Origin of the sequence: Streptomyces sp. NPDC019443, assembly GCF_044389785.1 — a bacterium.
In the GTDB taxonomy this organism is placed as follows: Bacteria; Actinomycetota; Actinomycetes; order Streptomycetales; family Streptomycetaceae; genus Streptomyces.
The window spans coordinates 41,050-98,720 of the sequence record NZ_JBIRYJ010000016.1; the positions used below are offsets into that span (position 1 = coordinate 41,050).

General features: G+C 69.0%; 44 protein-coding genes and 3 pseudogenes (1 of these 47 running past the window's edge). 14 read left to right on the forward strand and 33 right to left on the reverse strand.

Going from position 1 to position 57,671, the window contains the following annotated elements; all coding sequences use genetic code 11:
* Both ACH492_RS33030 and ACH492_RS33035 read right to left on the reverse strand, forming a co-directional pair.
* Positions 1-457 (reverse strand): hypothetical protein (locus tag ACH492_RS33030; RefSeq protein ID WP_398992015.1); only part of this gene is annotated, 457 nt, incomplete at its 3' end.
* 208 nt (positions 458-665) lie between these two features.
* A pseudogene (locus tag ACH492_RS33035) lies at positions 666-1,018 on the reverse strand (IS5/IS1182 family transposase); the annotation flags it as partial.
* 401 nt (positions 1,019-1,419) lie between these two features.
* Here ACH492_RS33035 and ACH492_RS33040 point away from each other — a divergent pair.
* Positions 1,420-1,860: an SRPBCC family protein gene (locus tag ACH492_RS33040; RefSeq protein WP_398992017.1), complete on the forward strand. Its 441-nt coding sequence runs from the start codon at positions 1,420-1,422 to the stop codon at positions 1,858-1,860.
* A 134-nt stretch (positions 1,861-1,994) separates the two neighbouring features.
* Here the strand turns inward: ACH492_RS33040 and ACH492_RS33045 are convergent.
* A pseudogene (locus ACH492_RS33045) lies at positions 1,995-2,643 on the reverse strand (transposase family protein).
* A 129-nt stretch (positions 2,644-2,772) separates the two neighbouring features.
* A complete protein-coding gene (locus tag ACH492_RS33050; protein WP_398992019.1) occupies positions 2,773-3,117 on the reverse strand; it encodes a hypothetical protein in 345 nt (114 codons plus the stop codon).
* Between the two features lie 400 nt (positions 3,118-3,517).
* On the opposite strand from ACH492_RS33050, the gene ACH492_RS33055 reads away from it, so the two are divergent.
* Both ACH492_RS33055 and ACH492_RS33060 read left to right on the forward strand, forming a co-directional pair.
* The gene (locus tag ACH492_RS33055; protein ID WP_398992021.1) at positions 3,518-3,778 is read left to right on the forward strand and encodes a hypothetical protein; all 261 of its coding nucleotides are present in this window, start codon (positions 3,518-3,520) and stop codon (positions 3,776-3,778) included.
* Positions 3,779-3,791: 13 nt separating this feature from the next.
* Entirely contained in the window at positions 3,792-4,109 is a 318-nt protein-coding gene (locus ACH492_RS33060; RefSeq protein WP_398992022.1) for a hypothetical protein, read from the forward strand.
* Positions 4,110-4,115: 6 nt separating this feature from the next.
* Here the strand turns inward: ACH492_RS33060 and ACH492_RS33065 are convergent, their stop codons facing one another.
* The 3 genes and pseudogenes from ACH492_RS33065 to ACH492_RS33075 all read right to left on the reverse strand — a co-directional run bounded on the left by ACH492_RS33065 (position 4,116) and on the right by ACH492_RS33075 (position 5,432).
* Complete coding sequence (locus tag ACH492_RS33065; RefSeq protein WP_398992024.1) at positions 4,116-4,532, reverse strand: CBS domain-containing protein; 417 nt, start codon at positions 4,530-4,532, stop codon at positions 4,116-4,118.
* A gap of 53 nt (positions 4,533-4,585) precedes the next feature.
* Positions 4,586-4,912 carry a plasmid stabilization protein gene (locus ACH492_RS33070; protein WP_398992026.1) on the reverse strand — a complete coding sequence of 109 codons (327 nt, stop codon included), beginning with the start codon at positions 4,910-4,912 and terminating at the stop codon, positions 4,586-4,588.
* Positions 4,913-4,937: 25 nt separating this feature from the next.
* Positions 4,938-5,432 (reverse strand): annotated as a pseudogene (locus ACH492_RS33075) (hemerythrin domain-containing protein).
* Between the two features lie 386 nt (positions 5,433-5,818).
* Between ACH492_RS33075 and ACH492_RS33080 the strand changes: the two are divergent.
* Both ACH492_RS33080 and ACH492_RS33085 read left to right on the forward strand, forming a co-directional pair.
* Complete coding sequence (locus ACH492_RS33080; RefSeq protein ID WP_398992028.1) at positions 5,819-6,937, forward strand: amidinotransferase; 1,119 nt, start codon at positions 5,819-5,821, stop codon at positions 6,935-6,937.
* A 612-nt stretch (positions 6,938-7,549) separates the two neighbouring features.
* On the forward strand, positions 7,550-8,095 hold the full coding sequence (locus tag ACH492_RS33085; protein ID WP_398992030.1) for a thioredoxin family protein: 546 nt from the start codon (positions 7,550-7,552) through the stop codon (positions 8,093-8,095).
* Between the two features lie 378 nt (positions 8,096-8,473).
* Here the strand turns inward: ACH492_RS33085 and ACH492_RS33090 are convergent, their stop codons facing one another.
* Both ACH492_RS33090 and ACH492_RS33095 read right to left on the reverse strand, forming a co-directional pair.
* On the reverse strand, positions 8,474-9,130 hold the full coding sequence (locus ACH492_RS33090; protein WP_398992032.1) for a hypothetical protein: 657 nt from the start codon (positions 9,128-9,130) through the stop codon (positions 8,474-8,476).
* 93 nt (positions 9,131-9,223) lie between these two features.
* Complete coding sequence (locus ACH492_RS33095) at positions 9,224-9,397, reverse strand: hypothetical protein (RefSeq protein ID WP_398992034.1); 174 nt, start codon at positions 9,395-9,397, stop codon at positions 9,224-9,226.
* Between the two features lie 160 nt (positions 9,398-9,557).
* Here ACH492_RS33095 and ACH492_RS33100 point away from each other — a divergent pair, with 160 nt between their 5' ends.
* Positions 9,558-11,120 carry a hypothetical protein gene (locus ACH492_RS33100; RefSeq protein WP_398992036.1) on the forward strand — a complete coding sequence of 521 codons (1,563 nt, stop codon included), beginning with the start codon at positions 9,558-9,560 and terminating at the stop codon, positions 11,118-11,120.
* 173 nt (positions 11,121-11,293) lie between these two features.
* Here ACH492_RS33100 and ACH492_RS33105 read toward each other — a convergent pair whose 3' ends face one another.
* Positions 11,294-11,662: a DUF4157 domain-containing protein gene (locus ACH492_RS33105; protein ID WP_398992038.1), complete on the reverse strand. Its 369-nt coding sequence runs from the start codon at positions 11,660-11,662 to the stop codon at positions 11,294-11,296.
* A 1,051-nt stretch (positions 11,663-12,713) separates the two neighbouring features.
* Here ACH492_RS33105 and ACH492_RS33110 point away from each other — a divergent pair.
* Positions 12,714-24,827, forward strand: coding sequence for an amino acid adenylation domain-containing protein (locus ACH492_RS33110; RefSeq protein ID WP_398992040.1), 12,114 nt, complete (start codon positions 12,714-12,716; stop codon positions 24,825-24,827).
* A 148-nt stretch (positions 24,828-24,975) separates the two neighbouring features.
* On the opposite strand, the gene ACH492_RS33115 is transcribed toward ACH492_RS33110, so the two are convergent.
* The 10 genes from ACH492_RS33115 to ACH492_RS33160 form a co-directional block, all read right to left on the reverse strand.
* Positions 24,976-25,242: a recombinase family protein gene (locus ACH492_RS33115; RefSeq protein WP_398992042.1), complete on the reverse strand. Its 267-nt coding sequence runs from the start codon at positions 25,240-25,242 to the stop codon at positions 24,976-24,978.
* Positions 25,243-25,386: 144 nt separating this feature from the next.
* The gene (locus tag ACH492_RS33120; protein ID WP_398992044.1) at positions 25,387-26,241 is read right to left on the reverse strand and encodes a hypothetical protein; all 855 of its coding nucleotides are present in this window, start codon (positions 26,239-26,241) and stop codon (positions 25,387-25,389) included.
* Between the two features lie 567 nt (positions 26,242-26,808).
* Positions 26,809-27,852 carry an NADase-type glycan-binding domain-containing protein gene (locus ACH492_RS33125; protein ID WP_398992046.1) on the reverse strand — a complete coding sequence of 348 codons (1,044 nt, stop codon included), beginning with the start codon at positions 27,850-27,852 and terminating at the stop codon, positions 26,809-26,811.
* A gap of 302 nt (positions 27,853-28,154) precedes the next feature.
* Positions 28,155-28,802: a phage tail protein gene (locus ACH492_RS33130; protein WP_398992048.1), complete on the reverse strand. Its 648-nt coding sequence runs from the start codon at positions 28,800-28,802 to the stop codon at positions 28,155-28,157.
* Entirely contained in the window at positions 28,799-30,757 is a 1,959-nt protein-coding gene (locus ACH492_RS33135) for a putative baseplate assembly protein (protein WP_398992050.1), read from the reverse strand. The genes ACH492_RS33130 and ACH492_RS33135 overlap by 4 nt, the downstream gene beginning before the upstream one ends.
* Entirely contained in the window at positions 30,757-31,200 is a 444-nt protein-coding gene (locus ACH492_RS33140) for a GPW/gp25 family protein (RefSeq protein ID WP_398992052.1), read from the reverse strand. The genes ACH492_RS33135 and ACH492_RS33140 overlap by 1 nt, the downstream gene beginning before the upstream one ends.
* The gene (locus tag ACH492_RS33145) at positions 31,200-33,116 is read right to left on the reverse strand and encodes a VgrG-related protein (protein WP_398992054.1); all 1,917 of its coding nucleotides are present in this window, start codon (positions 33,114-33,116) and stop codon (positions 31,200-31,202) included. The genes ACH492_RS33140 and ACH492_RS33145 overlap by 1 nt, the downstream gene beginning before the upstream one ends.
* 112 nt (positions 33,117-33,228) lie before the next feature.
* Positions 33,229-34,023: a LysM peptidoglycan-binding domain-containing protein gene (locus tag ACH492_RS33150; RefSeq protein ID WP_398992055.1), complete on the reverse strand. Its 795-nt coding sequence runs from the start codon at positions 34,021-34,023 to the stop codon at positions 33,229-33,231.
* Positions 34,024-34,461 (reverse strand): phage tail protein, encoded by a 438-nt coding sequence (locus ACH492_RS33155; protein ID WP_398992058.1) that lies wholly within the window; start codon positions 34,459-34,461, stop codon positions 34,024-34,026. It abuts the gene before it with no gap.
* A gap of 81 nt (positions 34,462-34,542) precedes the next feature.
* Positions 34,543-34,866, reverse strand: a complete 324-nt coding sequence (locus ACH492_RS33160) for a hypothetical protein (protein WP_398992060.1) — start codon at positions 34,864-34,866, stop codon at positions 34,543-34,545.
* 505 nt (positions 34,867-35,371) lie between these two features.
* On the opposite strand from ACH492_RS33160, the gene ACH492_RS33165 reads away from it, so the two are divergent.
* The gene (locus tag ACH492_RS33165; protein ID WP_398992062.1) at positions 35,372-35,944 is read left to right on the forward strand and encodes a hypothetical protein; all 573 of its coding nucleotides are present in this window, start codon (positions 35,372-35,374) and stop codon (positions 35,942-35,944) included.
* A 2,011-nt stretch (positions 35,945-37,955) separates the two neighbouring features.
* Here ACH492_RS33165 and ACH492_RS33170 read toward each other — a convergent pair.
* The 4 genes from ACH492_RS33170 to ACH492_RS33185 form a co-directional block, all read right to left on the reverse strand.
* Positions 37,956-38,114 carry a DUF6760 family protein gene (locus ACH492_RS33170; RefSeq protein ID WP_398992064.1) on the reverse strand — a complete coding sequence of 53 codons (159 nt, stop codon included), beginning with the start codon at positions 38,112-38,114 and terminating at the stop codon, positions 37,956-37,958.
* Positions 38,111-38,584, reverse strand: a complete 474-nt coding sequence (locus ACH492_RS33175; protein WP_398992066.1) for a hypothetical protein — start codon at positions 38,582-38,584, stop codon at positions 38,111-38,113. Before ACH492_RS33175 ends, ACH492_RS33170 begins: the two co-directional genes overlap by 4 nt.
* Complete coding sequence (locus ACH492_RS33180; protein WP_398992067.1) at positions 38,584-39,027, reverse strand: phage tail protein; 444 nt, start codon at positions 39,025-39,027, stop codon at positions 38,584-38,586. Before ACH492_RS33180 ends, ACH492_RS33175 begins: the two co-directional genes overlap by 1 nt.
* Before the next feature lie 85 nt (positions 39,028-39,112).
* Positions 39,113-40,717: a phage tail sheath family protein gene (locus tag ACH492_RS33185; protein ID WP_398992069.1), complete on the reverse strand. Its 1,605-nt coding sequence runs from the start codon at positions 40,715-40,717 to the stop codon at positions 39,113-39,115.
* Between the two features lie 657 nt (positions 40,718-41,374).
* On the opposite strand from ACH492_RS33185, the gene ACH492_RS33190 reads away from it, so the two are divergent.
* The gene (locus tag ACH492_RS33190) at positions 41,375-42,892 is read left to right on the forward strand and encodes a hypothetical protein (protein ID WP_398992071.1); all 1,518 of its coding nucleotides are present in this window, start codon (positions 41,375-41,377) and stop codon (positions 42,890-42,892) included.
* Between the two features lie 52 nt (positions 42,893-42,944).
* On the opposite strand, the gene ACH492_RS33195 is transcribed toward ACH492_RS33190, so the two are convergent.
* From ACH492_RS33195 to ACH492_RS33225, 7 genes are all read right to left on the reverse strand, one after another.
* Complete coding sequence (locus tag ACH492_RS33195; protein ID WP_398992073.1) at positions 42,945-44,936, reverse strand: ATP-binding protein; 1,992 nt, start codon at positions 44,934-44,936, stop codon at positions 42,945-42,947.
* Positions 44,933-45,589: a DUF4255 domain-containing protein gene (locus ACH492_RS33200; RefSeq protein ID WP_398992075.1), complete on the reverse strand. Its 657-nt coding sequence runs from the start codon at positions 45,587-45,589 to the stop codon at positions 44,933-44,935. The genes ACH492_RS33195 and ACH492_RS33200 overlap by 4 nt, the downstream gene beginning before the upstream one ends.
* Before the next feature lie 196 nt (positions 45,590-45,785).
* Positions 45,786-46,424, reverse strand: coding sequence for a LuxR C-terminal-related transcriptional regulator (locus ACH492_RS33205; protein ID WP_398992077.1), 639 nt, complete (start codon positions 46,422-46,424; stop codon positions 45,786-45,788).
* Positions 46,425-47,118: 694 nt separating this feature from the next.
* Positions 47,119-47,694: a Dps family protein gene (locus ACH492_RS33210; RefSeq protein ID WP_398992079.1), complete on the reverse strand. Its 576-nt coding sequence runs from the start codon at positions 47,692-47,694 to the stop codon at positions 47,119-47,121.
* 369 nt (positions 47,695-48,063) lie between these two features.
* Positions 48,064-48,897 (reverse strand): alpha/beta fold hydrolase, encoded by an 834-nt coding sequence (locus ACH492_RS33215; protein ID WP_398992081.1) that lies wholly within the window; start codon positions 48,895-48,897, stop codon positions 48,064-48,066.
* Positions 48,898-49,018: 121 nt separating this feature from the next.
* On the reverse strand, positions 49,019-49,867 hold the full coding sequence (locus tag ACH492_RS33220; RefSeq protein WP_398992083.1) for an alpha/beta fold hydrolase: 849 nt from the start codon (positions 49,865-49,867) through the stop codon (positions 49,019-49,021).
* Between the two features lie 423 nt (positions 49,868-50,290).
* Positions 50,291-51,268, reverse strand: a complete 978-nt coding sequence (locus tag ACH492_RS33225) for a helix-turn-helix domain-containing protein (RefSeq protein ID WP_398992085.1) — start codon at positions 51,266-51,268, stop codon at positions 50,291-50,293.
* A gap of 1,021 nt (positions 51,269-52,289) precedes the next feature.
* Here ACH492_RS33225 and ACH492_RS33230 point away from each other — a divergent pair.
* From ACH492_RS33230 to ACH492_RS33240, 3 genes are all read left to right on the forward strand, one after another.
* A complete protein-coding gene (locus tag ACH492_RS33230; RefSeq protein ID WP_398992087.1) occupies positions 52,290-52,613 on the forward strand; it encodes a hypothetical protein in 324 nt (107 codons plus the stop codon).
* 362 nt (positions 52,614-52,975) lie between these two features.
* The gene (locus ACH492_RS33235; RefSeq protein WP_398992088.1) at positions 52,976-54,274 is read left to right on the forward strand and encodes a glycosyltransferase; all 1,299 of its coding nucleotides are present in this window, start codon (positions 52,976-52,978) and stop codon (positions 54,272-54,274) included.
* 404 nt (positions 54,275-54,678) lie between these two features.
* A complete protein-coding gene (locus ACH492_RS33240; RefSeq protein ID WP_398992090.1) occupies positions 54,679-55,683 on the forward strand; it encodes a YdcF family protein in 1,005 nt (334 codons plus the stop codon).
* 279 nt (positions 55,684-55,962) lie between these two features.
* Here the strand turns inward: ACH492_RS33240 and ACH492_RS33245 are convergent, their stop codons facing one another.
* On the reverse strand, positions 55,963-56,157 hold the full coding sequence (locus ACH492_RS33245) for a hypothetical protein (protein WP_398992092.1): 195 nt from the start codon (positions 56,155-56,157) through the stop codon (positions 55,963-55,965).
* 123 nt (positions 56,158-56,280) lie between these two features.
* Complete coding sequence (locus ACH492_RS33250; protein ID WP_398992094.1) at positions 56,281-56,502, reverse strand: hypothetical protein; 222 nt, start codon at positions 56,500-56,502, stop codon at positions 56,281-56,283.
* Positions 56,503-57,002: 500 nt separating this feature from the next.
* Here ACH492_RS33250 and ACH492_RS33255 point away from each other — a divergent pair, with 500 nt between their 5' ends.
* Together ACH492_RS33255 and ACH492_RS33260 are read left to right on the forward strand one after the other, a co-directional pair.
* Positions 57,003-57,593: a hypothetical protein gene (locus ACH492_RS33255; protein ID WP_398992096.1), complete on the forward strand. Its 591-nt coding sequence runs from the start codon at positions 57,003-57,005 to the stop codon at positions 57,591-57,593.
* Positions 57,594-57,662: 69 nt separating this feature from the next.
* A protein-coding gene (locus ACH492_RS33260) for an alpha/beta fold hydrolase (protein ID WP_398992098.1) crosses the window boundary here: on the forward strand, positions 57,663-57,671 show its 5' end (the start). Its footprint extends 744 nt past the window's final position; the window shows 9 of its 753 coding nt (coding positions 1-9); it begins with the start codon at positions 57,663-57,665; the stop codon falls past the right edge of the window.

Sequence of the window (57,671 nt, forward strand, 5' to 3'; positions counted from 1 at the left end):
CACCGCCCTGAGCGTTACCACCGGTGTTGGTACCGGTCCCGGACGCATTACCGCCCTGAGCGTTACCACCGGTGTTGGTACCGGTCCCGGACGCATTACCGCCCTGAGCGTTACCGCCCTTATTGGTGCCTATACCGGAAGCATTACCGCCCCTGGCGTCACCGCCCTTATTCTTGCCCTTGCCCTTATTCTTGCTCTTTCCCTTTCCCTTTCCCTTGCTCTTGCTCTTGCTCTTGTCCTTTCCCTTGCCGTGATGCTTGTCAGGGTGATGGTCGGGGTGCTTGTGCGAGTCGGCGAGACTCACGACCGACGAAGCAGGCACCGGGGCCGCCGACGCGGCGGCCGCCGGAAGAATGACACCTCCGCCGATCACAGCGGCCGAAGCAACAACCGTCGCAAGGCGAAGGCCCCGACGCCTGGGACGGTCATCATTACGGGTGTGAACAGTGCGATTCATGGGATATCTCCTACTGATAAAGAGGGACTATGTGAAGGGAGAATCCTCGGCGAGGATTCCCGCTTTACCGTGCCGCCCCGTTCCCTTTCGGGTGGGGCCGCACTTCCAGTAGGCCCGACCCGCAGAACACCGTCACGTTCCGAGGACTCGGGACTTGACACACCCAGACACACCAGATAAAAACCCGCAAAAACACCACCCGACACCCCCCACACCACCCAAACCAGACACCGCCACCCACCTGCTTCTCCTTCCCTGACACGAACGCGCAGCGGCCCGGCCGATGAGCCTTGGGACGGCCGACCTGGGCCTCGGTCCCGACGATCCGCCGACCCACATCCTTGGCAGCGGCGTAGGCGAACACATCGGCCAGGGTCCGCAGCCGCAGGCCGGGCCGGTCCGGGACGGCGAAGCCCTGCTCGGCGAGCAGCGGGCGCATCTCACCCTCGGTGACGGTGGACCGGCCAACCCCATCGAGCTCGGCGAGCGCCGCATGCGTCAGCTAGGTGCGCAGGTGGACCAGGGTGACGAGTACCGGTCGGTGAACACGAGCTCGTGCTTGCGCCAGGGGGTCACGAGTCGGATCAGGAATGCAGGCAAGGAGCCTCCTTGAGCCGAAGTGGCAGGCAACGGTCGGTCCAGGCGAGGCCCCCGTGCAGTTGGTACGCCGTGAGCAGCCCCCACACCGCGGTCGTCCGGCAAGGGAGGCCGGGGACGGCGTGAGCGGTTCATCCGGAGTGCGGGCGCACGTTCGCTCCGGCAGCGGCCGTCGGCGCCTACGCTGCCGACCGGGCCGGGCCAGCCCGGCCGGTGAGGACGACGAGACCTTCGGCGCAACACCAAGGCCGACACCAGCCTGCCTACCCGTCGCCCCTCACGCACTGACACCAGCCGCCATCGATCCTCCGGGGGGACACTGGAGACATGGCCCGTAGAGCGCGAACCGAGTTTTGAGGTGTCCGATGAGCACTCTCGAAGAACAGATCGACGTCCGAGTTCCGAGCGATGTGGCCTGGGACTGCCTCCACCGTGTGGAGACCTATCCGCAGTTCCTTGAAGGAGTACGCGAGGCTCGCTCGCAGGGCGGACACGGGGCGCACCTGGATGTCGACGCGGGCGGCCGGGCTCAGGAACTCGAAGCCGAGATCACCGACCGTAGCAAGGCCAACACTATGGAGTGGCAGACCACGAAAGGCCCCGACCTGGCGGGAACCTTCTCACTGCTGCCCATCGACCGAACGCACACCCGAGTCCAGGCCCGGATCGAGTACGACCCAGGCACCGTCAAAGAGGCGTTCGGCGGGCCGAGGGGCTTCGCCCAGGCGACCGCGATTGAACGGCTGGTACGCAACGACCTCGAGCGCTTCAAGGAGTTGGTCGAAGGGGAATGGTCAACCGCATGACGCCGCAGGCCAATGGGCGCCGGCACTCACCCGGCTACGTGCCGCGGCCGCGGACGTGAGTTCCAGGAGGACAAGAGGAGCCACCGTCGGTGAAGGCGGCAGTTCCTGATCGACACAGCGAGCCTTTTTCAACCTCAGCTTGAGGCGCTGAGGTGGAGGGTGAGGACGGCCTGCACGAGGTTGGTGATGCGGGTGGTGCTGCACCGCAGCTTGCCCAGCAGCCGCCAGTTCTTGAGCGTAGCCACGGCCTGCTCGCCGAGTGCGCGGATCTTGGCGTGGGAGACGTTAACGGTCGGCTTGCCTGCGGACAGCTTGTCCCAGGCCGCGGTAGGGAACCCGCACGGTGCCGCCGACGCCCTGATTAGCCCTGGTCGGCCCAGCAGCGGATACCGGCCCCGGCAAGAGCATCGGTCACGCCGTGGATGCGAGCGGCGCGGATGTCGTGCACCGCGCCGGGCAGCGCGGGCGACGCCTTCCGTCGAGGATCAGATACGCCTTCTGTGCCGCCGCACGGAGCGGTGGCCAGGTCCGGGGCCAGGGCCGCCAGGAGCTCGACGGCCTCGGCCACGTACCGGTAGACCGTGGTGGTCCCGACGCCGAAACCCGCCGCCAGCTGGGCGTAGGTGTGGCGCATCGCAGGTGGGCCAGCACCAGCAGGGCCTGCCGGTCGGCGGGGGGTCTGCGCCATCGGGTGCCGAGCTGAAGGCGTCGAGCCCGCAGCAGGCCGGACAGGAACCGAAGGGCCGAGCTGGACAGATCGATCCCCGATGGGTAGACAAGCACACGAAGCTCCGGGCGGACGGGCTGATCTTGGTCGCCAACCCATCTACCAGGAGCTTCACCTGTCACGCACGCAGGGCCCAGCACCAGTTCACCCCGATTCCGGCAGGCTGCGAAGGGGCGTCTTGGGTCTCACGCCGTGGACAGTGGAAGCGTCACCCGCCGTCCCAGCCCGAACTCCTCGGCATCGTCATCGCTGATGACAGCAAAGGTCCCCGCAGGGACTCCGGGCAGCGTGGCAACGCGGGACGCCACCGCCAGAAGATCTTCTTCACCGGCTCCGGTGACGAAGAAGATGTAGGCGTCCGCGTCCTCCTCCCCGTCATCGAAGACCTCTACATCGCCTTGGTCTTCGAGATCGGCCAGGAAGTCCTCGACCTCCTCGATCCAGGGATACGGGTAGGCGCCATCCGGCACGTTCTGCGACGGCGACAAGGGCACGTGAATCTCAACAACCATGGTGGGCACGAGGTCCATCCTGCCCTCAACATGTCTACCTGCCATCGCCAGGGGCACGCGTCAGTATCACCGGCGAGGTTGGAAAGAGCTCAGCGCCTCGCGGGATTCATGCGCAGCCGTTCGCGCGGCCCGGATCGGGGCGCAGCGGCCGGGCTCACCGCGACCGCCCCCATCACGGAGCGCGAATCATCTTCCACTGAGCCCCATCCGCCCAGGACCGGGCACAGGGAATCGATGACCGGCAGTTGATCTCCGAGTGCCATCGATGACCGCAACCTAAAGCCCGGCTACTGAGGTTTTCGGTTCGGGGTGATGGAGGTGCCGATGACGGGTGTGTCCCGGTGGTATGCGGTATCGGACCGGGAGCAATCCCGGCACCGCGCCCCGGCCTACTCAGGGACGAGTCGGGGCAACTGCAATGACCACCCAAGGCACGGACCTGGTCCCGGCGCGGGCACACACCCGCCGTCGCGGTCCGCGCCGCGGGCTCGGGGCGGATCTCGCTCGCGGTCTGGTGTGCCGCAGGCCCGGCCAGCGCACCCGGCTCATCTTCCGGATGCTGGTGCACCACGGCGCCAAGTACGAGAAGAAGTGCTTTCGGGAGAAGGACTTCGCCCGCCTGCTGGACGCGGTCCACCAGCAACTCGGCGGCAACATGGTGCTGTTGTCGGACAACTAACTACACCCACCACGTGGACAGCGCGATGCGCGAGCTGATCACGGCCAGGCAATGGCTGACCGTCTTCCGTTTCCCTGCTTACGCTCCCGACCTCAACCCGGCCGAGGGTGTGTCGGCCCACCTGGGCGACGGCGACCATGCCGACCAGGTCGTGGCCGTCGCCAACCGGGAGCCAGCGAACCTTGCGGGAGTCCATGGCACGAAGGATCTCGCTGGCGTCGTCGTCGGCGCCCAGGTGACTGCTCACCACGATGGCGTGCGGTCAGCCTTGTCGGGGACGGCGCGCGACCTTCTTACCGGGCAGAACGTCGGTGGCGTTCGTTCGCTGTGATGCGCGTCAGTCGGTGGACAGGGCGGTGAGGAGGTCGCCGACCTGCGGGTCGGGGAGGGCGCGGGCGACATCGGCCTGGGCGACCATGCCGACCAGGTCGTGGCCGTCGATGACGGGCAGACGGCGGACCTTGTGCTCGGCCATGGTGGTCAGGATTTCTTCGGCGTCGTCGTCGGCACCGATGGTCACCGCCTCGCCCTGTGCCAGCTCTCCGGCCTTGGTCTGGGCAGGGTCCTTGCCTTTGCCGAGAACTTTCACCACGATGTCCCGGTCGGTGAGCATCCCTTTGAGCTTGTTGTCGGTGCCGCAGATCGGCAGCGCACCCACCCCGAGCTCGGTCATCTTCTCAGCGGCCTGCAGGACTGTTTCTTCGGCTCCGATGCACTCGGTTCCAGGCGTCATGATCTCTCGTGCGGTCGTCACGTCGACTCTCTCCTCACGGTGAACTTTGCTGACTGCGGGTGGGGGGATGCGGTTCAGCGGCCGAGGGCCTTGGCGAGCTGGTCTTTGTTCATCTTCGACCGGCCTTCGATGCCGCGCTCCTTGGCTTCGTTGTAGAGCTGGTCTCGCGTGGGGCCCTGGGAGCCGCTGTGGGACCGCTGCCCACCGCGCTGCGAGGCGGACTTCGGATCCCGGGTTGAGGTTGTGCTGGCCTGCTTCGACTCACCCGCGCGGGCGCGTTCCTTGTTCACGGTCCGGGAGGCGATCTCCTTGGCCCGCTCAGTGGATTCCCCGCGCTTCCTCGCGCCCTCCTTAATGTGCTCGTATTGCCGCTCACGCTTGGGGCTGGATCCTGCTGGCATTGCTGTCACCTTTTCTCGAGTGGGACTATTTCCCGCCGCCAGTGATCGCGTCACGGACGCGATCGACCAGGCCGGCACCGGGGGCGATGAGCTTGTTGGCGGGCAGGGTGTCCCGGGCGCTGGGATGCGGGCGGGCGGGCGCGGACTTCGTCGCCCAGGTTGTCCTCTTCGTCCCGCACGAGCGCGGTGAACTCGGTCTTGAGAGCGCCGATCAGTACCTCGAAGTTCAGATCGTCGTCCGCGCCACGCTGCTGGAGATCCTCCAAGAGCTCTTCGACCCGGGTGTGGTCGTCGAGCTCCTTGTCCGCGCTGGCGTCGCCGCCGGTGAGGTGCTCGCGGACGGCCGGGTAGAGATGCTGCTCCTCGGCGACCGAGTGCCGCACCAGCTCGACCGTCAGCTGATCCGGCAGGAGCCTGCGCTCGGGGCTCCCGGCTGTGGCCACCTGATCTGCTGGAAGAGGTCATCGACCTCCCGATGACCGGTGGTCAGCTCCTCGATGACGTCTCCGCCATGTCCCACAGCGCCGCCAACCTTTCCTCACGTGACCTGCCGATGCCAGCCGGCATTCCGTCCGGCGGGTCACGAGTTCCCAGCTCCGCCCCCGGCTAACACGGCCTGACCTGATTGATCCGACGGGGCTACAGAAGTCGCCTCGTGGTGTGGAACTCACGCGCCTCGCTCTGGACACATATGCCTCGCGCGTAGGTTGTCCCGGTCCTGTGGGCAGGTACTCCAGCCTGGTGACGGTTCTGCTCGTTGACGCGGCAGCCTGCTACGCCACCCTGAGTAATGTATTGGATATAGTGAGTTACTCTTTTCTGCGATCGAAGGCGGTTGAGCATGGCGGATAGTGCTGACGGCGGCGGCAGACAACGATGCCCAACGTGTGCTGTGGACTACGCGTGATGTCGAAGCCATCGGCCACGACTGAGACTGCGGAACCTCTCGTTTCGCCGGTCAATTCGCACAACGAGTGGGACCCGCTGGAGGAGGTCATCGTTGGACGTCTCGATGGCGCGACGATCCCCTCCAACCATCCGGTCGTGGGCTGCAACATCCCACCATGGGCGGCGCGGTTGCAGGGGCTTGCCGCCGGCTTCAAGTATCCGCGCATGCTTATCGAGCCGGCGCAGCACGAGCTCGATCAGTTCATTACCCTCCTGCAGTCCCTTGGCATCACGGTCACGCGCCCGGACGCGGTCGACCACAGGCAACGTTTCGGCACCCCCGACTGGTCGTCGCGCGGCTTTTGCAACACCTGTCCGCGTGACAGCATGCTCGTGATCGGCGACGAGATCATCGAGACCCCGATGGCATGGCCGTGCCGATATTTCGAGACGCACTCCTATCGCGCGATCCTTAAGGACTACTTCCGGCGCGGCGCGCGCTGGACGGCGGCGCCCAAGCCGCAGCTCACTGACGCACTGTTTGGGGCAGATTTCCGTACCCCAGAGGTCGGCGAGCCTATGCGCTACATCCTCACCGAGTTCGAGCCAGTGTTCGATGCAGCGGATTTCGTGCGCGCGGGACGCGACCTGTTCGTTACGCGGAGCAACGTCACCAACCAAATGGGCATCGACTGGTTGCGCCGCCATCTCGGACCTGGCTACCGCATCCACGAGATCGAGAGCCGCTGCCGAACGCCAATGCACATCGACACGACGTTCCTCCCGCTCTCGCCCGGCAAGGTACTGGTCAATCCCGAATACATCGACGTCGACCACCTGCCCGACGTCCTGAACTCGTGGGACATCCTGATCGCCCCCGAGCCCAACCCGATCAACGAGCCCTTGCTCAAGCTCACCTCGATGTGCGGCAAGTGGCTCAGCATGAACATCCTCATGATCGACGACAAACGGGTGATCGCGGAGCGGCACCACACCAACATGCTGCGCGCCCTCGAAAAATGGGGGTTCGAGCCGATCCCGAGCGACCTGCTGCACTACGCGCCGTTCGCTGGCTCATTCCACTGCGCAACGCTCGATATCCGGCGTCGCGGCACGCTCGAATCATATTTCCAATGATCGGCCCACCAATCGTCAGTACCGAAGGTCCAGACACGGCCTTAAAAGGCCTCATCTCACGTGGTGGTAGCCCCGCTGTAGATAATCCGGCTCCTCGATCCCGCTGGTGAGAAAGGCGTGAATCTCGGCGGCGAGGTTCCGCGTATCTCCCGCCTTCCGCCCCGCGCGGCCGACGGTGACGCGCATCGCGGCATGCTCACGGCGTAGTTCGCAGGCGAGGGTGCAGGGCGCGTACAGACCCCAACCCCCTCATGGTCCGGGGCTGGGCGGCGCGGCTCGACTGTGACTTTTTGGACCAGCGTCTCAGTTTCCGTCTCGTTCATCGGCGTGCGCCGTAGTTCATCGGCGTGCGCGAGTCAGCACCACGAATGGTCGTGGACTTGCCTGAACGATCGCGGACCCTGCCGTGACCAGTACGAACAGACCTGCAAAGCGAGTTACTAGTCCCGCACAACGACGCGGCACGGGGTGCAGCGCAGCTGTGAACCGCGCCAACATACAAGCTCGGGACAAGGCCTTCGCCGAGGACCCGGGCTCCGCAAGGCGAGCAGGTCGCCCAGGGGTGGGCGAGCCGGAATGGTGCGGCGATGAAAGGTCTCTAGGATCGCCCGTATGGCTGTCTCGTCACAGATGGTGCCCCTGGGTAGGCCCGCACCGGACTTCGCGCTGCCCGATCTGGCGGGTCGCACTGTCCGCCGCGACGACTTCGTTGCTGCGCCTGGGCTGTTGGTCGCGTTCTTGTGCAACCACTGTCCTTACGTGCGTCATGTCGAGGCCGGGCTCGGAAGGCTGCTCGCTCGCCACCCGGACCTGGCGGTGGTGGGCGTGTGCGCCAACGACACCGACGCGTATCCGGATGACCGGCCCGAGCGTCTGGCTGAGCAGGCCCGGCGGGCAGGCTGGAGTTTCCCGTACCTGGTGGACTTTGAGCAGACGGTCGCCCGGGCCTACGAGGCCGCTTGCACACCGGATTTCTTCCTCTACGACGCTCAGCGGCGGTTGGCCTACCGCGGCGCGATGGACGACTCCACGCCGGGGAGCGGCAAGCCGGTCACCGGTGAACTGCTGGAGGATGCGATCACTCACGTTCTGGTCGGCGAGGCGGTACCCGAGCCGCACCGGCCGAGCCTGGGCTGCTCCATCAAGTGGCGGGAGTGATCGCACCCTCTCTCCGGAGCTCTGTGCCGACTGGACCGCGGCAGCGGTTTGGCACCACCCCGGCCGCCCTGAGCGAAGACGCGCAGATCGACGACTTCAACCCGAAGCACCCCGCATGACAGCCACAGGGGCCAGATCAGCGCGGTGCGGGGGATCCGTAACCTACGCTGAGCTCCGGCACGCAACGCCATGCCGGTCAGGCGCCGATTCCTCGCCTTGTCCGCGACGTGTGCACGGGCCTGGCCCGCAGACCCGCCGGAGGGATTCAGCTGATTGGTCCAGTCGCGAAGCTGAGCCGGGCGATCCGGGCGACGCCGAGCATCCCGGAGCGGCGTCGCGGGCCAGCGCGAGGGCTGCTGTGCACACGCGAGGGCCGCCTCACCGCGTCAACGTGCCGTCCGGGACTTCCCGGACGGTGACCTTCTTGCGCTGCCGGCCCAGGCCTTTGGCCACGACGTCGCCGATGCCTGTCGGGTCGTTCAGCTGCGGGGCAGGCGTGTCGGAGCGCTCGATGGCCTTCTCCAAGTACTCGGGGTTCCAGGACGACACGGCTCCGCTGACGTCGATGCGTTCCACCCGGCGCTGGCCGATGCGAGCCTTGAGCGCGGGCAGGATCTGGTCCGAGTAGAGACCTGCGCCCATCCGGAACAGGCTGGCATGGGCGCCGACCTTGCGGCTGTCCCGCAGGTACGCGGTGATGACAAGGCAACTGGTCACGCTGGGGTAGGTGATCGTACCGCCGGGGCCAACTTCGTTGACCTGGCCCTCGGCGATCGAATCGGCGGTTGCTGCGCTGCTGGTGGCAGCGGCGTTGTCATTTCCGGCCCGCTGGACGGCGAGGTGTGCGGCGGTTTCCGTGGTGAGGGCCGCGTGAGGCGGCCTGGGAGCCCGCTGCACCGGCGCGCCGGACATCACGCGCCGGGCGCTGGCCTCGGCTTCCTGCTCGAAGCGGTCCGAGGGGTCGCTGATCCGCGGGCCCGCGCCGTTGTCCGCACCGGCGACGGGGCCTTGGCGCTGCTGGATGACGTGAGTCAACTCGGGGGTCGGGTGGCTCGAGGGAATCTCACCCCCGGGCTCCCACAGAACGGAGCGTGACAGTCTCCCGTCACTCCGCTCTTGTCATCCTGGTCACCAGGCGATGGAGGCTTCGGTCGTCCACTTCCACTGTGCGAACAGCCGGGGATAGCGCTTGGCGATCCCCCGCATGCACTCGATGGCCTTCCTCAGCCCCGCGAGCCGTTTGTACTTCCGGTGGATCCATCGCACCAAGTAGGCGTTGATGCGCGCCAGGAGGGGACGCAACGCCGACCGGTAGAACCGGGATAAAGGAGCCGTCGGCGGCGGACCGCCGGCCGGATCGGGCAATCGTTACAACCCACCGGCCACGGTAGGCGTCCAAGTACCGCGGACGAGCGAGAGGTTCCGCAGTCGGTTCGTGTTCTCCGAAGGGATCTTCCCAGCAATGAGGCGTTGGTTCACCAGGCGTGCGATCAGTGCCGCCCTGGGTTTCGTCGCGATCGTGGTTCTCGGAACCGGGCTGATCGCCGCTCCGACGGCCCATGCGGACGATCCGCGGCCCGAGCTGCGGGTGGACGTGCCCCCGTCGTACTCGCTGGTGGCTCTCGCCGGTCCCGTACCGAAAGACCATGGCAAGACTCTCTCCGTGGTTTTGGGCGCGGGCGTCGTCGGGGGCGTGCGGGTCACCATTGACACGACCGATGCCCAGCGCGTGGCCGACGTCCGGTTCCCCGGCAACTGCGAGCCGGCCGGGTCGGTCGCCACCTGCCGCTTCGGCGTCATCGACCCTTGGAACGACACGGATCCGGAGACGACTCTTCCGCTCCGGCTGCGGCTCAAGGCAGGTGTCGCGATCGGCACCTCGGCCGTCATCCGGTATACCGTGACGGCCCCGAATGCCGTCGTCTCACCGAGCAGGCACCTGGAGACCCGGCTGAACGTGGTCGCCGGGGCCGATGTCGTCTACGCCCCGCTGCCCGCCAGGGCGAACATGACCCCTGGCAGCACGTACCCACTGCCCTTCCAGGTACGCAACGTCGGCACCCTCGCCGCGGACCGTCTCAGGCTCTCGGTAAGTGTCGGAGGCAAGGTCGGCGAAGACGTCGAGCTGCTCGGCAATTACACGAACTGCCACTACTACAACGTGCCGGGCTATGAACGCCGCTCCGTGTACTGCCAGTTCGACACGCCCGTCGTGCCGGGCAAGGCGTATGTGCTGAACCCTCCGCTGAAGGTACGGGCCGTCACGGACGAGTCGATCTCCGACGTGCATTACGGCTGGTCCGACCAGTCGGAAGACTCCTTGCACCTCAAGAACCACACGCGTGGCACATCCGGCGTGCTGCGGCTCATGCCGCGACCCGTGTCGCAAACGCCGTGGCCGGGCAACGTCGGGCGTCGGGACCCCGGCATCGTCCATCTGCACATCAAGGACCCCACCGTTATCGGCGACCCCGATGTCGCCGCGGTCGGCACCACCGTACGCGCAGACATCGGCAAGCCGTTCGACGTGAAGGTCGGCATACGCAACGTCGGCACGGCCCAAACGCACCAGGGACGCGATGAGGCCGCCTACGTGGAGATTCCCGAGGGGGTCCACGTGCAGCGCGCCGACAAGCGGTGCCGACGCTCCGGCCCGGAACCCATGCTGAGGCCCAAAGGCCAGCTGTACCGCTGCGCGCACGACGGCCATGTCCTGCCTCCCGGCGGCAGTGCGCTTTTCAGCTTCCGGCTGGAGGTCTCCCGTCCGCTCGCCGAGACCACGGGCATCGTGAAGAGGGAGGGCTACAACCATGAGGGCAGTTTCAACAACGACCAGTCCCGGCTGACGATCTCCACGAGTACCCCGCCGAGCGCCACAGGCACCCCGCCCGTCTCCACCAGCAGGCCGCAGCCCCGGAGCTCACACGCTCTACCTGTGGCCGCGCTCGCCGTGGGCTTTGCGGCAGCCCTCGGCGGGCTGCTGTTCGCACGTCGCCGACGTCGCGCCGCCGACACTCACCAGTGACGGGACAGCCCGGAGACCTGCCTGCCGCCCGCCCGTGGCGACAGGATGGTTGCCGGTAAGCGCTCAGGACGCGGGGAGCGCGTGGGGGGGGCAGCAACCACAGTCATGCCGGTGATCGTGACCATCGCGGTCAGGACTGCGATGGTGACGCGTCACACCCGTCGCATATTTCGTCACCCCACGCTCCGCATTTCGTCGCTTCCCCACTCGTGGGCGAGGGTGTGTTTGTCGCCTCCGCCTTCGCCGATGACGACATGGCTGCCCGAGGTGTAGGCGCGGGCGCCGATCTCGCTCGCGGAACGCTGGGCGACGCGGTCGGAGTGCACGCGAACATCGCTGAAGTCCGCGCCGCCGAAGCGGGACTCCATTTCGCTGCGCAGGCCGTCGTCCAGCGGGCGACCGGGGGTGCTCAGCACGTCCTGCACGGCGGACCGCCGCTGCACGGGCTGCTCATGGCCGCAGCCAGAGCCGTGTTCGTGCCGTTCGGCCGCCACGGCGCGCGCCACCGCCGCGTTGCCCGCCGTGCGTTGCAGGGCCAGCACCCGCAGAGAGGGGGGACAGCGACCCTGCCGGGCCCGGCAGCCGACCGGCCTGGTCGGCCCGGCCGCTTGGCTGCCGGGCCCGGGCAGGCGCCTTGCCGGCCGCGTCCTTCTCCATCCGCTCCTGCTCGTGCATGACGCCCCTCTGGGTAGGCTGGAGATGACCCACCTCACCATGCCACGCGGCCGTCACGGCGCCAGGACCGCAAGGGCAGTCATGAAGACAGCGGTGAGGGCAGGTCCGACGCCCCTGCTTTCCGGTGGAGCTGCCGGATCGAACTGACCGACCGTCGCGGCGCGGCGTGTGAGTTCCACCGGGGCGACTCGGCCTGGTGCACGGCTCGCAGAGGTGGACGCAGGCGGCTATCTGCGGACTGGCGGGAGCTCGCCACCTCCGAGGCGTGCGCGCATCCACAGCGCCTGGCAGTGCTCATCAACCCATGCCTCACAGATGCCACCTCATGCAGGCTCCGGACTCCTCATGGGAGCTCAGCGGGCACCACTACCGGACTCCAGTACCACGGTTCTTGAGATAGACCGTGGGCCCGTGACCCGCATCCACGCGTGCCTCCCGCGAGGTCCGGTTCTTCTTCGAGGCCGGCGTGGACCCCCGTTATGGCCGGAAGACATGGACAGCCCGTACGGCTGCCCTGCGATCTTGAGTGCCTGCCGATTAACCCGGCTACCCGGACCGAGCCGGCGAGGCTCAGCCAGTGGTGGTACCAGTCGTCGATCGACTGGAGCGCCCTGCGTTCGACCGTCGCCATCATGGCCGTGACGCTACGGAGCCGGGGAATCCCCGGCGAGAGACCCCCACTTCCGCACGCGGATGTGCTCGACGACCCCGCGTACCGTGACCTGTCTGCCGGGGAGCTCGCCGGGCCCGCTGAATGAGGCTGTCCGGGCCGGTGACGGTCTTCACCGCTACGGCCACGGCTGGTGTGTCGCCGGTTTCCGAGTGATGCGACTGACCTGGACCCGCGTCGTAGTGGATCATCTCGTCAGTCGGACGATGCCGAGGTCCGTGACAGATCACCAGTTGAGGGGTGGCCGAGTGCTGGATGGTTCGAACGGCTGGACGACGCTGCTGGATGTGCTGTCGGACGCGGCCGAGCAAGCGCCCGAGCAAGTCATCGTGCACGTACGGGATGACGGCAGCGAGCGGGTCATCACCTTCGGCGAGCTGCGGAACGAGTCGATGCGAGTCGCCGGCGGCTACCGTGACGCAGGCTTGGAGCCGGGCACCCACGTGCTCCTGCTCGCCGACCGGAGCGACGACTTCCAGCCGATGTTCTGGGGCTCGATCGCAGCCGGGCTGATACCCGTGCCGCTGGCGCCCGAAGCGCAGCAGGTGCTGTCGGTGTGGGAGTTGCTCGACCGGCCGCCGGTCACCGTCGACGAAACGACCGCGCCGTTGCTGGCCTCGCTGCCCGACGCCGTACGTCCACTGCGGCTGACTGCGCTGCGCGATGGCCGCGCGCCGGCTCGGCTGCCGGTCCCCGCGCCACAGGACGTGGCCTTCCTGCAGTTCTCCTCGGGCAGCACCGGGGCTCCCAAGGGCATTGAGCTGACGCATGCCAGTGTGCTGGCCAACCTGGAGCAGATCCGCGTCGCGGCAGCCCTCACCCCCCGCGACGTCGTGGTGAGTTGGATGCCGTACTTCCATGACATGGGACTGATCGGCACCCATCTGGCGCCGCTGGCTGCACGGCTCAAGCAGGTGAAGGTGGCGCCGCTGTCCTTCGCCAAACGGCCGGCGCTGTGGTTCGAGGCGGCTGCGCGCCACCGGGCGACGCTGCTCTCGGCGGCGAACTTCGCACTGGCCCTGGTCTCGCGGCGGGTGGCGGACGAGGCACTGGCACGGCTCGACCTCAGCAGCGTACGGCTGGTCCTGGTGGGCGCCGAGCCGATCGCCGCGGCGGTGTGGCGGGAGTTCTTGCGCAAGACGAGCCCGGCAAGTCTCGACGCGCGGGCGCTGCAACCGGTCTACGGCCTGGCCGAGGCGACGTTGGCGGTCACCTTCCCGCCGCTGGGGGAGGTGGCGGCGCCGCTGGTGCTGGACCGGGCCGCGCTGAGCCGCGGCCGGGCGGTGGACGCCGTGCCGGGCCCAGCCGCCGTGGAGCTGATGGACGTCGGCCGTCCCGTAGCTGGCTGCGCTGTGCGCATCGTCGACGACGGCAAGGGGAATGTGCTGGGCGATCGGCACGTCGGGCACATCGAAGTGAGCGGACCGCAGGTGGCACGCGGCTACCACCGCTCCCCGGAGGCGACCGCCGCCACATTCGCCGACGCGTGGCTGCGCACCGGCGACATGGGCTTCGTTCGCGACGGACGGCTCTGTGTGACCGGCCGCCACAAGGACGTTGTCTTCATCAACGGACGCACCTTCCATGCCCTGGACCTCGAAGAGGTGGCTTCGAGCACCCCCGGGCTGCCGCCGGGACGGGTCACGGTGGTCGGCTCCACCGACCCGGTCAGCGGCCAAGAGCGTGTCGTGGTCTTCGTGCAGTGGGCCAGGCCGTCGCACGCGAAGGTGACCGGCGTACTCAACCAGGTTGCGGCGCGGGTGGGTGAGGCGCTGGCCCATGACGACGTGCGGGTGTTGCCAGTACCTCCGGGGGCGTTTCCCCTTACGACGAGCGGCAAGGTGCGGCGGTCCCTGATGCGGGCCCGCGTCGAGGCCGGAAGGTATGCGGACGTCGAGGCGCGCCGGGCGGCGGCCCGCGAAACGCCCGCCGCGCCCCTCGAACAGGCCGCGTCGGAGGTGGTACCACCGCGCGCAGCCACCCGCCACGGGCCGGTGCCACCCCTGCCTCGCCGGGACATCGAGCGCGCCCTTCTTGGCATCTGGGCACGGGTGTTGGGCAGGCCTGAAGGCGAGATCGACCCGCACGACCGCTTTCTCGCGGTCGGTGGTTCCTCGCTCAAGGCAATGGAGGTACTCGCCGCCGTGGAGGACGCGTTCGGCATCACCGTGCGGCCGGCCGCACTGCACGCCTGTGACACGGTCGCCGCACTCACCGAGCACGTGCTCGCGGTGAGCGGCGAGCCCTCCTCACCGGCGCCGCCCCCGGCCCCAAGCAGGCCCGTACCCGGCACCGCGAGCGACCACGGCACTGCCCCGATCGCCATCGTCGGCATGGCGTGCCGGTTCCCCGGTGCCGACACCCCGGACGCCTTCTGGACCCAGCTCACGGCGGGCCACGACGCCGTGACGGACGTGCCGCCGACCAGATGGACGACCCCACCGGGCGCCGTCGCCCGGTGGGGCTCGTTCCTCACCGATCCGGCAGGCTTCGACGCCGGCTTCTTCGGTGTCGACGAAGAAGAGGCCCGCGCAACCGACCCGCAGGCGCGCCTGTTTCTCGAACTCGCGCACGAGGCTCTGGAGCGCGCCGGCTATGCCGGGACACGACGGCGCGGCCGCCGGGTCGGCGTCTTCGCCGCGGTCGGCGAGAGCGGGTACCGAGAGGTGCTCGGCCGGGGCGCCGACGGCGATGTCGGGCTGCCCGGGGCGGCGCTGGTCGGCAACCTGCCCAACCTCGTCGCCGCCCGGGTAGCGCACCACCTGGACCTGAGCGGACCGGCGCTCGCCGTCGACACCGCCTGCTCCTCGGCGCTCGTAGCACTGCACCTGGCCCGCCGCAGTCTCCTGGCCGACGAATGCGACGTCGCCGTCATCGGCGGGGTCAACCTCAACCTCACGTCGACCGGGTACCGGCTGCTCGAGGCGGCCCAGGCGCTGTCACCCACCGGACGCTGCCATACGTTCAGTGCCGCGGCCGACGGATTCGTCCCCGGCGAGGGTGGCGCGGCGATCGTGCTGACCCGTCTGGACGACGCTCAACGTGCCGACGATCCAGTGCTCGCGCTGCTGCGCGGCACAGCGGTGAACAACGACGGCCGGTCGCTGAGCCTGATGGCGCCCAACCCGCTGCGGCAGCGGGAGGTCATCGCACAGGCCTACCGCGACGCGGGCGTCGACCCCGACACGGTGTCCTATGTGGAGGCCCACGGCACCGGCACCGCGATCGGAGACCCGGTCGAGGTGAAATCGCTCGCCCACGCCTTCGCGCCGCGCGCCGACGGGCAGCCCCGCCTGATCGGATCGGTGAAGACCAACCTCGGCCATCTGCTCAACGCCGCCGGCATGCCGAGCCTGGTTAAGGTGGTGTTGGCACTGACGCACCGTCAGCTTCCCGCGTCGCTGCACCACACACCCCTCTCGCCGGAACTCGGCCTCGCCGACGTCGGCTTCGAGGTGGTCACCGAACACCGCGACTGGGCATCCGGTTTGCTGGTCGCCGGGATCAACGCGTTCGGCTTCGGCGGCACCAACGCGCACGCGATCCTCGAACAGGCCCCGTCGCGGCCCATCCGCCGGCCCGCGACGGCGAGCAACACCCCGCACCTGCTCACCCTGTCGGCACGCAGCGCCCCGGCGCTGCGCGCCGCCGTATCCGACCTCGCTGCGCACCTGCGGGCTCATCCGGAGCTCGGCGAGGGGGACGTCTGCGCCGGCGTCCGCGCTGCCCGGGACGACGGCCCGCACCGCCTGGCCGTGGTGGCGGACGGCGACCTCGCGGCGCGGCTGGCGGCGGGTCCGGCCGGCAGCGTGACCCGGTCACGGCCCAGGCCGGTGTTCCTCCTGCCGGGGCAGGGCGCTCAGCGACCGGGGCAGGGCCGCGCGCTGCACGCGGTGGCGCCGGTGTTCCGGCAGGTCCTTGAGGAGGCGTCCGCGCTCACCGGGCCGGTGGACGGGCGCAGCCTGGCGGCCTGGTGCCTCGATCCCGATGTCTCCCCCGCCGATCTCGCCCGGACACAGGTGGCCCAACCGCTGCTGGTCGCGTTCGGCGTCGCGCTCGCCCGCCAGCTCCAGGCGTGGGGCGTGAGGCCGGACGCCGTCGCCGGGCACAGCGTCGGCGAGATCGCCGCGGGCTGCGTCGCCGGCGCGCTCACCCTCGCCGACGCCGTACGGTTCGCCTCCGTCCGCGGGCGCCTGATGGGGGAACTGACCGCGCCGGGAGCAATGGCCGCGGTACGCGGCGGGGAGAAGACCGTCGCTCGGCTGGTGGCCTCCTCGGGCGGCACGCTGTGTGTGGCCGCGGTGAACAGCCCTGCCCAGGTCGTGATCGCGGGTGCCCCGGACATGGTCGACCAGGCCGTCGCCGAGCTGAGGGCGGACGGCATCCCGGCACGGCGACTGGAGGTTTCCCGCGCCTTCCACTCACCGATGATGCGCCCGGCCCTCGACGCACTGGCCGCCACGGCCGACGGCCTCGCCTTCCGCCCCACGGTGACACCGCTGATGAGTACGGTCACCGCTCAGTGGCAGCCGGGGCTGGATCCGGAATACCTGCGAGAGCACGCCATCCGGCCCGTACGCTTCGGCGCCGCCGTCGAGCACCTGCTCGACGACGGGTACGACACCTTCGTCGAACTCGGCCCACGCACAACCCTTCCGGGCCTGGTCCGCGCCGCGGCACGAGCGCGCGAGGCACGGACCGACGTGTTCACGACGTCCGTGGCGGCAGAGGCGGGGAGCGCGGACAGCGGACGGGCGCTGCTGGAGACGGTGGGACGGCTGTGGACGCGCGGCGCGGACCTGAGCCACACGGCACTCGACGCCGGACGGACACGCGTCGCCGTGCCCACCTACCCCTTCCAGCGCCGGACGTACTGGCCGAAGCCCGAGACTGCGCAGCTGCTGCACCGCTTCGCCTGGGACGACGCGCCGCTGACCACCGGCTACGCGCCGCGGGCAGTGTGGCTGGCCGGGCCGGACTCCGAGCTGAGCCGAGCCCTCGCGGACCGGCTCACCGACCGCGGCGTCGCGGTGTACAGGTCCGGCGACGCGTTGCCCGCCGGGGCGCCGTTCCCGGACACCGCTGTCCTGCTCGCCGGACCGTCCGCCGCTCCGGACAGCGTGGCAGCACTCGATGCCACCCAGCACGCCGCGGTGACGGGGCTTCAGGACCTGCTCGCGCTCGTCGGCCGGGCCCGCCCCCGGCTGTTCGTCGTCACCGAGGACGTACACGCCACGGGCGTCGCCCCCGAACTGCTCCGCCCCGCGCAGGCGCTGCTCACGGGCCTCACCCTCGCGCTGCCCGAGGAATTGCCCGGACTCGCGGCACGCAGCGTCGACCTGTCGTCGCTGGAGACCGTGACAGCGCGCCTCGACGCCGTCGATCGCGAGCTGTACGGGCAGGACATGGCAGCAGGGGCCGGTACGGTCGCATGGCGGGCCGGCCGCCGGCTGACCCGCACCCCGGTCGCCGTGCTGAGCGGCCCGCCGACCCCGCAACGGCTGCCGGCCGACGGCGTGTACCTGATCACCGGCGGCGCGGGCGGTGTTGGTGCCGCCCTCGCCCGCGACCTGGCCGGCCGCGGTCGGCCGACGCTGGTGCTCTGCGGCCGCTCCGCCGAGCCGCCCGCCGACCTGCTGGCCGAGCTCGACGCCCTCGGCGCCGTGACGGAGTACCGCGTGGCCGACGTGTCGGTCGAGGCCGACGTCGACGCCCTGCTGGCGGGCCTGCCTCGCCTTGACGCGGTGTTCCACGCCGCGGGCGTGGCACGCCCCGGAACGCTGCGGTCGAAGTCGCAGGAGGAGGTGGGCCAGGTCCTGGCCGCCAAGGTGCGTGGCAGCCATCTGCTCGCCCGGGCCCTGCGACGGCACGGTCACCGGCCAACGGTGTGCGTGGCGTTCTCCTCGGTCGCGTCGGTGCTGCCCGGTCTGGCCGGCGCACTGGGCGACTACGCCGCGGCCAATGCCTTCCTCGACGCGTTCGCCGCCGCCGAGCGGGCGGCCGGGCAGCCGTGGCAGGCGCTGAACTTCGCCGCGCTCGCCGGGACCGGTCTGGCCGCCGGACTGGGCACACACACGGCCGTCCGCGCCCGAGGAGGCAAACCGCTGGCCCCCGGCGCCGCGCTGTCGGCGCTCCACAGCGCGTGCGGCATCGACGCAGCACAACTGCTGGTCGCCGACCTGACCGCGGTTCCTGAACCGGCCCTCTCCACGCCGGTCCCACAACCCGCCGACACAGCGCAGGCCGCCGCCGGTTCGGCCCCCATGCGCACATCCTCGGCCCAGGTGGCCGCACCCACGGCGATCCCGTCCGGCCTCGCCCAGACACTGCGCCGGCTGCTGGCGGCACCGCTGCACCGCGCGCCCGAAGAGATCGCCGACGACGAGCCCTTCCTGGGCATGGGGCTGGACTCGCTCACCGCCGTCGACCTCGTCAAAAAGCTGGAGCGGGAGCTGGACCGGCAACTGCCGACCACCCTGTTCTTCGAACACCAGACGGTCCGCGAGCTGGCCGCCCACCTTCAGAGCACTGCCGCCGACGGACCGCAGACCGCGATGGAGGCGACGACCGCCACCGACGGAGCACCGCTGCCCCTCACCCCGGTCCAGCTCGCCTTCCACACCAACGGCCGGCTGCACCATCAGGTCACCGCCTACGGATTCGTACGGCAGACGATCAGTGGCCCCCTCGACCCCGGCCTGCTCGGGCAGGCGCTCGCCGTGCTCGCCGAACAGCACCCGATGCTCCGGATCCGGATCGAGCCCGACGGCGCCGCGCCCCGCCAGACCGTGGCGCCGCCCACGCCCGTCACGGCCTGGTACGAGGTCCGGGATCTGCACGGGACGGTGGAGGATCTCGAAGAGACGCTGTGCAACCGGCCTTTCGACCTCGCCGCCGAGCCGCCGGTACGCGCGGTACTCGCCCGCGAGGGAACGGACCTGGCCCATCTCGTCCTCGTGATCCATCACGCCGCCGGTGACGGGTTCAGCCTCAACATCCTCGGTGAGGAGTTGTGGTCGCTCTACACCTCCCTCTCGCAAGGCCGTACGCCGACGCCGACACCGCCCGAGATGGACTTCGCCGACTACGCGGCCGCCCTGGAGGCAGAACGCGCCTCGGCGGACTTCGCCGAGGACCAGCGATACTGGCGCGATGCGCTTGCCGCCAAGAGCGAGCCGTTCGCACTGCCCTACGACGGCGATCCGCAGGGGCAGCCCGCCCCGCCGCTGGCCGCGCATCAGGCCGTCACCGATCCCGAGCTCACCGCGGCGCTGCGGGAATGCGCCGCCGCCCACGGCGTTTCGCTGTTCCATCTGCTGCTCGCCGCGTACGCGCGGTGCCTGGCACGGTGGAGCGGACGGGGCGATACGGCCCCGGGCACCCGCGTGAACGTACCAATCAACGTGGCCCGGGCCCGCCGTGAGGCGCGGCTGCCCGGCATCGGCAGGCTCGTTGGCCCGCTCGCCGACACGCTGCCGGTCTTCGCCACGGTCGTCATGGACGAGCCGGCACACGTTCTGGCCGAGCGGCTGCGGCAAGAATGGCTGGCCGGCGAGCGGCACGCCCGGCTCACTAGCCTCGACCTCGCACGGCTCCTGCCCGCCGGTGGGGCCGGCCCGCGCACGGTGAGCCCGGCGAGCTTCAGCTTCGCGCGTTTCCCCGCCACCCGTGACCCGGGCTGCCCGGTCACCGTGCATCCGACCGCGGCAGGCACCGCTTCCGCCGCCACCCGGCTCAGCCTGCTGTGCTGGGAAAGCGACCAGACGCTGCACTTCTCCTGGAACTTCCCCACCCGGCTGTTCTCCCGGACGACCGTGGCACGCCTGGCCCGTGAACACCTCGCCGAACTCTCCGAAATCGACGCGCTCGCCCGGCGTACCCAGCAGCAGGCGCAGATTGCGGTGTCGGAATCGGCGCCCGCCTCGGCCGTTACATCGGTGCCGGACTCGGGAGCGGTATCGGTGTCGGACTCGGCAGCGGCGCCGCCGTACGGGAGCGGAATCGTCGACCGCCTGCGCGCCCAATTCCGCGCGGTCCCCGACGCGATCGCCGTCGACACCGGCGAGACCACTCTGACGTACGCGGCACTCGACCGCGCCTCGGCCCAGCTCGCCACCCGGCTGCGTGCCTCCGGCGTCATCGCCGGCGATCTGGTCGCCCTGCTCACCGAGCCGGGCGCCGACACCGTCGTCGGTGTCGTCGGCATCCTGACGGCCGGTGCCGGGTGGGTACCGCTGGACGCCACCCACCCGACCGCGCGCCTGGCGGACCAGCTCACCCGGTGCGGGGCCCGGACCGTCGTCTGCCACGCCGCCACCGGCGCGGTTGCCGACGCGCTCGACGGCGTCACCCAGGTCTCCGTCGACGACCCGTCACCGGCTCCCGCAACCGGCTCCACCGCGCCCGCCGAACCCGATGACATCGCCTACGTGATCTTCACCTCGGGCTCCACCGGGCGCCCGAAGGCGGTGCCGATCACGCACCGGGCGATGGAGAACTACCTCGACTGGGCCCTGGACACCTTCGGCTACCGCAGGGACGACCGGCTCGCCCAGACCGCCTCGGTCTGCTTCGACGCCTCGGTGCGCCAGCTCCTCGCGCCGCTGCTCGTCGGCGCCACCGTCGTGGCCATGCCCCGCACCCTGGTCCGCGACCCCGAGGCGCTGCTGGAGCGCGTCGAGCAGGGCCGGATCACCGTGTGGAGCTCGGTGCCGACCCTGTGGGAGCAGCTGCTGGCCGCAGCCGAGAACCGAGTCCGGCACGGCGCACCACCGCCGGACCTGTCGGCGCTGCGCTGGATCCACGTAGGTGGCGAGGCGTTGTCGGCTGCTCACGTCCGCCGCTGGTACGACCTGTTCGGCACCGGCCACCGGATCGCCAACCTCTACGGTCCGACCGAGACCACCATCAACGCGACCTGCCACGTCATCGAGGCCCGCCCCAGGGACGATGTGCGGCAGGTGCCCATCGGCCGCCCCATCACCGGTATCGAGGTCGAGGTGGTCGCCCCCGGCGGGCACCGCTGCGCGCCGGGCGAGGCCGGCGAACTGCTCATTGCCGGGGTGGGCCTCAGCCCGGGCTACCTCGGCGAGCCGGAGCTGACGGCGGCAGCGTTTGTGGAGCGCGACGGCAGGCTCTGGTACCGCAGCGGCGACCGGGTCCGCCGCGGACCGGAGGGAGTTCTGGAGTTCCTCGGCCGCCTCGACGACCAGGTGAAGATCCGCGGCCACCGGGTGGAACTCGGTGAGATCGAGGCGGTGTTGCACACGCATCCCGGCGTCGCCCGGGCCGCCGTGATCCACCGGGACGACCGGCTGGCGGCCTTCGTCGAGTCCCGTCCCGGGGGCCCGGCGCTGGACGCTGCCGCTGTGCGAGCCCACCTCTCCGGCATCCTGCCGGGCTATATGCTCCCTGCGCGGATCCATCTCGTTGACGCGCTTCCCCTCACCGATACCGGCAAGATCGCACGCGCGCGGCTCAAGGCGCCTGCGTCCGGTCCGGATGCCGCCCGGGCCGTCTGGGGTGGACGGCCACCCGCGCCTCCTGAAGCCCGCCGGACTCCGCCCGCCACCCCGACCGAGCGTCTCCTGGCCCGGATCTGGTCGGAGTTGCTGGACGTTCCGGCAATCAGTCGCGAGGACGACTTCTTCGCGCTCGGCGGCGACTCCCTCCTCGTCCTGGAGGTGTTCGCCCAGCTGAGCAGAGAGGTCCCTGTCCTGCCCAGGCCGACCGTCATCTACGCACACGGCACGCTCGCTGCCCTCGCCGCCGCGGTGGACACGGCCTCGGTCGACGCGGCAACGGCACACACGGACGGGGCGGACAGGTCGGCCGACGGCTGTACCGGCACCGTCGGCCCGGCCGAACCCGGTGACCGGCCGACAGCCCCGAACGAGGCCGGTCCGCATCCGGCCATCACGGCATCAGCTGCCACGGGCACGGGGCCTTCGCCGTTCCCGCTCACCCTCACGCAGCGCGGCTTCCTGCTTTCCGACGCCCTCGCACCTGACGCCCCTTCTGCATGGCTCGCTTGCCTGCGACTGCGCGGACCGTTGCAGCCCGACCGCTTCCAGCGCGCGGTGGATGCTCTCCTCATCCGCCATCCCATGCTGCGTACCATCTTCCCCGCCGGGATCCGCCCACCGGTCCAGCAGGAGCTACCGCCCGCCGTACGCCTGCCGGTCGACTTCGAGAACCTGCCGGCACCCGAACTGCTCGCCGAGCGGGTCGCCGAGGAACGGCAGCGGCGCTTGGAGCCATGGGCCTGGCCACTGCTGCGCCTTCGGCTCCTCAGCCTGGCACCCGAGGAACATGTGCTCGTCGTACACGCCCACCACCTCATAGGCGACGGCTACAGCGCGGCGCTCCTCGGCCGGGAGCTGCTCACCGTGTACGACCGCCTCGGCCGCAGCGAGCCCGCTGCCCTGCCGCCGCTGCGCGCCACGTTCCGCGACTACGTCGCCCTTCTCGAACGTCATGTGTCCGGCCGGGATCCGGTGGCCGATGCCTGGCGGGCCCGCCTCAACGCCCCGTACCGGCAGCCGGTGCTGCGCGCACGCAGCCGGGAGAGCGGCGTATCGCCGTTCAGGTCCACCGGGTTCACGCTGAGCCCCCGTCAAGTCGATGCGCTGCGCCGACTCGCCTCCAGCGCACGCACGACCCTGTACGCCCCGGTGCTCACCGCGTACTACCGGGCTCTGGCCGACCTCATCGGCCAAGCCGATCTCGTCCTCGGCCTCGCCGTCACCGGCCGGGACCATCCGCTGCCCGACGCCAACCGCGTCTTCGGCCCGTTCGCCGCCGCCGTACCGCTACGCCCCGCCGCCCCCGATGATCGCGGCACGGCCGATCCGACCTTTGTCGACGACCTGCGCTCGGTCGCCGCCGAGGTCGCCGACGCCCGGACGTACGGCGCCGATGGCACGCGCCCAGGTGGTGGTCTGCCGGCGTACGCACAGTTCTTCTTCAGCTTCCTGGACTTCTCCGCCCTCGGCCCGCTCACCAGCGATACTTTGACGCTTAGTTGGGACGACAGCGACACCGAACTCGCCCCGCCGCCCATGGGTACCGACGTGTTCCTCACCGCACGGCCGACCGGAGACAGCCTGCGGGTCACGGTGCGCGCCTCGGCCGCTGCCCTCACCGAGTCGGCCTTCGCATCCTTCACCGACGCCCTGCGGGACCAACTCACCGAAGCCGCAGCGACGGTGCCACACCGCACAGCCCGCGGGTCCGTAGACGCGGCGCTCGTCGGCTACCTGCCCGCACCGGCGCACCTCGCCACGCTCGCCGGCCTGCCGTCGTCGGCACTGCCCCGTGAACAACTGCGCGCCCTGCTCTTCCCGGACGCCGGCCCCCGCCTGCTCGAAGAGACGACCACACCGCTCGGCCGCTCCGGATTCGTCTGCTTGCCGCTGTTCGCCGACGAGTTGGCCCAAGGGATCGCCCTCAGTCGGCAGACCGCCCGTGCTGTCGAGTACGCCGCGTCGCTCGGCGCCCGCTGCGTCTCACTGGCGGGCATGATTCCCGCACACACCGGTTACGGCTTCAGCGTCCTGCGGGAGTCGGGCACGGCGACGGCGGTCACCACCGGCCATGCCGCAACTGCCGTGTCGGTGGTCAAGACCGTGCACGCCGCGCTCAAAGCAACCCGCCGTGACCTTGGCGGGCTCACCGTCGCCATGGTCGGCCTCGGCTCCATCGGCAGCTCGTCCCTCGAGCTGCTCCTCACGCGGGCTGCGCGCCCGCCTGCCCGGCTGCTGCTGTGTGACGTCGCCGGCAGCGGGCCCCGCCTGAAGGAGCTCGCCGAGAACCTGTGTACCCGCGGCCTGGCCGCGGCCGCGGAAACAGTAGAATCCGACCCCGCGCTGCCCAATGCCGTATACGAGGCCGACCTCGTGATCACCGCGGTCAGTGGCGGCAAGACGGTCCTCGACATCGAACGGCTGCGGCCCGGCACCATCGTCGTCGACGACTCGTTCCCACACTGCTTCGACACGGCAAGCGCCATCACCAGGATGCGACGGCAGCGCGACGTACTCGTCGTCGGCGGCGGCCTGCTCGCCTTGCGTGACGTCGAGCGGCGCATCGCCGACGGGCTGCCCTCGGCCGCCGTCGCCGGACACACCGCACGGTCCTGGATACCCGGCACGATCGCCTCATGCCGGCTCGAATCGCTGCTGCAGGCCGCCATGCCCGGCCTGCCACTGGTCCATGGCCTGGTCGACACGCCGCTCGCCCTCGCCTACGGGGACGCGATGGAGACGGCCGGGGTGCGTGCCGCGCCGCTGCACCTGCTCGACCACACTGCCGACCTCCTGCTCACCGACTTCCCGCCGATTCCGGGAGCCGAACTTTCCTGACCCACAGGCCCCTGCGACCATCGCAGCCCTGCGTGAGAACACGCTTGAAGCGCTGGGCAGTTGCCCGGTGGTCAGGTGATGAGGATGCCGCCCTCGACGTGCAGGTCGTGGCCGGGCGTCGTAGAGCTGCTGAGCGAGCGCGGCCTGGTCAGGGGGTGAGCTTGGGCCGACGCCCACCAACCCGGCCGCGGGCCCGCGCGGAGGCGAGCCCGTCGTTGGTGTTCGCCACGGTCAGCTCGCGCTGGAGCTCAGCGAGCACGGACAACATCCCGAACATCGCTCTGCCCTCCATGATCGCGGTGTCGATGCCCTGCTCGATGACGTGCGATCCGATGCCGCGCTCGCGCAGCTCGGCGCCCAGGGTCACCAGGTGCAGCACGGAGCGGGGGAGCCGGTCGAGCCGGGTGACCTTCAACGTGTCGCCCTCACGCAGCGACTGATGACGAAGTCGAGCTTCGGGCGGGAGGCCTTCGCGCCGCTGGCAACGTCGACGTGGGCTGGCCCCACGTGGTGCGGGGCAGAGAGGGCATTGAGCCGTCCCCGCCCCGCGGCACAGGAATCACCCGAAGAAGATGGACGAGATGTCGTTGTCGAAGCCAACGGTACCGAGGTCTGCGATGTCCTTGTCGACGACCAGCGACCTCCCCTTGCAGTCCCGCTCGGACCAGATCTTCACAGTGCTGCCGGGGCGGATCGCCGACGCAGTGTTCTCCGGGCGAACATTCACGCAGCCCGAACCCGTCACGTTCCGTGCGGCGTTGGACTCGGAGAAGTCGTTCGGCTCGGAGAGGAGCGTCACTACTCCCGCCTTGCCGGGCTGCGGGGTCGGGCTCCCGCCGTTGCCTCCCGTGCTTCCACCGTTGTTGCCGCCTTCCTTGAAGCCCTGCGCCTCGCCGTTGAGACCGATGCCGAACCAGACTCCACCCACGCCCTGGCCCTTTACATCTCCGGGGCGCGCATCTTCGCTGAATCGGTATAGCGGCCAACCATTAAGAGTCAGCTGCAAGTTGCCATCGTCTCGATTGGCTATGCCGAAGGGTGCCTTGATTCGCTCGTCGAACTCGATGAACTTCGTTCCCTTGTCGACGATTACGGGCGGCCACTTCGATGCACAGGCACCATTGCAATTCGACTTCCTGGAATCCTTCTTGTCATTCTTGAACAGATAGAGGGTGAAGCCACTCTTGTCCGTGACAACGGTCTTGAGGACAGGAGTCTGACGCACCTTGACCTGAATGGTGTCAGAGGAGGGATTATTCCAGCTTGCGGCTGCCGCGTGACTCTTCACGCCAAGGTCGCCAGAACTCTTCGAATCCTTCGAATCCTTCGCATCACTCCCACCCCCGCAGGCCGTCAGCGCAAGCGAGGCAAGCAGAGAAGTGGCAACGAGTGAGGCGGTGCGCCGTCGGGACATTCTTTGTTTCTCCCTAGTTCGACAGTGAGGTTCGATAGCTATCGACGAGCCAGTCATGGGTTCGGTTCATCAGACACAGTCGTTATCCGCGTCCACGGCGGTGGGGACCTGCGCGCTCGCCCTGTGTCAGACCCAAGCGGGTAATGCTGTGGGCGACTCGTGGCCGCTGCCTGATCCTGTTTGGCCCGACTCCCGTTGCTACGTGCCGTCCCGTACCCCGGTTCACCCTTTCCCGGAAGGAGTTGGGCGCGGACAACCCCCGACCATTAGCCGCCGGGAACAGCTCGCCGCGGCCCCTTCCAGCACGCCGAGGAACTGCTCGACACTCTCGCGGGCAGCCGGGTCCCCGGCAGAGGCACTGGGACGACAAGAACATTCGGGTTGGTAAAAGCCACACTGAACCTCGCAGGCTCCAGAGACCGAGAAGTACCAGACGTGGCCGGTCCGTGGAGTGGCGATACGATTTCGCGCTGCGAGAGCCTCGAGGCGGGAATACGCGGGGGCCTTGCCCGCGGCGTCGTGGTCGCCGAGGCGCAACGCGATGTTCGTGGCGCTGAACCCGCCGTGTTACGAAGCGGAGGAGCGCCCGAAGAACTCGATCTCGGCGATGGAGACCTGCTTGTCCGCAGCGGCGCCGTGTGCGGAGCGCAGGATGAAGCGGACCGCGCTGACCTCGCCGGTCCTGAAGCGCCGGCGTTGGCTGCCCGTGCCCTGGTCGAGGGTGAGTTCGCGGGTCGTGGTCCTGCCGTCGGCGGCGGTGACGACGACTTGCACGCGGTGGGGGAAAGCGGACTTGGAGAGGTCGGCCGCCCGGGTGGAGATGCCGGGGGTGACGAGGATGTCCAGCAGGCGAGTGGGCCGCTGGAAGCGGGCCTCTATCCACTCTCCGGCGCCGGCCTGGGAGACGCCGGGCCCCCACCAGGTGTTGTTGATCTTGTCGAAGGCCAGCTCGGGGCCGTGGCCGCTGAAGGAGCGGGACGCCTTCACCGAATCCGGCGCCACCGGGGCTCGCTTGGCGAAGTGGTCGCGCGTGGCCTGATACGCGTTGTCGATGTAGAAGGCTCCCGTCACCACGAGCGCGACCACCAGACCCCAGACGGCCCAGGTGACGATCCGGCCCAGGCTCCGGCGGAGGCGGGGGCGGTCACCGGCCCAGGGGGTCGGTCTGTTGCGGAAGTTCATCATGCGACGCCACCAGGGCAGACGCGTCGCCGCCGGATCGTCCGGGCCGGCGGCGAGGGACATGGCGCAGCGACGGCAGAAGTGGCGGCCGGGCCGGTTGCCGGTGGCGCACCATGGGCAGGGGGGGCCACCCTCTTCATCCGGCTCGACGGTGGGCGCCTGGACCCGGGGGCGGGCCGCGGCGGGGCGGCCGGGCAGGACCGGGGCCACACTCGGGGCCGGCGTCACCGGCTGGTTCGGGTCGGCGACCGGTACGAGCAGCGCCCTCGCCCGCTCGTCGGCGGAGGAGCCGGGGCCGGGGCCCGCCGATGCGGGGGCGACGGCTGCGGGGACAGGGTCGATCGGCAGGGTTTCCTCGGTGGAGGAGACGGCCGGTGCCGAGTCGGGGCGGGTGACCGAGGGCGGACCGGTGCGGGCAGTGTCGTCCACGCGGGCCGGCTCCGGATCGGACCGGTGGTCGGGCGCGGAGGCAGCAGCGGGGTCGGGAGCGGGAGCAGGTTCGCGGCCTTCCTCACTTACGTCGTCCTGGGCCGTCCCCTGGCTCGCGGTCCGGTCGGGCGTCCGGTTCGCGGTCCGATCGGGCGTCCAACTGAGGACTGCCCCGCATTCGTCGCAGAAGGACTGTCCGGGAGCCGGGCGCGCACCGCACTCGGCACAGGTCTGGTCCCGGCGCCCGCCCTCGCCGGAATTCGGGGGCTGGGCGCTGGCGGAAGAGGAGGAGGTCGGACTGGTCACCTGTCGGGTGTCCTTTCGGCGGCGGTCACCTGGACCGTGTAGGAAATATGAGCGGGGCGAGAGGCGGCGACGAGGCTGTCCAGCCGATGCTCGTCGGCCGGACTCGGGTCGGGCAGCCGTACGGTGACGTGCAGTCGCGGGCGGCGCTCGCCGGGGAAGGGGCCGAGCGGCCGAGCGTCCCAGATGGCGGCGCCGCTCTCGGTGATCTCCGGCTCCACGCCGAAGGTGAGCCGTATCGCTTCGGCCAGACCGTGCCGGGTGCCGCGGATGCGGTGCAGGCGTACCGCGGCGGCGACCGCCGCGCGCAGCATGGCCGTGTCCTCCGGCAGGTCCGGCAGGTCCGAACGGCCGGAGAACCCCGGCCGCCCCGGCCGATCGGCTCGATCCGCTCCGGCCGCTCGATCCACGCGGCCCGAACCGTCGGTCTCCGCGCCGACCCACTCGCCGAGCCAGCGAGTGAAGTCGGCGGGGGCCAGCGACGGCGTGAAGTACGCGTCCAAGCAGTCCAGCACGTTGTGGACCGGGGCCAGCACCTCGTCGAGGCCGGCCACGAACTTCTGCGCCAGCTCATCTTCGGCGAACACGGCGGGCAGCATGGGACCGAGCGGGGCCGAGGAGCCCAGACCGTCGACCGACCCCCTCATGACGCGTCCCCGATCACACGGACCCGGTGGTCGAAGGAGAAGACCAGGGCCGGGGCGGCGAGGTCGATCCGCTCCGTCCGCTCACCGCGCTTGCCACTGAGCGGGTCGGCGGGGTGGAGCAGCACCTCGTCCACGAGCTCGACGCCGGGCACCCGTTGCAGGACCGCGAAGACCTCGCCGGCCTGCACCGGGCGGCCGAAGGGCCAGCCGGTGCCGTGCGCTCCCCCGGTCAACGGATCGAGGTGCCGGTGGAGGGCGTCGTGGGCCTGCCGCCGGACCCGTTCGGTGTCCGTGCCGCGGAAGGCGTGCACCGTCGCGACGACCGTCACGCCCTGGTAGTACGGCGGCCCCACCGCCAGTCGGGTACCGATCAGCCGCCGCTCGTCCAGGTAGCGGGTGATCCGCCCCAACAGCGCGTCGCCCGGCACGAGTTGCTCGAAACGCAGCCGCCCGCCCGGGTCGGGCACGGCCTGCGGGACCACCAGCACACGTACCGCATGCGCGCCGTGCTCGTCCGGTTCCGCCGCCAGGCAGGTAATGCGCGCGGTCTCGGGCGCTGCCCGCCGCGCCAGTTCCTCGTAGTCGCGCAGAGTCACGGCCCGGTCCTGAGCGCTCAGGGCGATGGGCGCCCTGATCTTGGCCTCCTCGACGGTCTCGCTGTCGACCCCGCCGCTCGCGGCCTCTCGGTTGATGACCTCGGAGATGTACGGGACCGAGTCGCGCAGCACCCGGATGGCGCCCCGGGCGACGTTGCCCGCCTTTCCGCCGCCGGTGCGGTAGCGGCGGGCACGGATCACAGCCCCCTTGGGCGGCACGGCCCCGTACTGGCGCAGGGAGCCGTCCGGTTCGCGTACGGAGGGGCCGAAGGCGATCTCGCCGGTGGCCGCGTCGAGGGTGAGGTGCCGGTCGTCGGGGCCGGAGGCGGCGAAGTGACCGACGGTGTCCCAGTCGATCCAGCCGTCGCGCTCGGCGACCTGGAGGTGCAGCGGGGGTACGTCACCGACGACGGGCGCGTTGGCGAGCCGCAGCCGCTGGCCGGGCAGCCCGGTGGACTCCCCCAGGGCCTCGTCCCGGACCGTCTCGGCGTGCACGGCGGAAACGGTGCCGCCGATGGTGAACGCCTCGGCGGAACGGATGGTGGGCGACGCGGTGTAGAAGGGCTGCCCGGGCTCGGGGTCGGTGACCCGGCAGCGCAGCCAGCCCGCCTCGCGCCGCCCGGCGCGGGAGAGGGTGTGGCCGCCGGGGACGTGCAGCACCACCTCGCCGGGGCGGTTGAGACCGCCGGTGGTGTCCCGTTCGACCTCGCAGGCCGTCCAGCCGTCCGCGGTCCACGCCTCCCATGCCAGCGGCGGCTGCCGGGGATCCACGCCGACACCGTCCACCTGGCTGTCGAGAGTCAGTACCACCGCGCAGTGCGGTACGGCGGCGCTGAGCCCGAAGAGCATGCGGTCGCCGGGGCGCGGGGACTCCGCGAAGCACAGCACGTCTTTGACCTCGGTGAGATCCGTTGTGCGGTCGGCCGCCTCCTCTCCGTCCGGCTGGACGACGAGATACGACAACTCGGAGGAGACCACTTCGAGTTGATGCTCGGTGGCGAAGACGACCGCCTCCTCGCTCTCGGTGCGCGCGGTGGCGACCTCGGTCCCGGCGGCCAGCAGGACCGGCTCCTCCTGCGGTGCCGACAGCCAGAACGTGACGTCGGCGCGGGCGGCGGAGGGCGGGAAGAGGGTGATCCCGATGAGGTCCAGGAATGCGAGATGGTTCTTCTCGGGCACCCGGTTGAGCCGGTACACGATCTGGTCGGCCATGTGCGCGACCGTCTCGACCAGGGTGACCCCCGGGTCGGAGACGTTGTGGTCGGTCCACTCCGGCGCACGCTGCTGGATATAGCGCTTGGCGTCGTCCACAAACTGCTGGAAGCGGCGGTCGTCAAGGTTCGGGGAGGGCAGTGCCATCAGCGGTCGCTTCCAGAGTGCGTGTCGGACGGACCGGGCCCGTCGGGCTCGTCGTGGGAGGGAATGACATAGAAGGGGAAGACCAGACTGCGCGGGTTGTTGGTGCCACGGACCGAGTAGCGCACGTCGATGAAGAGCACTCCCTGCTCCTCCCCGGCGGTCACCTCGACGTCGTCCACCTCGATGCGCGGCTCCCAGCGGTCCAGGCTGGAGTACACCTCGTGCTGGATCCGGCCCGCGGTGGCCTCGTTGACGGGGGCGAAGACCATGTCGTGGATGGCGCAGCCGAAGTCGGGGCGCATCGGCCGCTCACCCGGCGCGGTGGCCAGGACGAGGCGGATGGCCTCCTCGATCTCGCGCTCCCCGCTGACCAGGGCGATGCCGCCGGTGGGGCTGATACGCAGCGGGAACGCCCAGCCGGAGCCGATGAATTCCTCGGCCATCAGACGCCCCCCACCGTCAGCACCGGCTTCGCGTTGGACGTGAGCAGGCCCATCGAGGTGATGGTGCCGGCCTTGAGGCCGATGTTGGCGGCCGCGGTGAGCTGGACGGTGGCGCCCGCGGTGAGCGACACCATGCCCCCCGCGGTGGCGTTGATCATGCCCCCCGTCTTCACGTTCACCGCGCCGGCGGCGTCGAGATTGGCCGCCCCGGCCGCCTTGACGTTGAGTACGGAACCGGAGGTGATGGAGAGCGGGCCGCCGCTCTTGAGCGACAGCCGCCCGACGGCCGACAGGGACAGATTGGCGCCCGCGTCGATGGAAACCGACCGGGTCCCCGTGATGGTGACGCTGCCCTTGCTGTCCACGGTGATCTCGGTGCGCGTCCGGTCCAGATTGATGGTGAGCCGGTTGTCGCCGGTGGCGAGCCGCACCCCGCGCTTGAGGCCCACGCGCTGGTCGAGCAGGTCGAGCCGGTTGCCGTCGCGGTCGGCGAGAGTGTGCCGGGTGGCCTTGCCCCGGGTGGGATCGTAGAGCGGGACATCGACGGGGGCGGGATTGTCCTTGCCGTTGTACAGACCGCCGATGACATACGGGTGGTCCAGCGCGCCGCGGTCGAACGCCACCAGCACCTCGTCGCCGACGTCCGGGGCGATCACCCCCCCGCCCTTCACCCCGCCGAACTGCACGGTACGGGTCCAGTCACTGACATATTTGTCATCCAGCCAGGGGAAGCGGAGCTTGACCCTTCCCTGCCTGAGCGGGTCCTTGATGTCGGTGACCAGAGCGTTCGCGACGCTCGGCAGCATGGGCGAGACCGCACCGGCACCCGAGGAGAGGCCGTACAGGGAGCGCCACTGGCGTCCGCTGACGGACAGCAGGCACTCGTAGTGTCTGCCGTCCCCGAAGGTGTGGCGCGCGCCGGTCACCGTGTACTTGCCGTCGAAGGGGTTGCCCACTTTGGTGAGGGTGACCGGGACGCCCGTCCGCAGCTTGGGATTGCCGCGTACGGTCACCTCCAGCTCGGCGAAAGCCGCGGTCACATCGTCGGCGAGGGACTTGGCAGCTTGCTGGACCTGGCCCTGCTTGTCGTAGGGCGTCTCGGTCGCGACGAGCTTGGCCGCGCCGAACACCTTGGCGGCGGCGGGTGTGGAGCCGATCTGGACACCGGCATATGTGGCGGCAGGTGACGTACCGATGAGCGCCCGCTTGGCCGTCACGTCCCAGCCGCGCGCCTCGACATTGGTCACCTGGTCGGCGGAGGTGACAGCGGCGCGGCAGCGCAGGATGTCGGTACCCGCCTCCAGCACGAACGCGTTGTTCTCGCTCGGGGTGGACACCGCGGGTGCGCCGGCCGCCGGCGGGGCCGTGACGAACTGGAATCTGCCCTGCGAGTTGAGGGACATCACCATGTCGTTCTCGTCCGCGAGCCGGCAGAGAAAGTCCCAGTCGGTGACATTCGCCTGCGTGATGAACTCATATATGATCTTGGTGGGCTGGATCCTGCCGACCTTGATCTTGTTCAGGCCCGCCAGCTTGCGGGCGATTACGGCGGCGGTCATATTGCGGTAAGCGGAGACCCGGCGCTGCCGCAGCATCCTGTGGCCGTGGTCGTAGCCGCGGATGACCGTGAACGTACCGGTGCCGTCGTAGTCGGTCTCCAGACCCGTGATCTCGCCCGTGATCAGCATCTCGCCCTCGCCTGCCGAGATGGGCGCCAGTTCCACGCGTGAGCCGATCAGGGCACCGGTCTCCTGCAGCACCAGTGCGTTGGGGTCGCGGAAGGTGAGCTCGAACGCTGCGGGCACGCCGGCGCCGAAGTCCACCGTGCCCCCCACCAGCAGCGGCTCGACGGTGGCCGTCAGCGGCCTGCCCTTGATCTTGACGTTGAAGACGTTGGAGTAGCTGATCTGGGTCATCAGTAACCGATCCGGGTGTTCAGTAGCCGTACCAGTGGCCGCGTCAGGAGCGGCGTCGACCGCATCCGGAGCAGCGTCGGAGGCCGTGTATCGTGCCGCGTCGCCGACCGCATCAGTAATCGGCCTCTTCGGCTGCGGGAAGCATGAGTTCGCGACCGGGGGACAGTTGCGCCGGATTGTCGATGCCGTTGGCCTCGGCGATCCGGCGCCAGGCGGTGGCGTCCCCGTACTCGCGCCACGCGAGGTACTGCAGCGAGTCGCCCGCCACAACCCGGTGCACCCGGTGGGCGGTGAGCGCGCCGGATGAAGGGTTCTGGCCCTTGGTCTTGCTGGGTATCTCGTGCAGCTGCACCTGGCAGGTCGCGCGGATGGGCACGCCGGTGGTACCGAAAAGGGTGTACGTGGCATCCACGGCGCTGATGTACGCAGTGAAGCGCACGGTGGAGAACGCACCCCACTCGAAGACCACCCACGGGGTCGACGGCTGCTTGGCCCTGATGCTGCCGGGAGTCACCTCACAGCAGGAGAAGAGCGATTCGACGTTCTTGCGCACCGTGTCGCCGTCGGGCTTGTCGGAGCAGTCCAGGAAGACTTCCACCGTCATCTCACGGGGCTCCGGCCCCATGAACTCCGGCATGGCGCCGTCGCGCACGGCGGCGGTCGGGGTGGTCTTCCACTGGGCCCGACGGCTCAGCGCCAGCTGTGACGGGTTGAAGCCGAAGCTGAAGGTGGTGATCAGGGCGCCGGGCTTGGTGCTTAGGCCGATGGGAGGCTGGTGAATGGCGAGCGTGGCCCGTACGAGGCTCTTGCCTGCGCCACCCCCCTTGCCCGCGCCACCACCCCTGCCCGCGCCACCACCCCTGCCCGCGCCACCACCCTTGCCCGCGCCACCGCCCTTGCCCGCCATTTACGCCGCCCCCGCGTCGGTGAAACCGTGGTGCGTGATCTCCAGGACCTCGGTGGCCACAGCCGGGCTGGCCGGGTCCAGGGACGGCCCCCGCCAGCTCACCGGGAGGACGTCGATCAGTCCCCACCGGGCGACGATCGAGCCGTCGGCACGCAGCGCGGCGATCTGCGCGGTGGGGCGGACCACACCGCTGGTGACGGAGGAGATCCAGGCTGCGACCTTGGCGGTGTCCGGAGTGAGGGGCCGGGTCAGCGTGATGTTGGAGAAGGTGACGCGGGAGGGCAGCTGCCATACGAAGCCGTTGCTGCCGCCCTCCTGACGCTGCTCGATCTCCACCTGGGAGGAGAGGCCCTCGCAGCCATTGAAGTTACCCAGGCTCGCACCGTCGATGGTGAGGTTGAAAAAGATGGTGGAGCCGGGATCCAGATCCTTGGGCATCGGGGGCCTTCCTGCTTCCTGCGTTCCTGCGGGTGGTTCGTGGGTGGGCGTGGGACGTGTGGTGGGTCTGTGGCTTGGTGATCAGCGGCGCGGGTCCCGGAGCTTGCCGATCCGTTCGCGGTCGAGCCTCAGCTCGGTACGGAGCAGCCGGGTCAGGGGGCCGATGAGCCGGTGGGTCAGCTCGTCCACCTGGCCGTCGGTCAGGTGGCGGGCGTCGAACGCGGCGCCGACCGCCCCCGAACCGGCGTCGGGGTGGGCTCTGTTCGCATGGGGCGCGCCGACCTGGGGGTGGCCGCCCGGCGGGGGCGGGCCAACGGGCGGCTGAGGACCGGTCGATGGTGGTGTGTGGTTGTCCCGCCTTTGGACCGTGGTGGGTGCGGGCCGGGCCGGGCGGGGCGCTGACACCTGTGCAGGGGCCGGGTGTTGGGCCACCACGGCCGGGGTCGCGGAGGCCCGCTGCACGGGCAATGCCACGGGAGGCGCGGGCGCCGCGACGGCGAGCTGTACGACGCGGCTGAGCCCGGGCTCTGCCGGGCCCCGGTGCGGTGTACGTACGGCGGCGCTGTCCGGCGTCCGTATGGCTGGGTTGCCCGGTGTACGGACGGTCGCCCCGCTCGGTACAGGCGCGGGCGCGCCCGGAGACGGGGCCGGTACAGCTGCGCGCCGGGCCGCAGGGAAGGCCTCCACGACACCGCTGACCCTGAGGCCCTGGGTGCTGCGCTGCACCGGCGCGGCGCCCTGCGCGCCCGCACGCGATCCGGACGGCTGCACGGGAAGCGCTGCGGCTGCGTGTTGGGGTGCTGCCGCGTGCGGGGATGCGGGTGGCGGTGCTGTCGCCGGTCCGGGCCGGGATCCGGGCGCGGGTGCATGTACGGGTACAGGCGGGAGGCCGACGGTCTTGGCTCGGGACGTGGAGCGCTGCATCGCCCGCTGGACGGCTGTACTGCCGACCGTGCCGACAGTGTCGGCGATCGTACGGCGGCGCAACGGCACCGCCTTCGGGTCACTCGTCGGCGCGGGCATCGGTGGCATCGTCTGTGGCGGGGCCAAGTGGCGTACGGCAGCGGGAGAGCCCGGCCCCGGCGACACACCGGGAGCCGCGGAAGCCCGCTGCACAGCCACAGCATCCGTCCCACCGGCGAACGGCACAACGGCCGCCGGCCCCACCGGCGCTGAACGCGGCGCCGAGGCCGCCCGCAACGCCGGCGGCTCCACGCCGAAGGCCGGTATTGATCTTCGCACAGGCGACCCGGCCACCACAGAACCGTCCGCAGATTCCCCGGAAGGAGCGGACAACCTTTGCACCGGCGGCGCGGCCACGGCCGATGAAGCCTGCTCGGAGCCGGCAGCCGCCGAGAGGGACCGCATCGAACCCACCAGTGGCGTGCCCGGAACGGGACGTGATGGCCGGACCACCGCCGGGGCCGCCGATGTCCTGCTGACGGCCGACGACCGCTGCACCGACGGGACTTCAGCACTCTGAGCGGCAGACCCGCCGGAGGAGGAAGAGAACGGTCGGTTCACCGGCACCGCACCCGCAGGACGGCCCGGCGTACCGCTCGCCCCGGAACCCTTGGCCTCCACCGGCGGTTCCGGCAGCACGTTGGCGGACTTGTCAGCAACAGGCATGCTCGCGGCGGCAGTTGACCGCTGCACAGACGGTCCCCTGACCGCCGCACCTTGCTCTGCCTCGGGCCCGGAAGACAGGAGGGGCCGCGCCGGAACCTCCGACGGCGAGTCCGGAAGAGCGCCGGCCCTCACGGAACCACCCGCGACCGGACCGGCGGCGCCCCGAAGCCGCTGTAAGGGCAGAGCGTCTGTCCGGCCACGTTCAGGACCACGCGCGGGACTGGCCGACGAACTGTCCCTCCCGGGGGCCGCAGTCCTGGACGACCGCTGGGCTGGTGGTATCGCGGCTTGGGGAGCGACAATCTCTGTCGCTCGGCGCTTTTCTGGCGGCCCATCAGCTATGCCGGAGGCGGCGAGCCGCTGCACGGGCTGAGCGTCGGACGGACGGCTGGGCGGGGCACCGGCGGTCCTCGGATCCGGTGAACTCACAGCGGCCGACGCCTCACCCGCTACCGAGGACCTCTGTACCGACGGCGTATCGGGAGCCGTCACCGGTCGCGCACCCGGGGCGGAGGCTGAGTGTGGCGTCGGACCAGCGGTCTTGGAGGGGCCACCACGGGCCGTGGTGAGCGGAACCATGCCCGCGGGCGGTGCGGACAGGGGTGCACCCAGCAGCGGTCGGCGGCCTGGCACAGCAGGCCCGGGTGCCGAAGCACCCGGAACCACGGAGTCCGGGGCCGTGGATGTAGAAGAAGCGGAAGAAGGCACGGTGGAGGTACGAGGCGCGGGGGGCCTGGACGGGCCCGTGGCGGCAGCGGGCGTTTCGCCACCCCTGCTGGGCGCTCCCAGCCCAGCGGCCCGGTCCGGCCCGCGCGATGCGCGTCGTTGAAGGGAGGCCGGAGCCACCGGCAGTCCTGAAGGGCCGGCCTGTCCGGTCGCCGGAGCAGTAGGAACCGGAGGCGCAGGTGGGGCGGGGGAACCGGCAGAGTGGGACCGGTCGAAAGGACCGTTCCCCGGGACCGTTGCCTGGTCCGTGCCGGTGGGATCCGACGGCCGGGAACTCGGCGATGTGACCGGTGCCGGCTCGGTCCCCGACTCGGCACGACCGCCAGGCCGAGTCAGCTCACGCCGCTGGGAACGCTGGACGGCAACGGGGTTCGGCGCCGGTGCAGGCACCGGCGCCGACTCGTCCTCGACCGAACTGCCTGAAGTGCCTGAACTACCCGAAGCATCCGACGCGCCCGGACCACCTGAACTACGGGACGGGCCTGGACTACCCGCTGCCTCGAGCGCCGCAGTCGCGCGTACCGGCTCCGGCGCGGGGGCCGGCTTCGGCGCCGTACCGGGCGTAGTCGCGCGTGGCGCCGGTGCAGCCGGCGCCACGGCCGGGAGTTCCCGGCGCTGCACCGCTCGCGGGGCCGGAGCGCTGGTCAGCGCCGGGGACGGGGACGGGGGGCCTGACCGGTGCCGTACCGGAGCGACTGTGAGACCCGTCGAACGCCGGACCGAGGGAGCGCCGACGGCAGCCGCACCACCCCCCGCATCCGCGTCATCCACCACAGCGACGGGCAGGGACAGGGTGGGCTCGCCGATGCCCCCGGACACGAACGCCGCGGCGGGTGCCAGGGCGTCCCGGATCAGCCCGGCCGGAGCGCCGTCGAGGACGGCGTGCGAGAGAGTCCCGGCGAATGAAGGGTTCTGCCAGGTCGCCAGCGTGCTCGTGAAGTCGGCCGACGTGACCGCCTGCTGCGCAACGGGCGCCACTGCGCGCTGGATCGGCGGCAGATTGGCCCAGCCGCGGCCTCCGGCGGAGGAAGAACCGGCAGCCGATGCTTCGCCACCGGTGCCGGAAGTATCCGGAGCCGGTGCCTCAGCAGGTACGGTCCCGTCCCGGTCCCGACCGCGGAGCCTGTCCAGGATGCCCATTACCGCTCCGCCGCCGCGCGCGTCACGAGCGTGGCGATGTGCTCGGTATACCGTCGCCGTTCACGGTGTTCGAGGTTCAGGATGTCCTCCAGACTCCAGTGGAAGTGGTAGGCGATGTACGCGATCTCCTCGTGAATCCGGTCGGTCGCGTACGTCACGATTCCCCCAGGCGGCTCCCGCCGAGCTCGACCTCGAACGGCTGCTCGCAGTGCGGGCAGGACACCCCGGCCCGTGTATGGCCCTCGGCGTTGACCTGTCGGTAGAAGTCCTGCAGAAAGGCGAGGTCGGAGGCGAACATGTTCTCCACCACGCCGTCGTGCATGTGTGCCACGGTGCCCAGCCGGGTGATCACCCGGCCGAGCAGTACCACTGACAGATACGCGGGGTTCTCCTGAACCCGTACGTCCCGCAGCGGGATCAGTTCGTCCCGGGCGGTCGCCAGGCGCATCACCCCGTCACGGTGCACGGTGCCCGTGTCGTCCACGTACCCGCGCGGCAGCTCGAACGCGAACTCGGTGCGCAACTGCTGCCGTATGGGCGCCGGTTCCGCCGCCGGGGCCTCCGCCTCCGCAAAGGCGGAGGTCGTGGCGGACCCTGCGGCAGGATGGGTGGCCTTTCCTCGGCGCATTACTCCATGACCATTTCTTCGTAAGTGATGGTCACGGTCTCGGTGAGCGCGGATGCCTCGCCTGCCTTCACCGTGCTGGCCGAGACCTTGCTGCACCAGGCGTTGCGCAGGTGGTAACGCTTCACGGGGTTGTTCTGGTAGTCCATCACCAGGATGCTGGCGTTCTTACGGGCCGAGCCCATGTCGCCCTTTACCGAGTTGTTGATCCAGTCGTTGAAGGCGGTGGACTGCGTCATGCCCCGCACGACGGTCGCCTCCCCGGCCTTCTGTACGCCGGGCAGCTTCTTGGTCACGGGCTGGCCGTTGGCCGAGACCTGCTGGAATTCGATGACGTCCTGGTTCATGTCCAGGCCGCTGACCTCCTGGAGGTACTCGACCATGACACCATCGATCTGGAGGCCGAAATTATGTGAGGTGAGGGAATCACCGGGCTGGAGACTCATGGGCTGTTCCTTCTGCTGACGCTGATGCTGGTACCGGTCGTGGTGCTGCTGGGCAGCGGGTGGGGCTCAGGGGCGGGCGAGCGGCCTACTCCTCCAACTCGCCGCCGCCGCTGGAGAACTGCGCCAGCCGGAAGATCACGAACTCGGCCGGCTTGACCGGGGAGACACCGATCTCGCAGATGACGCGTCCCAGGTCCACCGACTCCGGCGGGTTGGTCTCGGCGTCACACTTCACGTAGTACGCGTCCTCGGGCTGGCCACCGAACAGTGCGCCACTGCGCCACTCGGTCACCAGGAACGCGGAGATGTTCCGCCGGATACGGGCCCACAGCGCCTGGTCGTTGGGTTCGAAGACCACCCACTGGGTACCGGTGAGGATCGACTCCTCCAGGTAGTTGAAGTACCTGCGAACGTTGAGATAGCGCCAGGCCGGGTCGGAGGACAGGGTGCGCGCACCCCAGACCCGGATACCGCGGCCGGGGAAGGAGCGGATGCAGTTGATGCCCAGCGGATTGAGCAGATCCTGCTCGCCCCGGGTGATCTGCATCTCCAGGTCCACGGCGCCCCGCACGACCTCATTGGCGGGGGCCTTGTGCACACCGCGCTCGAAGTCGTTACGGGCCCAGATACCGGCCACGTGACCGCTCGGCGGAATGATCCGGGTCTGGCCGCCGGCCGGGTCGAAGACCTTGATCCAGGGGTAGTACAGCGCCGCGTACTTGGAGTCGTAGTTGGTCGTCTCCTGGCGCCATACCCGGATCTGGCGGGCGTTGAGGCCCGGGGGCGGGTCGATGACGGCCAGCCGGTCGCCCATCAGCTCGCAGTGCGCGATAAGACCGAGCTGGACCGCCTTCACGGCCTCCAGGTCGATCGCACCGCGCTGGTAGGCGGCCATCAGGTCGGGTACGGCGACCATCGAGATCTCGTCGACTGCCTCAAGCCCACCGAAGCCGGTGCGGTCCGCGGAGTCGCCCAGGTACTCGGCGATGCCGACCTGCCCGGCGTCGGCCGCCGGGCCCGCGTCGTCCACCGCCGAGGCCGTCGGTACCGCCAGCGCGACCTTCTGGTTCTCGGGACGCACCAACTGCGCAGTACTCGCCGCCTCCTGAATGACGATCAGCTTCGAGCGTTCCTTTACCTGCGTGACGACGTAGTTCCGGTTGTTCTTCTTCGCCGTTACATCGAAGGTCTCGACGGCCTTGTCGCCGTCCTTGACGACCAGCCGGAAGCGCTCGGCCGGACCTTCGCCCTCCGCGTCGGCGACCTCGACGCTGAGCGCGCCACTCTCCCCCGGCGCGATGGCCGACACCTTGAATGTGCCGAGCTGCGTGGGTTCAGCGGCGACCAGCGCGGCCGGGCCGGTACCTCCGCCGCTCGCCAAGGCTGCGGTCCCACCGTCCGAGGCTCCTCCTGACACTCCCCCTGGTGCACCGCCCACTCGGACGACGTACGCGGCGGATCCGCCGTTGTTGAAGAAGCCGTAGACGGAGTGCGCGAGAAAGTATCCGTCGGTGAACTCGCCGAACGCCGCCACGTACTGGGTCCAGTTGGTCACCAACGTCGGCTCGTTGAGGGGCCCTTCAGGGGCCAGGCCGACGAAAGCGGCCACCGAGGTGCCCACACCCTCGATCGGACGCGAGCCGCTGGCCACCTCTTCTACATATACGCCCGGCGACAGGTACGACGGCATGCTCTGCTCTCCTCGGGGTGATGGACAAGTTGACTCTCACCCTCCCGTGCGCGCGGGGCCAGCAAAACGTCCGCCCGGACCTGGTTGGGGGCACGACCCGTGCCCTCGCGGCCCCAGGCGCGCCGTGATCCTTGGCGGATACCGGCGGTACCGACCGATGCCGTTGCGAGGGCACAGGTGCCTACCGCCGAGGTCTTGTCGGCCCCGGAACGCAGCGCGGTAGATATCGGCCCTCCTGCCCGGCCGGGGGCCGTGGGTCTCTCCGGCCTGCTGTGATTGCCGATCCGCGCGCTGATCGCCCTTGCCGGAATACGACTCGACAGCATATGCGGGGATCAGCTACCGCCAAAAGACAGAGAGTAATGCCCGGAGGATCGGCATACATTGCCCTTTCGGGCCGGACGCAGAGAGCCATTGCCGGTCAGAGACAAGGCGGTGAGCCACACTGTCCTTGGGTGAAAAACACCTGGCCGTCCGCTCCCGGGATTTCTCGAAGTGACTGTCAAGGAATACGGCGATTCCGGCCTTGGTCTGTCCCAGTCCACCCCACCATCGGATTCCGCCCGGGACGTGAGGGCAGTGCCACCGGCCTCAGGGACAGCAACCGTGCCCCGCAGCCTCTGACGACGGCTCATCCCGGTCGGTAGCTTCGGATGGGTGAGCATCTGGACCTCCCTCGAGCCCGCGTCCACCACGGTGGACCCCGGCAGCAGTAGCACCGTACGGCTGAGGCTGCGCAATACCGGCGATGTCGTCGACGAGTACCGTTTTGTACCGGTCGGCGACATCGCGCCGTACGTGACCGTGGAGCCGGCGACGGTGCGGCTGTACCCGGGGACCACCGGGACAGTGGAGCTGACGATCTCGCCGCCCCGCACACCGGACGCGACCGCCGGGCCCAATCCGTACGGGCTCCAGATCATCCCCACCGAGCACCCCGAGGCCACCACCGTCATCGAGGGCAACATCACCATCACCCCCTTCACGGAGGTACGGGCCGAACTGGTCCCGCACACCGTCAAGGGACGGTTCCGCGGGCGCCCCAAGCTGGCCGTCGACAACCTCGGCAACACCAAGCTCACCGTCTCCATAGCCGGCGGTGACAACGGCGACGAGCTCTCGTACGAAATCGCCCCCGCCAATGTGCAGATCGAGCCGGGACGCGCCGCCTTCGTCGGCACGACGCTCAAGCCGCGGCAGATCATCTGGGCGGGACAGAAGCAGCAACGGCCGTACGAGCTGACGCTTCGGCGGTCGGGGAGCGAACCGCTGCGGATCGACGGGACGTATGTGCAGCGCAGTGTGCTGCCGTACTGGATGATGACCTCGCTCAGCCTCCTACTCGCGCTCGCCGTCGTCGGCCTGGTGCTCTGGTTCAGCTTCAAGCCACAAGTGCGCAGCCTGGCGCAGGAGAAGATCCAGGAGGCGGGGGCGACCCGGCTGCCAGAGGAACCCAAGGAGCTGGAGCCATCGGAGCCGGTGGTGAAGGAGGATCCGAAGGAAGAACAACCACCGCAGGACCAAGGCGGCGGCGGTTCCGGGGAGCAGGCCGAGAAGGAGGCCCCCGCGGGGCCGCTGCCGATCCGGCCGAACAACGAACCCAACCTTCTTGTGCAGTTCGCACAGGTGCGGCTGAGCACCGGCAGCGGCGACTGCAAGCCCGCCGCCGACCGCACCGTCGGTGTTCTGGACGCGTCGACCGTCGCGGCACTGAAGTGCTTCCAGCGATGGAACGACGAGCACAACAAGAGCACCCTCGCCGAGACCGACGGGCTCGGCAATCTGGGCAGGTCCACGATGACCGCACTGCTGATGAGCCACTTCGGCGGCCGCACGTCGGTGCCCCTGAAGGCGGGCGAGTCCAGCCCGGAGGTGCCGTGGGTGTACAACATCCTCATCTGCGCGGCCAACAGCCAGTACGACAAGGGCGACCTGGAGACGATCACCAGGCTGACCAAGCTCAACATCGACTACCTGAAGGGCAAGCGGCCCAAGCAGACAGTGGGCCCGAGCATCCCGAACGGGGTCAAGCTGTACCAGAGGTCCGTGGGGATCCCCCAGACCGGGCAGATCGACGCGGCGACGACCTCGGCGCTGAAGGCGGGCAAAGTGAAGGATCAGGCCCGCCCCGGCACGGTGACCGCCGACACCTGGCCGCCGGCGCCAGTGCAGTGACGTCCGGCCGTCCGGCGTCGGAGCCGACCCAGCAGCCAGCGCCGGACAGCCGTCACCAGTCGCCGTCCTCCAGGACCAGCCGCCCCGCCTTGCGGTACTCACGCTGGGCGCCCACCAGCAGATCGGCGGTGGAGACGGGACTGCCACGGCCGGCCGCCGCGTAGGCGGCGGTGACGACCGCGCTGCGGATGGAACCGCCGGCCAGCTCGAAGTCCCGGGCGCAACGCTGCGGGTCGATGTCATCGGCGCACGGGACATGGGCGAGGCTGTGCCGCCAGAGCGCGAGACGCTGTGCCGGGTCGGGGAACGGGAAGTCCACCACCAGATCAAGCCGCCGCGTGAAGGCGTCGTCGATGTTGGCGCGCAGATTGGTGGTGAGCAGGGCAATGCCGTCGAACGACTCCAGGCGCTGGAGGAGATAGGCGCTCTCCAGATTCGCGTGGCGGTCGTTGGAGCTGTTGACCTCGGAGCGTTTGCCGAAGACGGCGTCGGCCTCGTCGAAGAGCAGCACGGCGTCCGTACGGTCGGCCTCGGTGAAGATCTGCTCCAGGTTCTTCTCCGTCTCACCGACATATTTGTCGACGATGGACGGAAGCTGAACGACATAGAGATCGAGGCCGAGTTCGGCGGCGACCACTTCGGCGGAGAGCGTTTTGCCGGTGCCCGAGTCGCCTGCGAAGAGCGCCAGTACTCCCCTGCCGCGCCCACCGCCCGCGCTCAACCGCCAATCGCCGAGCACCTGGTCGCGGTGGCGGGAGCGCAATACGAGTTCACGCAGCTGCGCCAGCGGCTGATCAGGCAGAACGAGGTCGCTCCAGCCGACATCGGGCCTGATACGGCGGGCGTGCCGCTCCAGACTGGACGTGGACTGCTGCCGGGCGGCGAGGCGCAGATGGACGGCGGACAGCTCCGTGCCGTCGAACGCCGCGAGGTCCCGCGCCGCTCGGGCGGCCCGGCTGATGCCGGTTGCGCCGAGCCGATAGGCGGCGACGACCGGCGCCAGGTCGAAGCCTGGTCCGGCACCGGACGGGGTGAGGGCTGCTGACCAGGCTTCGAGGTCGCCCGAGCGCTGCTGGGGCGCGTCCAGTACGAGCGGGGAGTTCACGCCCTCGGACCACTGCGGGTCGTACGGGCGCGAGACAGCCATCAGGACGGTGACATCGTCTGTGGCCAGTGCCCGTACCAGTGCTTCCGGTTTCTTGGGCAGCGAGGTCACGACGATCGCGCGGCCGGTGAGCCGCGCCTCACGGAGCAGTTCCGGGTACGGGGGATGCTCGCCCGGTATGAAATGCAGCGCCTCGAGTCCGGACGCGCTCAGGGCCGCGCTGACGCAAGCCAGGCCGTCGCCCTCGCGGTGCTCCCGGATGTACGCGGTGAGCGGGCCCACCGTCAGCCGCGCGGCCAGCTTGGTGATGAGCGGGTCGTCACCGGCAGCGGTGTCTGCGGCCTCCGGCAGCGGCCGTACGGTGCCCTCGAGCGCTGCGTCCGGGGTGGTGTCGTCGCCCAGCAGATGCGCGACGACCCGATCGGGGACGCCCAACGAACGACTGAGGAAGGGGCGTTCCGGCTCCTCCACAACCAGCAGGCCGAGGGCCGACAGGGGTGCGGACGGGTGGAAGCGGGCCCGCGCCACGGCGGAGTGCACGGGCACTCCGCACAGGTCGAGCGCGAGCCCGGTGGTCGCCCGACGCCGGCCGACGTCGTCGTTGAGGTAGCTGTACAACGTCTCGAAAGTGCGGTCGAGTTCGGGCGCCAGCGCGATCAACAGGATGCGGGCGTCCAGCGCGGTGAGACGCAGCCGGCCGGCGAGCAGGTGCAGCGGGTCGGCGTCGTCCCCGATCGACGGATGATCCGGAAAGTCAGGCAAGTCCGGCGGTTTCGGGGCGTCGGGGGTCAGCAGACGCCGCACGGCCTCGTCGGACAGATACAGCCCGCGCAGCGGATCCGCCGCCGTCGGGTCCGTGGCACCGCGCCGCTCGACCAGCAGCGCCACGGCGTCGCGCAGCAGTGCGATCCGTTCGAGCAGCGGATCGGCCCCGCTCACTCCGACACCGTTTCGGCGCGGCCACGGCCGGCGAGGTCGCGGGGGCTGTGGTGGCGCACAGGGCTGCCGTCGAGTGTGCCGTCCATGCCACGGACGCGGACTCCGGCACCTTCGATGACCGGTGGTCCGGCGTCGTACTCGGGAAAGGCGGGGAAGGGCGCGGTGATGACGACGTCCAGGGAAGGCTTGAGCTCGCCGTCGAGCGCGGACCAGATCTCGGCGAGCGAGCGTGCCTCGGTGTGCAGCCCAGCGACGGTGAGGGGGATGGTGAGCCCGAGTGCGGCCAGAGAGCCGGTCAGTTCCTCAGGGGGCAGGACCTCACGCGGCAGCAGCGTGGCGAGTACGGCGGAGAGCAGCCGGTGTTCGTCCTGGGGGCGCTTGGTCCAGGCGGTGACGAGGTAGGACAGCCGGAACCAGCGGGGCGGTTGACGCCGTTTCAGGACCACCCCCCGGTCGTCGCGGACCGCGACCGCACCGCGCTCACGGCGCCGGACGTCCTCGCGGATGTCGTAGAGGTATGCGTCGATGGTCGGGGCGTTGCGCCGGGCCGCCCAGTCTCGGGTAGGAGCCTCGAAGGCGACTTCGACACCGGTCCCGGTCAGGGCGCCGCCGGTCAGAAGCCCTTTGAGTACCTCATCCACCTCGTGGATCACGGTCCTACCTCGTGGATCACGTCGCGCCCTTCAACTTCACCGCTGCCAGCTTGCCGGTTCGCCGCTCCGCACGGCGCATCCCACGGCCATCGTGGCCCCCGGGGCACCCGACCTGGGAGCACGTGAGGGAAAACTCAGGAGCATCAAACGTGCCCCCTGGACCCTTGACCGGGGTGCTTGATCAGGGTAGAGGCCCTCAGATATAGCCCTCGCGAAGGGCATAGGCCACGGCATGAGCCCGGTTACGGAGTTGCAGTCGGGTGTTGAGTCCGTGCATCACGTTTTTGACGGTGCGTTCGGAGTACGACAGCTTGCTCGCGATCTCGCTCGTGTCCATTCCCTCGGCCACCAGCCGGAGCACATCGACCTCGCGCGGCGCCAGGCCGGACGTTGGGTTTCCGGGCAGGTTCATCGTGTCGCGTTGCATGGTGCCGACCTGTTTGATCAGTCTGCCTATCAGGTCGGAGGGCAGGTCGCCTTCGCCCCGAGAGGCCACGAGGACTGCCTGGAGGAGCCGGTCGCCGGTGGCCTCGCGGCGCCAGACGACGGCGCCGACGCCGCATTCGACGACCTGAAGCAGTTCCGCCTCCCGGATCGCGCCCGCGACGAGCACCACCCGGGTGCCGTCGGTCCGTGCGAGCCTCCTGAGCCTGGACAGGGTGACTTCGTCCAGCGCGTCGGCGAGCAGGATCGCCACCGCTCCCGGCCGGCCGGTCGCCTCGTCGACGAGTTCGATCTCTGGCTGCTGGCGTAACTGGCTGGTCGCTCCGGCGAGGGAGAGCGGGTCCGATGCGTGAATCTCGACCGGGATCCTGGCACGAGTGCGCACTACCATGGCGGCTCCTGTATGGCTTGTGGAGGTACGTCGTGCACTACGGCCCGTTCGGCGGACGGGTTCACGGCCACAGGCCGCCACCTCCCCGTCGGGGAAGACGTAGCGGCCGATGAACCCCTCATGGAGTCGACGTTGATGTCCCAGGTGATCAGGTCCCAGGACTCGGCGCCGACTTCGCGGGCCTGCACGTCGGGCCGGCTGTTTCCCACCCGTCAACGGCACGGAAGGCAGCAACATGTCAGCTACCAGCTGAGGACAGGAGAAAGTCCCTGCGCAACGGCATCCCGGACCGGCCGTCACCGGAAGTCCTCACCGCCAGTACCTGCTTGACGCCCATCGTGTTGTTATCGAACCCGACGGCGGAGGCCGCCACAGTGGGGCGCCCAGCACTTGTTCGGTGAAATGGGCCAGCACTGCGGCCGCCTCGGTCATCGGACTCCTCTCGATGCTGCCAGAACCCGCGATCCCCTGTCCGCTGGAGCTGCGTACGGGGCCGGTGGACCGGGGCATCGGGTGTGTGCGGACTTCGCCGGAACAACACAGAACGGCCCAGGCCCATTGCGCACTTCCTGTAGCCCCGCGGTTCCGGGCTCTGAGCGAGAGCCATGCGGTCGGCCGCACAGCCCGCCCTGCGTCCGCGCCCTGACAGCGGTTCACCGGAGGGGTCTGTCCCAGCGCCGAATGAGGGCGAAGGTCACCTGTGGACGAGTGGTGTGTCGACCAAGTGCTCTGCAAGGAACCACGCCTGCAGTTCACCGGTCCTGATCACCTGGGAGACCAGCAAGTCGTTGGTGCCGTCGTCCCCGAGTTCGGCCGCGCGGGCTGCCGCGTTGTGGGCGTCTGCGAGGATCGTCTCGTGGGCCTCCAGCAGTCGGGAGAGCATGACCGGAACCTCCTCGACACCGTCCGGGGGCCGGGGGATCGATGTGATCTCGGCGACGTGCCTGGGGTCTCCGACGGCCACGCCGCCGAGTGTCTGTACCCGCTCGGCGACCACGTCGACGATGTCGAGCTGTGCCTTAGCGTGCTTGTCCAGGACTAGATGCAGTTGGTAGAAGGTCGCACCGCGCATCAGCCAATGGTGCTTCTTGTACAGGCCGTAGAGGATCTGAGTGTCGGCCAGAACCTGGTTCAGCCGCTGGCTGGAGTACAGCCGGGCTTCGAGAGAGAGGCCGAGCGGGAATTGCTTGACGCTGCCGAACTCCTGGATGACTTCGCCCTTCTGATGCAGCTGCGGCCGGCTGCTCGGAGACTGCGAACTGCTGGTCATGAGCCGTCCTTCATGTCATATGCCGTGCGTTGTCTACGCAGACGGACGTTAGGCGCCGTGGGCCGGGACAAGTTGCGCAGTAGCGCATGCGCTCATGCTCACCAGTGCACAGACCAGCGTTCGTCGGCGATGGCCTCGTGGTGGCCGCGCCTGCGGGCAGAGGCTCGTGCGCTGAGAACCGGCTCCCTCGGCCCTCAGCCCTACGGTCGGCACGAACATCGGCTGAGGCCGGGTCCCGCCACCGTCGCCTGTCGGCTGTGGACGGTGAGCGAACGCCAGCCGTAGGGATTCCAGATCCTGCGACACCTTCGGACTCCGTCCTGTTGGGAGACACGGAGTCCGAAGGCGTGGTGCTGGGGTGTGGGTGGGCTACTTGGTGAGGAAGGTGAGGAGGGCGTTGTTGACTTCTTCGGCGTGGGTCCACAGGAGGCCGTGGGGGGCGTCTTCGATGACGATGTAGTCGGCGTGTGGGAGGGCGCTGTGGAAGGGCTGGGCGGTGGCTTCGATGGGGAGGATGCGGTCCGCGGTGCCGTGGAGGATGAGGGCGGGGACGTCGATCTTGGGGATGTCGTTGCGGAAGTCGGTGGTCCAGGTGGGGACGGCGGCGCGTGAGGCGTGGGCGGATGCGCCGGCGGCGGTGGCCCAGTTGGCGCGGACGACGTCTTCGCTGATGCGGGTGCCGAGGTTTTCGTCGAGGTTGTAGAAGGCCTGGTAGAAGTCGGTGAAGTAGGCGTAGCGGTCCTGGGTGACGGCGGCGAGGATGCCTTCGAAGACGGTGCGGTCGACGCCGGTGGGGTTGTCGTCGGTCTTGAGGAGGTAGGGCTCGAGTCCGGCGAGGAAGGCGGCCTTGGCGACGCGTGCGGAGCCGTAGGTGCCCAGGTAGCGGCCGACTTCGCCGGTGCCCATGGAGAATCCGACCAGGATGGTGTCGGTGAGGTCGAGGGTTTCCATGACGGTGTTGAGGTCGGCGGCGAAGGTGTCGTAGTCGTAGCCGGTGGTGGGCTGGCTGGACTGGCCGAAGCCGCGGCGGTCGTAGGTGATGACGCGGTATCCGGCGTCGAGGAGGGCTGGCAGCTGCTTCTCCCAGGAGTGTCCGTCCAGGGGGTAGCCGTGGATCAGGACAACGGGCTGTCCGGTTCCGTGATCCTCGTAGTAGAGGTCGATGTCGGTGGTGTTCTCCTGGCCGACGGTGATGAAAGGCATGGGTTTCTCCTCCTGAGAGCGGTTGCGTGAAAGGGCGGCGGTGCGTGGTTGTGGTGCTGCGGTTGTGTGGTCCTGTGGGGCCGGTGGGAGGGGGTGTGCCGCCTCTGGCCGGCGTGCCGGGTCAGCGGGTGGTTGCGGTGGCTGCCTGCTGGATGATGCGGGCGACGGCGTCGGGGCGTGAGACGGAGACGGCGTGGGAGGCCTTGACCTCGACGGTGTGCGCGTGGGCACGTTCGGACATGAAGCGCTGGGCAGCCGGGGGGATGTTGAAGTCCTCGGTGGCGATCAGCGACCAGGACGGGATGGTCTTCCAGGCAGCCTTGGTGGACTTCTCCTCCAGGGCCGCGGCGGCGATCGGACGCTGGCCCGCGGCCATCAGGGCGGCCTGGCCGCGGGAGACGTCGGCGGCGAACTGCTGGCGGAACTTGTCGGTCTTGATGTAGACGTCGTTGCCGCTCGCACCGCCCGGCAGGCTGTAGGGCACCGCCTCGATGGCATTGCCCAGCGTGCTGCCGGGGAACTTGTTCGACAGCCCCAGCGAGGTCTCACCCGCATCGGGCAGGAACGCCGCGATGTAGACGAGCGCCTTGACCTTGTCCTCCTCACCCACTGCCGCGTCGCTGATCACCGTGCCGCCGTAGGAGTGGCCCACCAAAACCACCGGCCCCTCGATACGGTCCACCACACTGCGCAGATAGGCGGCATCACTGCCCGGCCCCCGCAGCGGGTTCGCCGCAGCCACCACCCGATACCCCGACCTCTGCAGCCGCTCGACCACACCGTCCCAGCTCGAAGCATCCGCAAACGCACCATGCTCCAGCACAATCGTCGGCTTCGGCGTCGACGGAGTCGTCGCATCAGCAGTACCCGACAACGCCAGAACACCCACAACTCCCGCCACACCCACAGCGGCAGCAACCCCCAAGCCGAAGCGCTTGAAATCCGGACGGGCCAAAGACTTGCGATTCATTCGAGTGATCCTTCGCTTGAGGGCCGGGAAGTCATCGCCGCCCGAAGTGGCCTTGAAAGTCGGCCGACATTGCTATACGGGACGGCGTTGGATTCGCAATTGCATACTCGTCACGGCAGCCTCCACTTGAAGCAACAGCCGTAGCGCTGGCGCGTGACAGCACGATGTATACGGAGAGAGGTTTCTGAGGCAGGTGCACTATCGCCTGGGCCGCAGACGATGTGGCGTCTCAAGTGCCTCTCATGCAGCAGACCCTAATGCTGGTTTGAAGGCACTTCTTTCCCTACAGTGCACCCACACTTGACCGAGAGCGAACCGCCCTTCATCGTCCAGCAGGCCCCGCCTCGAGGCAGCCGTCGGTCCTGTGCATCGTCCATTTTCGGCGGGGTTGGGCAGTACAAGGGAGCATCCACGGCAGGGATTTCAGGGAACGCTGGAGTCAGGCACAGACGAGTCGTTGAAAGCTTGCCATTCACGGGGGGACATTCCGTAGGCTGCGCGGAAGGAGCGACTGAAGTGCGCCGGGTTCTGGAAGCCCCATCGATGTGCGATGACCGTCACCGAGGGTCTCCCGTGAGCAGGACGTGCCAGGTCTCGTCGACATTCCTCCAGTCGCCATTCGAGTATGAGACGGCCGATGGTCTTCGACTCCTTCTCGAACAGCCGATAGAGATAGCGCACGGATATGTGATGAGCGGCCGCGATCATTTTGGGGCAGAGGTCCGCGTGGGCAAGGTTTCTGCGAATAAAACCACGAACACGCAGCATGAGCGCATGTTTCGCCGCGTCGGTTCTCATGGCATCCCGGCCGAGCTGTTCGGCGATGACTGTGGCGAGCAGGTCAACAGTGTTACGGGCCAGCATCTCTGCTATTTCCGGGTCATAGTCCCTTGCATTCCTCGACAGCTCCTCGAGAACTCGACTGACGACGGAAGCCACCCCGTCGTCGCCGCGAATGGCGGTTCCGGTGATGGAATTGATCTCTCCGTTCCTGACACCGAAGGCCCGTCGAGGTATCTGGAAGAATGTCATCCGGAAGCGTTCGGGAAAGGCAAGTTGATAGGGGCGGATCGCATCGTACAGAACGAAGTCGCCCGGACCGAGGGCCGCGCTGCGGTTGTCTTGCGTGACCACGGCGGAGCCCTCTCTCTGCAAGCCCACGGTGATGAAGTCTTCACGTTCGGACTGGGCCGACAGGCATCGTGCGGGGTCGACGTGCTCCGCTTCTGCTGCGACCGACGACACCAACAGGAAGCCGATTCTATCGGTGACGATGGTGCCGCAGAAGGATTCCCAGGTTGCGTTCATCCGTAGCGGGAAGCATGTCTTTGATATGACATCGTGCCGGTAAGCAAATCTGTCGGCAGCAGGCACGGAATCCGTTGAGAGAACGAGACTCATTCCATCTCCTTCATTCCAGCGACGGTGTAGTAGCGCAAGATGGGTTGACCGGACGCCTGCGTGAAATGGCTACCGTCGTCACCGCTATGGCGGCTACGACGTTTCAGCCCCTATGCGTTTGAAGGCCAGATTGGCGGCAATGCCGGCCGCGATGACCAGCGCATTGGCCGCGATCAGAAGGTTGTCCAAGCATGAAATCGAGATCCACCGAGACTGCAGACAGCATCAGGTGGAGCACGGCGTAACCGGGACCAGAGGTCGCGCGGGTCACACTGTTCGATTTCCGCAGAGTATTGAAGCTTTTCACGTTCACCGGTTGACTCGTTCTGCAGTTCTTCAGTTCGGCGGGGGTAAGGCAGTGCGGAGTCGGCTCCGCACGGCGAGTGCGCTGGTGTGCATCCTGTTCGAACACCCAGGATGTGCGCATAGCACGGGTGTCACCGCTTGCTACGGAGGGAAGCGCGTTTCGGTTCACGCCATGTTGCGGGCGCCCACAAGAAGGGAGTGGCAATCCACCGAGCGCATGTCCGAGCGGACCGCTGTGCTGTGCGTGAACCGGCAGGGCCCTCCTCGCGTGGAGAGGCATACCGGGTGGCAACGCCCGCCGGGGGGACTTCGATGGCTGACCCAGCGGAGTCGACGCCAGTCACTCGCCGGGAGACCGAGGCACGAGCATTCATTGTGTCAGCGAAGCAACGAAGTGACGGGCCTCCCGAGATGCGCAGTGTCCCTTCCCAGCCGTCGCGACCGGGCTGTCGGCCCAATGGGCGCTCCCACCGGACCACCCCCACCGACGTATCAGGACGAGGAGTTTCAGCACATGTCGGGACTCAGCCACGGAGGCGTGGGAGACCTTGCTGCTCCGAACAACGCAGACTCATCCCAGCGCGCAAGAGGTGCATCACCGAGCCCAGCCGACTGGACAGGCGACATGGACCGCCGGCTGGAAGAGGCCCGAAGAGCATGCTCAGCCCATGACATCCCTGGGGCCACGAGGATGTGTCATGCGCTGCTGGGCGAGATGTCGGAGCTGAGCGAGGAACATCTTGTGGGTCGCGGCCTGGAGATTGCCGAGTTGCAGGCCCACTTGTCGTACGTGAGTGGGGACTTCGTATCCGCCACGGTCCACTGGGCGCTGCTGGCCCGTCGGCTGCACGCGCACTACGGCACACACTCATCCCGGACACGGCATGCGGCAGTCAACGCCATGGCGGCGTGGGTGCGGATCGATGACGGTGACCGTGCTCGGCACCTGCCTTCTGTGCTCAGCATGCTGCACACAGTGGTCTCCGCCGCACAAAGGGCCCGGGCACGCAGGGCACTTGTCGCCCACCTGGCGAAGTGAGCAGGTGGTCCAGTGCGTGAACCGGCTGTGCGCCGCCGACCGGCAGACAGCGAGGATCGAGCCACGCAGGGGAGGCAGACGCGATCGCTCACCCCGACCACCGCACCCGCAGGTACGTGCCCTCTGTGTGAACCGTTCTGCGACCGTCCTCGTAAGCCGCCTGTGACAGGGTTCGCCGCGGGTTGTTGTGGACCTGGCTCCCGGCCAGCGGTGGCTGCGGGAACCGACGCCCGGTTCATGCTGTGGGGCTTGAGCCCGGCGTCGCAAGGGCCCGGAGAATCCGGAGAAGGAGCACGAACAACCAGGGGTGCTCAAGTAGCCGGACCGTGAACCGACTGCGACGGAGCGCCGTAGAGGGCACTGTGGCAGAGATTCTCACAGGTACGCTCCCGGCGACCGGACATGTCGTCTCCCTTCAGCCCGTCGTTCGCGAACTGGTCAGCAGGGGACACACCGTGCGGTGGTACACCTCCGAACGGTACGCCGACGAGGTGGAGACCACGGGGGCCCAGCTGGAACCAATGAGCCCTCATCTGGACATGTTCGCCGGACCGCTGGACGAGCTGTATCCGGAGCGGGTGGAGCTCACGGCGCTCAGGCGGGTGAAATGGGACCTGAAGCATCTCTTCATGAACCCCACCGCAGGGCAGGCGGAGGAGCTCCGTCTGCTGCATGAGCGCCGGGCCGCGGACGTACTGCTGTGCGATCCCGGCTTCGGGGCGGCACGGATGCTGAGTGAACTGGGCGGTCCGCCCTGGGTCAGCGTCGGTTCCACTCCGCTCACCCTCCCGAGCCGGGACACGGCGCCGTTCGGTTCGGGACTGCCTCCGAGCAGCAGCAAGGCCGGTCGCGCGCGCAACGCGCTACTGCGGTACGTCTTCAACAACATCGTCATGAGGGATGTACTCGCCCATCGCGACGAGCTGCGCCGGCGGGCGGGGCTGCCTTCGTCGCGCGAAGACATCATGGGTTCCGGAGTCTCGCCCCATCTGCACCTGCAGAGCGGGGTTGCGGGCCTCGAGTATCCCCGCAGCGACCTGCCGGCCCATGTGCATTTCATCGGTGCTCTCGCCGATGACGTGGATACCGCACACGTCATGCCGCACTGGTGGGAGGCCGTACGCGGCCTTGGCCTGCCGATCGTCCATGTCACCCAGGGCACGGTCTCCAACACCGAACTCGACGATCTCCTGCTGCCGACCCTGAGGGCCCTCAGCCAGGAGGACGTGGTCGTCGTGGCGACCCTCGGCAACGCCACATCGAGGAGCGAGTTCACCGGACTCCCGGCGAACGCATACGTCGCTCCGTACCTTCCCTACCACCTGCTTCTGCCTCACATCAGTCTCATGGTGACCAACGGCGGCTTCGGCGGAGTGAACGAGGCGCTGCGTCACGGCGTGCCTCTCGTAGTGGCCGGCCGGAGCGAGGACAAACCGGAGGTGGCGGCCAGGGTCGCCCATGCCGGGGCCGGTGTCGACCTTCGCACGGCCACGCCGGATGTGGCTGCCCTGCATACGGCGGTGCGAAAGGTACTGGACACTCCGTCCTACCGACACAATGCCCGAGCCCTGGCCGCCCAGTACGGCGAGGTGCAGGCCGGACCGCGGGCCGCCGCGCTCATCGAACGTCTCGCCCGGAGCACGTCGAGCGAGCATCTCTGATCTCTGACCGGGGGGAGGGAGTTGGACGGTTGTCCGGTCTTCACGCTCCCCCTCCGGCACCCGCAGCCGCAACCGCAGAACGGGACACGGCACGCGTTGCCCCCACCCGCGCAGCGGGAAGTGGGAGCGGACCACGGTTCGTGACTCCTCCCCGCCCTGAAGGACGGGGCTTCTCGCTATGCCGGTTGGGCTTCGCGACGGACCAGCCCGGCCCATAGAACGTTGAGAGCGCCCACAGTGTCGGCGGTCGTCACCGAACCGGCACGGCCACTCGTACGTAGAGCGGCAACAGGAACCGTCGGCCCCGGCAGCGGTTCTGCGTCCGCTCGCCGAACTCCTCATGAGGGCGGCGCCCTTCCCGCGACCGTAAGGTCCCAGCCGAACGAAACAGGGATGTTCACGCCGTGCTGATCTATGTCCTTGCAGCGGCCTCCGCGCTGCTTTTCGCTCTCGGAGTCCTCGACGATCTCCGCCGCTTCAGCAACGCCGTCTTCCTCGGCCTCGCCGTGGCCCTGATGGCAGTCGGGCTGATAGGCGAGGCCGTCAAAGCTGCCCCTGGCCCGGTGTCCGAACTGATCAAGTTGGCCCTCATTGTGATCCTGGTGGCCTCGGTCGTACTGCTCGCCGTCTACCTGATCGGGAACGGAGTGCGAATGGTGCGCAAGGAGGGCCGGCGCCTCGGCAACCTTCTGTCCCTCTTGGCAGGGGCGGGCATTCTTGCCGTCGGCGCCCTGTTGGTCAGCGCGATCGCCACAGGTCTGCGTCCGCTGTCGATCGCAGCCGGGATCACCTTCCTGCTGGTGAGCTACTTCGCTTTCCTTTTCGCGTGCTTCATCGGCTACGGGTTCCTCTACGGGCGCATCAAAGTCCGGGAACGCCTCGACTACGTCATCGTTCTCGGCTCCGGGTTGATCGGCGGCAAGCGTGTCCCGCCGCTGCTGGCGAGCCGGCTCGAACGCGGCCGTGCCGTCTGGGAAGGTCAGGCCACGCTGCACGGCAGCTCCCCGATACTGATCACTTCCGGCGGGCAGGGGCCGGACGAGGATCTGCCCGAAGCGCACGCCATGGCGCAGTACCTGGTCGACCGAGGCTTTCCCGAGGACCGCATCCTGCGAGAGGACAAGTCCCGTACAACAGAGGAGAACTTGCTCTACAGCAAGGCGATCATGGAGCGGTTCTCCCCCGACTACCGCTGTGCCGTCGTCACCAACAACTTCCATGCCTTTCGCTCCGCCCTCGTCGCACGCGACACCGGGGTACGGGGTCAGGTGCTCGGTTCGCCCACCGCCCGGTATTTCCTGCCCAGCGCGACCCTGCGCGAGTTCACCGCGATTGTCATGTCCCGAAAGCTACTGAACGTCGCTGCATGTGTTCTGCTCGCCCAGCAGTGCTGGGTGACCATTTGGTGACCACGCTCCGCGCGCCCGGCCGGGCTCCGTTGCCCGGCCGTCTCCAGTGCCTGCCAGTACGCGAAGGCCGCCGCCCCGTCGACCACCTCCGTGCCGGGCGCCCTTGTGCAAGGCTTCAGTCGGCCGATGTTGAGGCGCTCAATTCCTGCTGGGCGGCAGCGCGCTGCGTGCACGGGTGCCGCGAAATCTTTGAAGGGCCCGCGCCGCAGGGGCAGCGACGGCGGACCGATGCCTCGGACCGCCGCTGTTCGCGTGGCACGGCACGGACCCGATCAGGCGCTACGCGGCGGCTGCGCCGACCCGCTCGACCTGCTGGAGGACTCCTGCCGTTGTGTCTTCTCTGAGGAAGTACCCGGTGGTTCGGAATCCGGTGTCGGGGTCCTTGCCCGTGACAGTGAACCCGCCTGCGGGACCCGAGAGATCCAGAGTTCCGCGAAAGCGGAAGACCTGGCCGTCGGACAGGGTGCGTGTCACCAGTACTGTGTCACCACTTCGAAGGCTGCTGATGGTGCCGTGGGTATCACTCGTGTGTGCGCCGTTCATGTGTATCCTTCGCCGTCATGTTCGGTCGGGATGGTTGAGAGAGGGGCCGATACCTCAACGCTCGATCGGCATACCCGGGTCGGTCCATTGCACGGAACACGTCGCGAGCATGGAGACGTACGCGGCGATGGTGTCGGAGAGTTCGCTCAGCCGGCCACCTTCTGCCGTCGGCAGCACGTGGCGCCGATCGGTGTGCCGTCTCCGGAGCACCACGTAGGCCGCTGTGGCTACGACGCACACTGATGCCAGCAACGCCTCCGGCGATGGCCTTCTCATGGTTGCCCCTCTGTCGTGCGACCCGCGCCTGATGCGTGGGTCGCTGCTGTGATTTCTACGCGCTTGGATTCGATCCGGTTCATCGTGACCACAGTCGGGCGGGGCTGTGCCCAGCGACGAACCACAGCAGTGAATCGGTCGGAGCGGCCACAACCACTGAGGCACTTCTCCACCGAGAGCGGGCGTGAATCCGCATGCCGCAGCGTCTGCCGTGGCCGGTGAACCGGCCAGACCACGAGCCCGTAGTGCCCGCTGCGGACCGCCTTCTCCGCAGCAGCGGTTCCCATGTTTTGTCCCAGGAGTGCCAGAGCCGGCGCCGCGAAAGGCTCAGGCCGCAGTGACAGGCACCGCGGGATCCGGCGCGCCGCACGCGAGCGGCTCACCGACTTCTCCGCCTCGACGGCGCCGTCACCTGCCTCCCGGCGCCCCACCCGACAGTGGGCGTCGGCTGCAGCACAAGACACAGGCTCCACCGACTTCGACACCTTCAGGCGGCTCACATGACCTTCAGCAACGACCGGACGGCGCACAGGATCGCCCTCGGCAGGCTGCTCAACGAGATTCCGGGCAGCGACGATTTCCTCTTCTGGCACATCATCGGCACAGCCGGATACCTTCGGCCGGCGAAGAACGTGATGGTCGTCGAACCCTACGGTGACGGATCCACCGTACGACGCCTGCGTCAGGGCATCGATCACCTCACGCGCGCGGCAGGGGACGAGACAGGCGTCGAAGACCTCTGCGCACTGCTCTCGGACCTGTTCGAAGACCCCGAAACCGCGCTCGTCGACTTCCTGGACCAGTACATGGCCGACATCGGTCGCACGCAGTGGCGTGCGGACGTCTGGTTGGCGGACCTCGGCATCGCCCTGCGCGGCCTGTCCGCCCCGGACGAGCTGCTTGCACTGCGCCGCAAGTGGATGGAGCCCTCTGCCGGAAGCGTGCAGCGCCCTGTGACGACACAACGGGCCTTCAGAAGGCCCAGTGCGGCTGACAGCCTCGCGCTGCTCGGTCCCGCGAGTCCCGCAGTCGCTACTCAGGCAAATCGGAGCCCTTTCACCACGTGCAAGGAGGATGAACCGATCCCGTGAGGTTGCCGTTGTCGTTGATGCATCACTTGCACACGGCCATCCGCTGCCTCCTGGAGGGAAAAGAATTTCATGACGGCT

Coding starts and splice junctions, on each gene's coding strand:
- ACH492_RS33040 (WP_398992017.1), top strand. CDS start 1,420: ATGAGCACTCTCGAAGAACAGATCGACGTCCGAGTTCCGAGCGATGTG.
- ACH492_RS33050 (WP_398992019.1), bottom strand. CDS start 3,117: ATGGACCTCGTGCCCACCATGGTTGTTGAGATTCACGTGCCCTTGTCG.
- ACH492_RS33055 (WP_398992021.1), top strand. CDS start 3,518: ATGACCACCCAAGGCACGGACCTGGTCCCGGCGCGGGCACACACCCGC.
- ACH492_RS33070 (WP_398992026.1), bottom strand. CDS start 4,912: ATGCCAGCAGGATCCAGCCCCAAGCGTGAGCGGCAATACGAGCACATT.
- ACH492_RS33080 (WP_398992028.1), top strand. CDS start 5,819: ATGTCGAAGCCATCGGCCACGACTGAGACTGCGGAACCTCTCGTTTCG.
- ACH492_RS33085 (WP_398992030.1), top strand. CDS start 7,550: ATGGCTGTCTCGTCACAGATGGTGCCCCTGGGTAGGCCCGCACCGGAC.
- ACH492_RS33100 (WP_398992036.1), top strand. CDS start 9,558: ATGAGGCGTTGGTTCACCAGGCGTGCGATCAGTGCCGCCCTGGGTTTC.
- ACH492_RS33120 (WP_398992044.1), bottom strand. CDS start 26,241: ATGTCCCGACGGCGCACCGCCTCACTCGTTGCCACTTCTCTGCTTGCC.
- ACH492_RS33130 (WP_398992048.1), bottom strand. CDS start 28,802: ATGAGGGGGTCGGTCGACGGTCTGGGCTCCTCGGCCCCGCTCGGTCCC.
- ACH492_RS33135 (WP_398992050.1), bottom strand. CDS start 30,757: ATGGCACTGCCCTCCCCGAACCTTGACGACCGCCGCTTCCAGCAGTTT.
- ACH492_RS33140 (WP_398992052.1), bottom strand. CDS start 31,200: ATGGCCGAGGAATTCATCGGCTCCGGCTGGGCGTTCCCGCTGCGTATC.
- ACH492_RS33145 (WP_398992054.1), bottom strand. CDS start 33,116: ATGACCCAGATCAGCTACTCCAACGTCTTCAACGTCAAGATCAAGGGC.
- ACH492_RS33150 (WP_398992055.1), bottom strand. CDS start 34,023: ATGGCGGGCAAGGGCGGTGGCGCGGGCAAGGGTGGTGGCGCGGGCAGG.
- ACH492_RS33155 (WP_398992058.1), bottom strand. CDS start 34,461: ATGCCCAAGGATCTGGATCCCGGCTCCACCATCTTTTTCAACCTCACC.
- ACH492_RS33175 (WP_398992066.1), bottom strand. CDS start 38,584: ATGCGCCGAGGAAAGGCCACCCATCCTGCCGCAGGGTCCGCCACGACC.
- ACH492_RS33180 (WP_398992067.1), bottom strand. CDS start 39,027: ATGAGTCTCCAGCCCGGTGATTCCCTCACCTCACATAATTTCGGCCTC.
- ACH492_RS33185 (WP_398992069.1), bottom strand. CDS start 40,717: ATGCCGTCGTACCTGTCGCCGGGCGTATATGTAGAAGAGGTGGCCAGC.
- ACH492_RS33205 (WP_398992077.1), bottom strand. CDS start 46,424: ATGGTAGTGCGCACTCGTGCCAGGATCCCGGTCGAGATTCACGCATCG.
- ACH492_RS33210 (WP_398992079.1), bottom strand. CDS start 47,694: ATGACCAGCAGTTCGCAGTCTCCGAGCAGCCGGCCGCAGCTGCATCAG.
- ACH492_RS33215 (WP_398992081.1), bottom strand. CDS start 48,897: ATGCCTTTCATCACCGTCGGCCAGGAGAACACCACCGACATCGACCTC.
- ACH492_RS33220 (WP_398992083.1), bottom strand. CDS start 49,867: ATGAATCGCAAGTCTTTGGCCCGTCCGGATTTCAAGCGCTTCGGCTTG.
- ACH492_RS33225 (WP_398992085.1), bottom strand. CDS start 51,268: ATGAGTCTCGTTCTCTCAACGGATTCCGTGCCTGCTGCCGACAGATTT.
- ACH492_RS33230 (WP_398992087.1), top strand. CDS start 52,290: ATGTCGGAGCTGAGCGAGGAACATCTTGTGGGTCGCGGCCTGGAGATT.
- ACH492_RS33250 (WP_398992094.1), bottom strand. CDS start 56,502: ATGAGAAGGCCATCGCCGGAGGCGTTGCTGGCATCAGTGTGCGTCGTA.
- ACH492_RS33255 (WP_398992096.1), top strand. CDS start 57,003: ATGACCTTCAGCAACGACCGGACGGCGCACAGGATCGCCCTCGGCAGG.